Below are 41,795 nucleotides of genomic sequence, written 5' to 3'. Positions count from 1 at the left end.
GCCAGGGTGTGGGAGAGTAGGTCGCCGCCGACATCAAACATCGAAGAGCGTCCCCACCGGGCAGGTGGGGGCGCTCTTTTCGTATCTTCTCCCAGGGCTGGAATCGCGTTCGCGATCACGGCCGGCGCGACGACAACGGGAATTCCAGAGTGACTGATCGGGATGACAGGCAGGGCGGCCGACGCGAGGACGGCCCCCGGCGGCGGACCGGCGAGGGCCGGAACCGCGACGACCGCCGGGACGACCGGCGCGGTGGTGGCGGCCGGGTCGGCACCGGCTGGGGCGGCTCGGACGACCGGCGTGGGCCGCGCCGGGCCGACGACCGCTCCGACCCTCGGCGGGGCTCCGACGGCGACCGCGGCCGCGGCGGCTTCGGCGGCCGGGACGGCGGACGTGACCGGAACGCCCGGGGCGGGTACCGCGGACGCGACGACCGGGCTGCCCGAGGTGGCCGCAGCGAGCGCAGCGACAAGGTCCACGTCGACCGCTGGGGCGGCGACGACCGGCGGGCCGACCGGCGCGGGGGCCGCCCGCAGCGCGACGACCCGCGCGGATACGGCCGGGACGACCGCGGGACCGGTGGTCGTGGTGACCGACCGCGCGGCTACGGCGACGACCGCCGCGGCAGCGGCTTCTCCGACCGACGGGACCGGTTCGACCGCGACGACCGCCCGGGCGGCTTCCGGCGCGACGACCGTCCGCGGGGCGGCGACCGGGACGACCGCCGCGGTGGGCCCTCGCGAGGCGGGTACGGCCAGGGCGACCGCGGTGGTCGCTTCGAGCGCGACGACCGGCGCGGCTCCTTCGGGGATCGCCGGGACGACCGCCGCGGCGATCAGGACCGCGGGGACCGTGGTGATCGCGGGGGCGCCCGGTACGGCCGCGACGAGCGCGACTTCCGCGGCGGGCAACCGGACCGCGACGAGCGCCGTCCCTCCTTCGACCGGGGTGACCGTCGTATCGACCGGGAGCGCGGGGGCGGCCGGGTCGACCGGGACTCGCGCGGTTTCAGGGACTCCGGTCCCGAGCGGCGTGGCTTCCGGGCCGACGGCCCGCAGGGCGACCGCCGCGGCGGGTTCGATCGGGACGACCGCCGCGGGGACCGCGAGGACCGTCGGGGTGACTTCCGGGGCGACCGGGATGATCGTCGGGGCGGCTTCCGGGGCGACGAGCGTGCCCGGGGCGGCGACCGGGAGGCTCGCGGTGGCGCCTACCCCCGCGGGGGGTCGGGCGAGCGCCGCAGCGGGTTCGACCGTGACGACCGGCGGGGCCGCTTCGAGCGTGACGACCGCCGCGGCGGGTCCGACCGCGGGGCCCGCGGGGGCGACCGTTCCGGCGGCGGCTACCGCGGGGACCGACCGCGCGACGACCGGCCGCGCGACGACCGGCCGCGCGACGACCGGCCGCGCGACGACCGGCCGCGCGACGACCGGCCGCGCGACGACCGGCCTGCCGCCGTCCGCCGGGAGGAGCGTGAGTCCCGGCCGGACCGCGGCGACGGGATCGGCGGGCCGTTGCGCCAGGGTGGGAACGACGTCCGCGACCGGGGGTTCGAGCGTCGCGAGCGACCGGCCGAGGGCGAGCGCCGCTTCCGCGGGGAGCGGGTCGGCCCGGTGCGGGACCGCCGCGAGGGCGGGCCGCGCGACGGCGACCGTCCGGGCCGTGGGCCGCGTGACCGGGGCGACCGGGGCGACCGGGGCAACCGGTTCGACCGCGACGGTCGCGAGAGCCGTCCGCGCAGCGCGGAGGGCGTGCCCACCACGTTCATGGCCGAGCCCGAGCTGCCGGAGGGCGTCCGGCCGAACTCGCTCGACACGGACGTCCGGCGCGACCTGCGGGGGCTGCAGAAGGAGACCGCCGAGACGGTCGCGCTGCACCTCGTCGCCGCGGGCATGCTCCTCGACGAGGACCCCGAGGCGGCGCTCGAGCACGCGCGCTACGCGCGGAAGCGGGCCTCGCGCATCGCCGTCGTCCGGGAGGCCGCGGGCATCGCGGCCTACCACGCGGGCGAGTGGAACGAGGCGCTCGGCGAGCTGCGTGCCGCACGTCGCATGGGCGGCGGCCCGGGCCACATCCCGGTGATGGCGGACATCGAGCGCGCCCTCGGCCGTCCCGAGCGGGCCCTGGAGCTCGCGCGGGGTCCGGAGGCGAAGGAGCTCGGGCACGCCGAGCGCGTCGAGCTCGCCATCGTCGCCGCCGGCGCGCGACGCGACCTCGGAGAGATCGACGCCGCCGTCGTCGGGCTGCAGGGGGCGGACCTCGACCCGCGCAAGCGGGACCCGTGGAGCGCGCGCCTCTTCTACGCCTACGCCGACAACCTTCTCGCCGCGGGCCGGGAGGCGGACGCGGTGCAGTGGTTCGTCCACGCCGCCGACGCCGACGCCGCGGGGGAGACCGACGCGCGTCGCCGGCTCGCCGACCTGACCGGCGAGGAGTTCGAGGACGACGACGAGGACTTCGTGGTGAGCGAGGTCCTGGAGGACGACGACCACACCCCGGCCGCCCGCCGCACCGTCGAGGACCCGCCCGCCCGCGCAACCGATCTCACCGAGGACCACGACGAGGACGAGGCCGAGGGCGACCTCGCCGACGAGCGCGAGGACCTCGACGAGGCCGACGAGGGCGACGAGGCGGACGACGACCTCATCGACGAGTCCGCCGACGTCGACGACCGAGCCGATGCCGAGGCCGACGAGCTCGACGAGGCCGACGAGCTCGACGAGGACGACGAGCTCGACGAGGACGACGAGCTCGACGAGGACGACGAGCTCGACGAGGCCGACGCCGACCTGGACGAGGACGAGCTCGACGAGGCCGACGCCCCCGCCGCCGTCGCGCAGGAGCCCGACGAGGACGGCGACCCCGAGCCCCCGATCGACACGTGGCCTGCCCAGGGTCCGGAGGGTGGGCAGTCCTCGTGAGCGACGACCTCCTCTCCCGGTTCGACGTCCTGCTGGTGGACCTCGACGGCACCCTCTACGCGGGGCCGTCCGCGGTCCCGGGAGCCGTCGAGGCGATCGCGGCGGCGCAGGACCGCGGCGTGCGGACCTCGTACGTCACGAACAACGCCTCGCGCCGGCCGTCGGACGTCGCGGCGCACCTCGCGGAGCTGGGCTACCCGGCGACGACCGAGGACGTCCGCACCAGCTCCCAGGCCGGGGCCGCGATGCTCGCCGCGCAGCTGCCGGAGGGCGCGCGGGTGCTGGTCGTGGGGACGAGCGCGCTGGCGGAGGAGGTGACCCGCCGGGGCCTGCGCGTCGTGGACGCGGCCGAGGACGCCGACGCCGTGGTCCAGGGCCACTCGCCCGACACCGGCTGGCGGATCCTCGCCGAGGCCACGTTCGCGATCCGGCGGGGCGCGCTGTGGGTGGCGACGAACGTCGACCCCACGCTCCCGACCGACCGCGGCCCCATGCCGGGCAACGGCTCGTTCGTCGGTGTGGTGCGCATCGCGAGCGGGGCGGAGCCGCAGGTGGCCGGCAAGCCGGCGCCGACCCTGATCCAGGAGGCGCTGCGCGCGTCCGGGCGCGAGCGCGGCCTGGTGATCGGCGACCGGCTCGACACCGACATCCAGGGCGGCAACGCGGCCGGCCTGCCGACGCTCGCCGTCCTGACGGGGGTGTCGACGCCGCGGGAGGTGCTGGAGGCGCCCGAACCGCAGCGCCCGACCTACCTCGGGGCGAACCTCGGGGCGCTCTTCCGGCCCGCCGAGGAGCTGGCGCCGGGGTCCCGGGACGGCTGGACCGTGAGCGGGGACCTGGTGCTCTCGGGCGAGGGGGAGGACCTCGACGCCCTGCGCGCGCTCTGCGCGGTGCACTGGGCCGCCGGTGGCGGCGCGGCGCTGGTGCGGGCCGAGGGCGACGCGGCGCGCGCGGTGCTCGGCCGGCTCGGTCTCGGCTGAGCACGCGCCGGACGTCGGCCGACGGCCGGTCGCCCGCCTCGACTACCGTGGCGATCACGCCGACGCACCGTCGGACCCCGACCGGAGAGCACGAGCGATGACCGTTCCCGTCCCGGGCGACCCGCGCCCGCCGTCCGCGCGCCCGCTGGAGGCCGTGCGGGCCGACGTCGAGGCCGCCCTCGGCGCCCTCGACGCGGTCGCCGAGCGGCCCGCGGAGGAGCACGTCGCCGCCTTCGAGCGGGTCCACGCCGCGTTGGGCGCCGCCCTCGCCGCCGGCTCGCCCGAGCGGGCCTGACCGGGGTCCGCCGTGCCCACCCGTTCCCGGCTCGACGCGGAGCTCGTCCGGCGCAAGCTCGCCCGCTCGCGGCAGCACGCGGCCGAGCTGATCACCGCGGGGCGGGTGCTGGTCAACGGGTTGCCCGCGGGGAAACCGGCGACCCAGGTCGACCGGGCGACCCCCGTCGTCGTCGAGGAGCGGGCGGACGAGCCGGACTGGGCCTCCCGCGGCGCGCACAAGCTGCTCGGCGCGCTCGACGCCTTTCCCGACGTCGTCGTCGGGGGCAGGCGCTGCCTCGACGCCGGGGCCTCTACCGGCGGGTTCACCGACGTCCTGCTCCGGCGCGGGGCGCGGGAGGTCGTGGCGGTCGACGTCGGCTACGGCCAGCTGGTCTGGCGGCTGCAGTCCGACCCGCGGGTGCGCGTGCACGACCGCACCAACGTCCGGGCGCTCGGGCCGGAGCAGATCGACGGGGTCGTCGACCTCACCGTCGCGGACCTGTCGTTCATCTCGCTGCGCACCGTGCTGCCGGCCCTCGTCGCCTGCACCGCGCCGGGTGGCACCCTGGTACCGATGGTCAAACCGCAGTTCGAGGTGGGCAGGGAGCGGCTGGGCGCGGGCGGGGTCGTGCGCGACCCGGCGCTGCGGCTGGCCGCGTTGACCGAGGTCGCCGAGGCCGCGCGGGGCCTCGGCCTCGCCGTGCGCGGCGCGGTCGCCAGCCCGCTGCCCGGCCCGTCCGGCAACGTCGAGTACTTCCTCCGCCTGGCGCGCGGCGGCGAAGGGGCGGACCCGGGCGCCGACGTGGGCGACGCGCCGCTGGCCCGCGCGGTCGAGGAGGGTCCCCGGTGAGGGAGCTGCTCGTCGTCCTGCACGCGGGGCGGGCGACGAACCGCCGGGTCGCCGCCCGCGTCGCCCACCGCCTGGCGAAGGACGGCATCCGGCTGCGGGTGCTGGCCGACGAGTGGGCCGAGGTCGACAACGGCACCGACCTGCCCCCCGAGCTGCGCCCGATCGTCGTCGACGGCACGCCGGCGTGCGCGGCGGAGACCGAGGCCGTGCTCGTGCTCGGCGGCGACGGAACGCTGTTGCGCGCGGCCGACCTGGCCCGGCCCGCGAAGGTGCCCCTGCTCGGGGTCAACCTCGGCCGCATCGGCTTCCTCGCCGAGGCCGAGCAGGAGTCGCTGGGCGAGGCGCTCGACGCGATCGTCGCCGGGACCTACGAGGTCGAGGAGCGCATGACGATCGACGCCGTGGTGCGGCACCGCGGCCAGGTCCTCGCGCGGACGTGGGCGCTCAACGAGGGCGTCGTGGAGAAGAGCACGCGCGAGCGGATCCTCGAGGTCGTGCTGGAGATCGACGGCCGGCCGGTCTCGAGCTTCGGCTGCGACGGCGTCATCTGCTCCACCCCGACGGGGTCGACCGCGTACGCCTTCTCCGCGGGCGGCCCGCTGGTGTGGCCGCAGGTCGAGGCGATGCTGGTGGTGCCGAGCAACGCGCACGCACTGTTCGCGCGGCCGATGCTCGTGTCCCCCGAGAGCCACGTCGCGGTGGAGATCGACGCCACCGGACCGCCCGCCGTGCTCGACTGCGACGGCCGGCGGGTCCTCGACGTGCCGCCCGGCGCCCGGGTGGAGCTGTGCCGCGGCGTCGAGCCGGTCCGGATGATGCGACTGGCCGCGCAGCCCTTCGCCGACCGTCTGGTCCGCAAGTTCGACCTGCCGGTCCGCGGCTGGCGGGGCGCGCCCGAGATACCCGACGAGCACTGAGCGACAACTGAGCGACACCGGGTCGCGGCGTCCGCCGGACACACCGCGGTCTGCGCGCGGATCTGTCGGGGGTGGCCCGTATCGTGCGGCCCATGCTGGCCGAGATGCGCATCCAGGGCCTCGGCGTGATCGACGACGCCACGCTCGAGCTCGACCCGGGCCTCACGGTGCTCACCGGGGAGACCGGCGCGGGCAAGACCATGGTCGTGACCGGGCTGTCCCTGCTGGGCGGCGGCCGGGCGGAGGCGTCGCGGGTCGCCGAGGGCGCGTCGCGGGCCGTCGTGGAGGGCCGGTTCGAGCGCAGCGGCGCCGCGGCGCTGGAGCTGGCCGAGGAGGTCGGCGCGGAGGCGGACGAGGACGGCACGCTCATCGCGGTCCGCTCGGTGTCGGCGGACGGGCGTTCCCGCGCGCACCTCGGCGGGCGGTCCGTGCCGATCGGCGTGCTCGGCCGGCTCGCCGAGGCCACGCTCGCGGTCCACGGGCAGAACGACCAGCTCCGCCTGCTGCGCCCCGCCGACCAGCGCGCCCTGCTGGACCGGTACGCGGGCGAAGCCGTTTCCAAGCCGCTGGCCGCCTACCGCGAGACGCGCGCGGAGTGGCAGGCCGTGTCCGCCGAGCTCGTCGAGCGCCGGGACAACGCGCGCCGGCTGGCCCAGGAGGCGGACCTGCTCCGGCACGGGCTGACCGAGATCGAGGCGGTCGCGCCGCAGCCGGGGGAGGACCGCGAGCTCGTCGAGGAGGCGAAGCGGCTCGCGGCGGCGGACGACCTGCGCGAGGCGGCCGGGCTGGCCCGCGCGATGCTCTCCGGCTCGGACGACGGGGAGACCCCGGGCGCGGTCGGGCTCGTCGGCGAGGCGCGCCACCGGCTCCACGCGGGCGGCGACCCGGACCTCGCGGCGCTCGACCCGCGGCTCGGGGAGTCCCTCGCCGTGCTCACGGACGTGGCGGCCGAGCTGTCCGCCTACCTGGACCGGCTCGACGCCGATCCCGAGCGGCTCTCCCGGGTGCTGTCCCGGCAGGCCGAGCTCAAGGCGCTCACCCGCAAGTACGCCGCGGACATCGACGGCGTGCTGGAGTGGGCCGCCCAGGCGCAGGAGCGGCTCGCCGGGCTCGACACCTCGGACGAGGCGCTCGCCGCCCTGGCCGCCCGGCGGGACGCGCTGGCCGCCGACCTCGCCGGGCACGCCGCGGTGGTGACCGCCGCACGCACCGAGGCCGCCGGCCGGTTGGCCGCCGACACCACCGCCGAGCTGGGTGGGCTCGCGATGAAGGACGCGGAGCTGCACGTCTCGGTCGCCGCGCGGGGGGCGACCGGGCCCGACGCCGCGGACGCGGTGCTCGTCGAGGGGCGCTGGGTCGTCGCCGGGTCGGACGGTGTGGACGAGGTGGAGCTGCGGCTGGTCCCGCACCCCGGCTCGGCGCCGCAGCCGCTGCACAAGGGCGCCTCCGGCGGCGAGCTGTCCCGGGTGATGCTGGCCCTCGAGGTCGCGCTCGCGGGCGCCGACCCGGTCCCGACGATGGTGTTCGACGAGGTCGACGCCGGGGTGGGCGGTCGCGCCGCGGTCGAGATCGGCCGCCGGCTGGCCCGGCTGGCCGCACGGCACCAGGTCATCGTGGTCACGCACCTGCCGCAGGTCGCGGCCTACGCAGACCGGCACCTCGTGGTGCAGAAGAAGCGCGGGGAGGGCGTCACCCGCAGCAGCGTGCGCACGCTGCCCGAAGCCGAGCGGATCGTGGAGCTGGCGCGGATGCTCGCCGGGCTGGACGACACCGACACCGGGCGCGCGCACGCCGGGGAGCTGCTCGCCGCCGCCCGCACGCACCGCGAGGAGGACCGGGCCGAGCCCCGGAAGCGCCGGCGGAAGGCCTGACGGACCGGCAGCGGTGCGCCGACACGACGGGAGCCCCGCCTCGTCGAGGTTCTCGGGCGGCGGCCCGGGGGTCCGGGCGCGTTCGCGGTGCTGCCCGGCGGCGCCGTGGCCGGGCCGGGTGACGGGGCGGTCACGGTGCGGCGCGCCTTCACCGATCCGTGCCGGGGCGGTGCCAGGGTGCGCGGCATGAAGCTGACCGGCCTGCTGCACCGCTCGCGACCCGAGCTGCCCGGGCTCGCCGGGACCGCGCGCGTCGACAAGCGCACGGACGCGTTGCTCAAGCGGCTCAAGCCGGGCGACATCGCGGTGCTCGACCAGATCGACATGGACCGCGCCACGGCCGACGCGCTGATCGCGGCCGAGGTCGCCGCCGTCGTCAACGCCTCGCCGTCCATCTCCGGGCGCTTCCCGAACCTCGGGCCGGAGGCGCTGCTGGCAGCGGGTGTCCCGCTGATCGACGGGGCCGGGCCCGAGGTCCTGCACGACGTGCGCGACGGCGCGCGGATCCGGGTGCACGAGGGCGTGGTCTACGCGGGCGAGCTGGAGCTGGCCCGCGGCACCGAGCAGACGGCCGACTCGGTCGCCGACGCCCTGGTCGAGGCCAAGTCCGGACTCATCCACCAGCTCGAGGCCTTCGCGGCGAACACGACCGAGTTCATGCGGCAGGAGCGCTCGCTGCTGCTCGACGGCTACGGCGTCCCGGAGGTCGACGTCGCGCTGCGGGGGCGGCAGGTCCTCGTGGTCGCGGCGGGCTTCGACCACGCCAAGGAGCTCGCCCGGCTCGGCCACTACGTCCGCGAGTACCAGCCGGTGCTGATCGGCGTCGGGGCCGGCGCCGACGCGCTGCGGGCCGCAGGACACACGCCGCACCTCATCGTCGGCGACCCCTCCGACATCTCGGACGAGACGCTGACCAGCGGCGCCGACGTCGTCGTCCCGGCCTTCGCCGACGGCCACGCGCCGGGTCTGCACCGGGTCCAGGACCTGGGCGCGAGTGCGGTGACCTTCCCGTCGTCGGCCAACCCCGAGGACCTCGCGCTGCTGCTCGCACACCACCACGGCGCCTCGATGATCGTGACCGTGGGCCTGTCGGCCACCATGGCCGAGTTCCTCGACCGGGGCCGGTCCGGCTCGAACGCCTCGACCTTCCTCACCCGCCTCCAGGTGGGGGGACAGCTGGTCGACGGCCGGGTCATCGCCCAGCTCTACCGCAGCCGGATCTCCACCGGCGCGCTGCTGCTGCTCATCGGGGCGGCGCTCGTCGCGGTCCTGGCCGCACTGCTGATGTCGCAGGCCGGGGACGCGGTCCTGACCTGGATCACCACGACGGCGACCGCCCTGCTCGACCTGATCAAGGGGTGGTTCGTCCGGTGATCTCGCTGCGCTACCACGCGGTCTCCCTCGCGGCGGTGTTCCTCGCGCTCGCGGTCGGCGTGGTGCTCGGCGCGAGCGGCCTGTCCGACCGGCTGCTCGCCGCGGTCTCGGCCGATCGCGACGACCTCTCCACCCAGGTGACCACCCTGACCACCGAGCGGGACGCCCTCCTCGACGAGCAGGCCGCGGCGGACCAGTTCGCGAGCCGGGTCGGCCCGGCGGCGGTGCGCGGGCTGCTGACCGGCAAGAGCGTGGCGCTGGTGCAGGCGGGCGGCGAGCAGACCGACGCCGAGTCCGTCATCCGGCTCGTCGGGCAGGCGGGCGGCACGGTGACCGGCACGATCACGCTCACCGACGCCGTCGGCGACCCGGCCCGCTCGGACCAGCTCAACGCCCTCGCCGCCGAGCTGCTGCCCGCCGGTGCCCAGCTGCCCTCCGCCTCGGACACCGGCAGCCTGGCGGGCGGCCTGCTCGGCAGCGTCATGAGCACGAAGAGCGCCCCGAGCGCGGACCAGGCGGGCGCGGTGTGGACCGGGCTCGCCGACGCCGGGTTCGTCCAGCCCGGCACGGCCCCCGGGCCGGCGGACCTCGTCGTGGTCCTGACCGGCGGCGCCGCCCAGGGACCCGACGCGGGCGACCTGGCCGCCCTGCTCGCCCGCCTGGCCGCGCAGCTGGACCGCGCCGGGGCCGGCGCGGTGCTGGCCGGCCGGGAGGGCTCGGCCTCGGCGACCGGCCCGATCGGCGTCGCGCGGGCGGCCGGCGGGTCGACCGCGGGCCTGTCCACCGTCGACGACGTCCAGACCGGCGCCGGACGCGTCGCCACGGTCCTGGCGCTCAAGGAGCAGCTCGACGGCGGGGCCGGCAGCTACGGCTCCGACCGCAGCGCCTCCGGGGGCTCGGCCCCCGGGGCCTGACCGGCACCGAACGGACGGCGCTCTCGCTCACCCCTCCAGAACGAGAGCGCCGTCCGTGCATCCGGGGCGGCGGCGACACGCGGCGGGACGGTCCGGGCGGGCCGGGCGGAGGGCCCGGGTACACTGAAGTTCCGTGCAGACACGCGCGACCCGTCATCTGTTCGTCACCGGCGGGGTCGCATCCTCGCTGGGCAAAGGCCTCACCGCGTCGTCCCTCGGCCAGCTGCTCACCGCGCGCGGGCTGCGGGTCACGATGCAGAAGCTCGACCCGTACCTCAACGTCGACCCCGGGACGATGAACCCGTTCCAGCACGGCGAGGTCTTCGTCACCGAGGACGGCGCCGAGACGGACCTCGACATCGGCCACTACGAGCGGTTCCTCGACCGGGACCTGCACGGCCGGGCCAACGTCACCACCGGCCAGGTGTACTCCGAGGTCATCGCCAAGGAACGGCGCGGCGAGTACCTGGGCGACACCGTGCAGGTCATCCCGCACATCACGAACGAGATCAAGGACCGGATCCTCGCGATGGCGGAGCCCGACGCGGACGGTGCGGCGCCCGACGTCGTCATCACCGAGGTCGGCGGCACCATCGGCGACATCGAGTCGCTCCCCTTCGTCGAGGCGGCCCGCCAGGTGCGCCACGAGGTCGGCCGGGACAACTGCTTCTTCCTGCACGTCTCGCTGGTGCCGTACCTGGCGCCGTCGGGCGAGCTGAAGACCAAGCCCACCCAGCACTCCGTCGCCGCCCTGCGCAACATCGGTATCCAGCCCGACGCGCTCGTCCTGCGCGCCGACCGGGAGATCCCGGAGGCGATGAAGCGCAAGATCTCGCTGATGTGCGACGTGGAGATGGACGGCGTCGCCGCCTGCCCGGACGCCCCCTCGATCTACGACATCCCGCGCGTGCTGCACCGCGAGGCGCTCGACGCCTACGTGGTCCGCCGGCTCGGGCTGCCCTTCCGGGACGTCGACTGGACGGTCTGGGGCGACCTGCTCGACCGCGTGCACAACCCGGACGAGAAGGTCACGATCGCGCTCGTCGGCAAGTACGTCGACCTGCCCGACGCCTACCTCTCGGTCACCGAGGCGCTGCGGGCCGGGGGGTTCGCGCACCGCGCCAAGGTCGACCTGCGCTGGGTCGTCTCGGACGACTGCGAGACCCCGTCCGGGGCGGCCACCGCGCTGGAGGGCGTCGACGGCGTGCTGATCCCCGGCGGATTCGGCATCCGCGGCATCGAGGGCAAGCTCGGCGCCATCACCCACGCCCGCACCCGCGGGATCCCCACCCTCGGACTGTGCCTGGGCCTGCAGTGCATGGTGATCGAAGCGGCGCGCAACCTCGCCGGCCTGGACGGGGCCAGCTCCAGCGAGTTCGACCCGCGCACCCCGCACCCGGTCATCTCGACGATGGCCGAGCAGCTCGACGTCGTCGCCGGGGAGCGCGACATGGGCGGGACCATGCGGCTCGGCGCCTACCCGGCCGCCCTGGGCGAGGGCACCGTCGTCGCCCGGGCCTACGGCGCCCGCGAGGTGTCCGAGCGGCACCGGCACCGCTACGAGGTCAACAACTCCTACCGGGACCGGCTCGCCGAGGCCGGGCTGGTGTTCGGCGGGACCTCGCCGGACGGGACGCTCGTCGAGTTCGTGGAGCTCCCGGCGGAGAAGCACCCGTTCTTCGTGGGCACCCAGGCGCACCCGGAGCTCAAGAGCCGCCCGACGCGCCCGCACCCGCTGTTCGCGGCGTTCGTGAAGGCGGCGCTGCGGTACAACGCCGAGGACCGGCTCCCCGTGGAGATGCCGTCCCGGGCCAAGGGCAACGGCAAGGCCGAGCGCACCGAGCCCGCGGGGTCGCCGGTCGAGCCGGCCGAGGTGGGCTCGTGAGCCGGAGCACCCCGGGCACGCACGACTTCCCGATCACCGCCTCGCGGGACATCTACGAGGGCCGTGTGATGGCCGTCCGGGCGGACACGGTCCGCATGCCCGGGGGCCGCGAGGCGACCCGCGAGATCGTCGAGCACCCCGGGGCGGTCGCGATCGCCGCGGCCGACGAGCAGGACCGGCTGATGTTGATCCTGCAGTACCGGCACGCCGTGCGGCGCCGGCTGTGGGAGATGCCGGCCGGGCTGCTCGACCAGGCCGGCGAGGACCCCGTCGCCGCGGCGGCCCGCGAGCTCGAGGAGGAGGCCGGCCTCACCGCCGAGCACTGGTCGGTGCTCGTCGACGCGGTGCCCTCGCCGGGCTTCTCCGAGGAGGCGATCCGGGTCTTCCTGGCCACCGGGCTGCGCGAGGTGGATCGCCCCGACCTGGGCGACGACGACGAGGAGTCCGAACTCGAGCTGCGCTGGATTCCGCTCGCCGAGGCGGTCGCGATGGTGCTGCACGGCGAGATCGTGAACGCCACGACCGTCGCCGGGATCCTCGCCCTGCAGGCGGTGCGGGACGGGCACGCCGAGCCGCGGCCGCTCGACGCCCCGTGGCCGGACCGGCCGACGGCCTTCGCGAAGCGCAAGGAGAGCTGACGCCCGGACGAACGGCACTCTCGTGCGGGAGGTCCGCACGAGAGAGGGCGGCTCGAGCGGTCCCGGTCAGCCGGCCGCGGCCCGGGCCAACCCGCGCCGCACGTACGGGGCGACCGGGCTCAGCCGCAACGCCTGCGGCAGTCGCACCACCACGTCCCGGCGCCCGGAGAGGGACACCCGGCCGTCGGCGCGGACCGTGGCGAGGTCCAGGGCGCCGTCCCACACCTGGTAGAGCACAGCCAGCGGGGACTCGAGGACCGCGTCGACCTCGAAGCCGGGGTCGGTGAAGCAGAGCGACACGTCGTGCGGCTGGATCACGAACCAGAACCGTCGGCGCCGGGCGTCCGGGACGTGGACGTGCAGCACGGTCCTCCGGTCGCCCAGCGGCCCCGGGTCGATCCCGCCGCGGATCCACCACATGAGCGTGGTCGGGTCCAGCTCGTCGGGCCGCGGCTCGCCGAAGGCCCAGCGGGCGCCCCACTCGGCCAGGCCGAAGAGCAGGGGCAACAGCTCCTCGGCGGCGGGTGTCGGGTGGTACTCGCCGTCGGCGTGCACCACCAGACCGGCGCGCTCGAGCTGGCCGAGCCGTTTCGACAGCAGCGCCCGCGACATCCCCGGCAGGCCCCGGGCGAGCTCGTTGAACCGGGTGGCGCCGACGAGCAGGTCACGGACCACGAGCAGGGTCCACCGGTCGCCCAGGATCTCCAGCGACCGCGTGATGGGGCAGTACTGGCCGTAGCGGGACATGCCCGTACATGCTCCTCGGCCCGGTTCAGTTTCGGAACTATCCGGCATCCCGGAACCGCCGGATCCTCCCGGCATGACGACTCTCGCGCAGCCCACGGCGTCCGCTCCGACCGACGCGGACGTCCTCGCCCTCGCCCGGGAGGTCGGCCGGGCCGCCGCGCCCTTCGAGGCGGTGCACGACACCCGGGCCGACTTCGTCGACGAGGCCTACACCGCGATGGCCGAGCTCGGCTACCTGCGCCTCGCCGTCCCGGCCGAGCTCGGCGGGATCGGCGCGACCCTGCGGCAGGTCGTGCTGGCGGAGGAGGAGCTGGGCCGCTGGTCCGGCTCCGCGGCGCTCGCGGCCGCGATGCACCTCTACCTCACCCGCATGCAGGTGTGGCGGCACCGGCGCGGCAAGCCGGACGCGGCCGGGGTGCTACGGCGCATCGCCGGCGAGGGCCTGGTCCTCGCCACCAGCGGTGGCTCCGACTGGGTCTGCCCGACGACCACCGCAACCCCGGTCGAGGGCGGCTACCGGTTCGACGGCCGCAAGACCTTCTGCAGCCAGGCCCCGGTCGCGGGGGTGCTCTCCACCTCCGCGGTGCTCGGCGAGCCGGGGCCCGACGCGGTCATCCTGCACGCCGGGGTGCCGTTCTCGGCGCCGGGGGTCGGCATCGTCGAGACCTGGGACACCCTCGGCATGCGCGGCACCGCCAGCCACGACGTCGTGCTCGACGGGGTCTTCGTGCCGGAGGAGAAGATCCTCGGCACCCGGCCGTACGGGGTGCTCGCCGGTCCGCTGCTCGTCGCGGTGATCCATTTCGCGCCGGTCGCGGCGGCGGCGTACCTGGGGGTGGCGCACGGGGCGTGCGAGGAGGCCGAACGGCTGGTCGTCGGGCGGTCCGAGGTTCCGGCCGCGGCGGTGCGCGGGATCGGGGAGATGCGGGCGCGGCTGCGGGTCGCGCACTGGGCCCTCCTCGCCGCGGTCGACGAGGTCGGCGACGACCCGGCCGCCGACGACCCGACCCTCGACGCGGTGCTGACGGCGAAACGGCACGTCGTCGTCGAGGCGCGGGCGGTCGTGGACCGGGCGCTGGAGGTGGCCGGGGGAGTGGCGTTCTTCCGGAGGTCGCCGCTCGAGCGGGCCTACCGCGACGTGCGGGGCGGCCCGTTCCACCCGCTCACCCCGGAGGCCACGCTCGCCCGGCTCGGCGAGAACGCGCTGGCGGCGGCGCGGGGCTGACGGCGGTTCGCGATCGACGGCGGTCCCACGTCGCTGGGCCCCGGGACCGGCGAGGGGGTCCGGTTCCGGGGAGGGGTCCGGTTCCGGGGAGGGGCCCGGTTCCGGGGACGCGGTCAGGGCCGCAGCGGGCGGCCCTGCGCGTCCGTGGAGCGGCCCGCGAGCAGGACGATCCCGTCGACGAAGCCCCAGATCGCGCCCAGCCCGAAGGTCACCAGGGTGACGATCAGCTGGGCCACGGCGATGCCGTTGTGCCCCGTGTAGAAGCGGCCGATCCCGGCGCCGCCCAGGAACAGCTGCAGCAGGCCCGCGGCCAGCTTGGACTTGTCGGAGTAGGGGATGCCGGTGCCGGGTTCGCGGCCGTACGGCGCGTCGGGGGTGCCGCCCAGGGTGTGGTGCGGCAGGCCGGGCGCGCCGTAGGTCGGGGAGCCGCCGCCGTAGGGCACGGGCGCGTGCCCGGGCCCGTACCCGCCGGTGAAGGGCTGCTGGCCGGTGTACGGCCCGGCGTACCCGGCGGGCAGGCCCGCCGGCGGGCCGTAGGCCTGGCCCGCACCGGTGTGCCCGCCGGGCTCGACCGTGCGGTTCCACAGCGCCGACGGGTGCGGCGCGGGGAGGTCGGTGAACAGGCCGCCCAGGTCGTCGAGCGTCCGTGCGGCCCACGCCTGCGCGACCCGCTCCTCGTACTCGCCGCCGTCGAGCCGGCCGTGCGAGAAGTGCTCCGCGAGCGCCCGGGCGGCGTCCTCGCGCTCGGCGTTGCCGATCCTGACCTGCGGGGGCTCGGGGCGGGGCTCGCTCACGGGACCGACCGTACCCCCGCACGAGGCGCGGACGTCGGCACCCAGCGCAGTATCGCAGAGCCGAGGTGGGTGTGGCGGGGCCGGTGCGCCGGCCCGCACAGACCTCGAGGCGCGGCACACCCGGTGCGGAGCCGTCGGACACCCGGGAGGGCAGCCACACACCCTGTTGACGACGTGTACCGCGACCACGCGGGTGTGCAGCGGGCGCGCCGCCTCGTCGTCCCTCGTCCCTCCGCTCGCGCGAGCTCCGGGGCGAAGACGGACCGCGGCCGCCGCCTCTCCCTGCCGCACACCCCGTGAGGCGCCGTGCCTGCCGTCGACCGGGTGTGCCCTGAAGATCACGGGTGTGAGAGCCGCCCCGGGCGGTTGTGGGAGGGCCGCCCGGGTGTGTGCCGGCTGACCGGTGGGGTCGACCGGGTGCGACCGCTGAGCCTGAGCGGTTGTGGGAGGGCCGACCGGTTGTGCGAGGACTGACCGGTTGTGCGAGGGCTGACCGGTTGTGCGAGGGCTGGCCGTTGTGCGAGGGCTGACCGGTTGTGCGAGGGCCGGTCCGGTCGGTGGCGTCCGGCGGGAACCGGCAGCACGCCCGCACGCCCGGCGTGCGGTGGTTCCCGGTCCTAGGCTCGGGTCATGCGCTTCGGTCTCTTCGTTCCCCAGGGCTGGCGGCACGATCTCGTCGGCATCGACCCCGCCGAGCAGTGGGCGGTGATGAAGGGGCTCGCGGCCCACGCCGACGCGGGCCCGTGGGAGTCGATCTGGGTGTACGACCACTTCCACACCGTCCCGGCGCCGACCGACCAGGCCACCCACGAGGCGTGGACGCTGATGGCGGCGTTCGCGGCGTCGACCGAGCGGGTCCGCCTCGGCCAGATGTGCACGTGCATGGCCTACCGCAACCCGGCGTACCTGGCGAAGGTCGCCGCGACCGTCGACGTCGTGTCCGGCGGGCGCGTGGAGATGGGCATCGGCGGCGGCTGGTACGAGCACGAGTGGCGGGCCTACGGCTACGGCTTCCCGCCGCCGAAGGACCGGCTCGGGATGCTCGACGAGGGCGTGCAGATCTTCCGGCAGGCCTGGCAGAAGGGCGTGGCGACCCTGGACGGCACGCACTACCGGGTCGACGGCGCGATCTGCGAGCCGCGGCCGATCCAGGACGGCGGCATCCCCATCTGGATCGCGGGCGGCGGGGAGAAGGTCACGCTGCGGATCGCGGCGCGGTACGCCGACTACACCAACTTCGACGGCAGCCCCGAGGGCTTCACCGCGAAGTCCGAGGTCCTCGCCCGGCACTGCGGGGAGCTCGGCACCGACTTCGAGGCGATCGTCCGGACGGCGAACTACAACGTCGCCGTCGGCGCCACGGAGGCCGAGGTCTCCGACCGGCTGCGGCAGCTGGTCGACCGGCTGACCCCGTACGTCGGCAAGGAGAAGGCAGAGGCGCAGCTCGGCGGCTTCCGCGGACTGCCGGGCGTCGGCACGCCGGAGCAGATCGTGGAGAACCTGCGCGGGATGCAGGAGCGCGGGATGACCTACGGGATCTTCTACTTCCCCGAGGCCGCCTACGACCGCTCGGGCATCGAGCTCTTCGAGCGCGAGGTCATCCCGAACCTGGCCTGACCACGGAAGGGGTCCCGCACGCCCGGGACGAGTGCGACCGGACGCGTTGTGGATCCATCCTGCGTGTGGGAGACGAGGCCGGCCGCGTCGTGGATCCATAATGCGGCGCATGGGCACGCGGGTGGCGGACGGGGTGGAGGCCTTCCTCGCCCACCTCGCCGTCGAGCGCGGCAGCGCGGCGAACACCCTGCGCTCCTACACGACCGACCTCGATCGCTACCGGGCCCACCTGCAGGAGCGGGGGATCGACGACCTCGCCGCGGTCACCGAGGCCGACGTCACCGACTTCGTCGCGGCGCTGCGCAGCGGGGAGGCGCCGCTGGCGGCGTCGTCGGCGGCGCGGGCGCTCGCGGCGGTGCGCGGCCTGCACCGGTTCGCGACGCGCGACGGGCTGGTGCCCAAGGACGTCGCCCGCGCCGTCACCCCGCCCGCGCTGCCCCGCCGGTTGCCCAGGACGCTCACGGTCGACCAGGTCGAGCAGCTCCTGGCGGGCTGCGTGGGCGACGGCCCCACCGCGCTGCGCGACCGCGCCCTGCTCGAGCTGCTCTACTCGACGGGCGCGCGCATCTCCGAGGCGGTCGGGCTCGACCTCGACGACCTCGACCCGGGCTCGCGGACGGTCCTCTTGCGCGGCAAGGGCGGCAAGCAGCGGATCGTGCCGGTGGGCCGCCCGGCGCTCGCCGCCGTCGACGCCTACCTGGTACGCGCCCGGCCCGGCCTGGCCACCGCGGGCCGCGGCACCCCGGCCCTGCTGCTCAACGCCCGCGGCGCCCGGCTCTCCCGGCAGAGTGCCTGGCACGCCCTGCGCGCGGCCGCCGACACCGCGGGCCTCGATCCCACCGCCGTCTCGCCGCACACCCTGCGGCACTGCTTCGCCACGCACCTGATGGCCGGCGGCGCCGACGTCCGGGTGGTGCAGGAGCTGCTCGGCCACGCGTCCGTGACCACCACGCAGGTCTACACGCACGTCACCGTCGACGCCCTCCGGGAGGTCTACGCGACCGCGCACCCCCGGGCCCTCGGGACCGGACGCACCGGACGGACCGGGCACCGCTAACGTCCGGGCCGATGATCGCGACACGGGCGTCCCGGCTGGTCCTGCTCCCCGTCCTCGCCGTGCTGCTCGCCGGCTGTGGCGGGCGACGTGGACGTGCTCCTCCCGATCGGCCCCGTCTACCGCGTCGACGCCGGGACCACCGCCGGCTCGGTCGAGGTCGACGTCGCCGACGACCCGGGAGCCGACGCCACCGTCAGTGCACACAGCGCCGCGGGGGACGTGCGCGTGGCCCACTCCCGCGCGCAGGGCTGACCAGCGGGAAGCTCGCCCGGAGCCGTCGGGCCCGGCCGGGCTCACCGGACTCGTTCACATCTCAACGTCACGGTCGGTCGCGCTCTGTTGCTTTCCTCACCCGAACGGCCGTGGCCCGGCGCTTGCATACGGCCCTGTCGCCTGGTTTGTTAAGTAAGCCTAACCGCGTGTGAGTGCAGCCTTCCCGGTCGTGCGCCGAGGGGTCTGCCGGCGGGCCCCGCGGCTCCCCCCTGCGCGCGTGACGGCCCGACGAACTCGACGAGAAGGCGGTGTCACGAGTGAGCGTGCCCCCCGCACTCGGTACCCGTACCGGCGCGATGCTCGCCCTGTCGGCCGCGCAGCTCGGGGTGTGGAACGCCCAGCGGCTGGACCCGCAGTCGCGCAGCTACCTGGTCGGCGAGGTCCTGGAGATCTCCGCCGGCGAGGGCGGCGACCCGATCGACGTCGCGGCGCTCGGCGACGCCGTGCGCGCCACGATCGACGAGGCCGAGACCCTGCGGCTGCGCCTGCACGACACTCCGGACGGTCCACGCCAGACCGTGTCCGACGAGCCGGCCGCCCGGCCCCGCGTCGTCGACCTGCGGGGGGAGCGCAACCCGGTCGCGGTCGCACACGCGCTGGTCGACGCCGAGCGCTCGCGCGCCGCCGAGGCCTGCCGCGGCATGGTCGACCGTCCCCTGTGCACCCACACGCTGGTGCGCCTGTCCGACCAGGACGTGTGGTGCATCCAGCTGTACCACCACCTGATCGTGGACGGGTACAGCGCGGCGATGCTGTCCCGCCGGGTCGCGGCCCAGTACACCGCGCGGGTGACCGGCACCGAGCCGCCGAGGGCGACCTTCGGGTCGATCGCCGATCTGATCGCGAAGGACCGCGAGTACGAGGCGAGCGAGCGTTTCGTCCGCGACCGCGAGTTCTGGCGCGACCTCCTGACCCCGCTGCCGGAGCTCGACGGCCGCCGGGACGCGCCCGAGGGCCCGGCGGACCGCACGCTGCACGCCCGCGCCTTCGTCCCGGCGGCGACGCTCGACCGGCTCGAGGCGCTGGCCGACGACACCGGCACCACCTGGGCCGAGACGCTCATCGCCTGCTACGCGGGCTTCCTGCACCGGCTGCGCGGTGAGTCCGACCTGGTCGTCGCCCTGCCGATGATGGCGCGCACCGGGGCGGCGGCGCTGCGGACACCGGCGATGGCGGTCAACGTGCTGCCGCTGCGGCTGACCGTCCGCGGTGGCGACCGGCTCGGCGACCTCGCCCGGCAGGTGGGCCGGGCGATGCTCGGCATGCGGGCCCATCAGCGGTATCGCGGTGAGAACCTGCCGCGCGACCTCGGCGTCCCCGGTGCGGGCGCGCTCCTGCACGGCATCGGGATCAACGTCAAGGCCTTCGACCTCACGCTGGACTTCGCCGGCGCCGTCGGCGTCCTGCGCAACGTCGCCGGCGGCCCGCCGGAGGACCTCGGGCTCACCGTGACCCCGCAGCGCGGCGGCGGGCTGATGCTCGGCTTCGAGGTCGACGCGCGGTCCACCTCCCAGGCCACCGTCGACCGCCGGATGGCGGCGCTGGTGCGCATGATCGAGGGTCTGACGGGCACGGACGACCCGGCCGTGGGCCAGGTGGACCTGCTCGGCCCGCAGGAGCGGGCCCGGCTGCTCGCCGAGCGCACGCCCGCCGCACTGCCCGGCACCCCGGACCTCGCGCCGGCGGTCCTCGACCGCCTCGCCGCCGAGCACCCCGACGCGATCGCGCTGGTGCACGACGCGGAGCGGCTCACCACCGCCGAGCTCGCCGGGCGGGTGCACCGGCTCGCGCGAGCGTTGCGGCGCAGAGGGATCGGGCCCGACGACGTCGTCGCGCTGGCCCTGCCCCGCTCGGTCGACCTCGTCGTCGCGCTGCTCGGCGTGCTCGACGCCGGCGCCGCCTACACCGTGCTCGACCCCGACCATCCCGAGGAGCGGCTGCGCACCCTCCTCGCGGCGACCCGCCCGGCGCTCGTCCTGGGCGCCGGCCTGCCGGGCGCCGAGATCCTCGGGACCGACGGGCTCCCCGACGGTCCGCTGAGCGAGGCCGAGCTCGCGGCGCCACGGCACCCCGAGCACCTCGCCTACGTGATCCACACCTCCGGCTCCACCGGCACCCCGAAGGGTGTCCTGGTGCGCCACGCCGGCCTGGCGGCGCTCCTGCACCACCACCGCACCACCCTCTACGCCGCGGCGGAGCAGCGCGCCGGGCGCCGGCTGCGGACCGCGCACACCGCCTCCTTCTCCTTCGACGCCTCGCTCGACCAGCTGATCTGGCTGCTGTGCGGGCACGAGATGCACCTCTACGCCGGCGACCTGCTCAAGGACGCGGCCGGGCTGGTCGCGGCCTTCGCCCGCGACGGCATCGACTGCGTCGACCTGACCCCGTCGATGGCTGCGGCGCTGGTGGACCAGGGCCTGCTGGACGGTCCGCACCGGCCGGTGCAGCTCGTCCTCGGCGGCGAGGCGGCGCCCGCCTCGCTCTGGGAGCGGATCACCCGCTCCGGGGTGGTGGCGCACAACCTCTACGGCCCCACCGAGGCGACGGTCGACGCCACCGCCGCGCCGGTCGAGGGCGCCACCCCGACCATCGGGCGGCCGCTGGCCGGCACCCGCGCCCACCTGCTCGACGCCGCGCTGGCCCCGGTCCGGGACGGCGAGCGGGGCGAGCTCTACCTGGCCGGCCCGCACCTGGCCCGCGGCTACCTGGGCCGCCCCGGCGCCACTGCCGAGCGCTTCCTGCCGGACCCCTTCGGCGCCCCCGGCGACCGGATGTACCGCACCGGCGACGTCGCCGTCTGGACCCCGGGCCGCGGCCTGGAGTTCGCCGGCCGCGGCGACGGCCAGGTCAAGATCCGCGGGTTCCGGGTGGAGCTCGGCGAGGTCGAGTCCGCGCTGACCGCGGTGGAGGGCGTCACCGCCGCGGCCGCGCTCGTCCGCACCGACGGCGGTCGGCCGATGCTGGTCGGGTACGTGACGGGCGCCGTCGAGCCGGACCGGGTGCGCTCCGCGCTGGCCGCGCGGCTGCCCGAGCACCTGGTGCCCGCGGCCGTCGTCGTGCTCGACGCGCTGCCGGTCACCGTGAGCGGCAAGCTCGACCGCGGCGCGCTGCCCGCGCCCCGGCCGGCCGGTTCCGGCCGCGCCCCGACGACGCCGGTGGAGCGCGTGCTGTGCGAGGTCGTCGGCGAGGTGCTCGGCCAGGAGGGCGTCGGCCCCGACGACGACTTCTTCGGCCTCGGCGGCGACAGCATCACCGCCATCGGCGTGAGCAGCCGGGCCCGGGCCCGCGGGCTGGACCTGCGCCCGAAGGACCTGCTGTCGCGCCGGGCCCTCGGCGCGCTGGCCGCGGAGGTCCGCGAGGCGGCGGCCGGTCGCCCGGCCACCCCGGACGTGGCGACGGGCTCGGCCCCGGCCACCCCGATCGTCCGCGCGCTGCTGGACCCGAACCCCGACGACGAGGCGATCGCGGGCTACGCCCAGTGGACCGTCGTGCAGGTGGACGAGCCGATCGAGCCGGCCGAGCTCGTCGCGGGCGTCCGGGCCGTGCTGGACCGGCACGACGCCCTGCGGACCGTGCTGCGCGGCAAGGGACCCGACGCCGAGCTCATCGTGCGCGACGGTGGTGCCGTCCGGGCCGGGGAGATCGTCCGCGAGGGCTTCGGCGAGCCCGCGGAGATCGCCGCGCAGGAGGCCGCCGCGCTCGACCCGCGGGCGGGGGAGACCCTGCGCGTGGTGCTGCTGCGCCGCTCGTGCGCCGGTCCGGACGAGATCGTGGTCGTGGCGCACCATCTCGTCGTCGACGGGGTGTCGTGGCGGGTGCTGCTGCCCGACCTGCAGGAGGCCTGCACCGCCGCCCGGGAGCACCGCGCGCCGCGCTTCGCCCCGCGCGGCGGTTCGTGGCGGCGGCACGCGCTCGGGCTGGCCGAGGAGGGCAGGTCCGGGGCGCGGCGCGGGGAGCTGGCGCACTGGCGTTCCGCACTGGCCGCCGTGGAGCCGCTCGGCGAGCGGCACGTCGGCCCCGCTGACACGGTGGCCACCGCGGCGTGCACCCGCACGACGCACGCGCCCGAGGTCGCCGACGCGCTGCTCACCGTGCTGCCGGAGAAGTACCGGGCCGGCGCGGAGGACGTGCTGCTGGCCGCGCTCGTGCTCGCCGTCCGCTCGTGGCGGGGCCCGGCAGCGACGGGGGCCCGCGCGGTGTCGCTGGAGCGGCACGGCCGGGAGCACCCGCAACTGGACCTCGCGGGGACGGTCGGCTGGTTCACCGGGGAGTTCCCCGTCCGGGTGCCGGACGGGCTCACGGACGACGACCTCGACGACGCCCTCGCGGGCGGCCCGGCCGCCGGGCGGCTGCTGCGGGCGGCGAAGGAGGCCCTGCGCGCGGTGCCGGGCGCGGGCACCGGGTTCGGGGTGCTGCGGTACCTCGACCCGGAGACCGCGCCCTCGCTCGGTGCGGCTCCGACGCCCGCGCTCCTGCTCAATCACCTCGGCCGCTTCGCCGAGCTGCCCGGCTGGCGGCTGCCCGCCGAGGACCCGTTCGCGGTCGTCGAGCCGGCGGCCAAGCGGCTGGCGGAGACCCTGGCGCTCAACGTCTTCGTGCACCCCGACGGCCGGCTCGCCGTCGAGTGGACCGCCGCGTCCGCGGTGCTGGGACCGGGCGACGTGGAGGCGCTGCAGGGGCACTGGGACCTGGCCCTGGAGGCGCTGGCCGCGCACGCCGCCCTCGCCCCCGGCGGGCTCACCCCGTCGGACTGCCCCGGAACCGGCGTCGACCAGGAGGGGATCGACGCGCTGGAGGCCGCGCACGGCCCGCTCGCCGAGCTGCTGCCGCTCTCCCCGCTGCAGGAGGGCCTGCTGTTCCACGCCGTCCGCGACGGCGCCCGGGACGTCTACACCCTCACCGCCCGCTTCGACCTCGCCGGCCCGCTCGAGGCCGAGCGGTTGCGCGGCGCCGTCGAGGGGCTGCTGGCGCGGCACCACAACCTGCGCGCCGCGTTCCACTTCGAGGAGCTCGACCGCCCGGTACAGGCGATCCCGCGCACCGTGTCGCTGCCGTGGCGCGAGGTGGACCTGACCGCCCTGCCGGAACGCGCGGCCGCCCGGGCTGCGGACCGGCTGGAGGACGAGGCCGCCACGCACGTGTTCGACGTGCGCGTGCCGCCGCTGCTGCGCGGCCTGCTGATCCGGCTGCCCGGCGCGCGGCACCGGCTGGTGCTCAACGCGCACCACCTGCTCACGGACGGCTGGTCGACGCCGATCGTGCTGCGCGACCTGCTCGAGCTCTACCACCGCGGCGCCGACCACCTGCCGGCTCCGGCGCCCTACCGGACCTACCTCGCCTGGCTCGCCGGCCGCGACCGGGCGGCGCAGCAGGCCGCGTGGGCGGACCGGCTCGCGGGCCTGGGCGCCCCGACGCTGGTGGCGTCGGGGCGGCCGTCCGAGGAGCGGGCGCGGCTCACGGTCCCGCTCGGGGCGGAGACCGCCGCCGCCCTGGCCGTGCTCGGGCGCGAGCGCGGGCTGACGCTGAACACGCTGGTCCAGGGCTCCTGGGCGGCCGTGCTGGCCGAGACCACCGGGCTCGACGACGTCGTCTTCGGCGCGACGGTGTCCGGCCGGCCGGCGGACCTGCCGGGCGTCGAGGGCATGGTCGGGCTGTTCAGCAACACCATCCCCGGCCGGCTGACGCTGCGCCGGGACCGGCCGCTGCTGCCGCAGTTCGCCGAGCTGCAGGCGGCCCAGTTCGCGATGCAGGAGGTCGAGCACGCGAGCCTCGCCGAGATCGAGCGGACGGCCGGACGCGGGCCGCTGTTCGACACCCTCGTGGTGTTCGAGAACTTCCCGGCCGGTCCCGCTCGGGGCGCCGACGACCCGTTGCGGGTCGAGGGGGTCGCGCACCGCGGGGTCACCCACTATCCGGTGACGCTGCTCGCCCCGCCCACGGCGCCCGGTGCGGGCCTGGAGCTGGTCCTCGACCACGATCCGGGTGCGGTGCCCGAGGACCGGGCCGTGCGGATGGCGACCCGGCTCGCCGAGATCCTCTCCAAGCTGCTCAGCGAGCCGGAACGGGACGCCGCGGAGCTCGTGCGGTTCGGTGCCGGCGAGGTGCGTCCGGCGGTTCCGGTCGATCGGCCCGACGACGTCGGGAACGGCGCCGCGAACCCGGTCGGGGACCGCATCGGGACCCCGGTCGCGGACGCGCCCGTGGCGCCGGACGGGGCGGTCCTGGCCGTGGTCCGGGAGGCCGCGGCCGCGGTCCTGGAGGTACCCGACGTGGGTCCCGACGAGGACTTCTTCGGGCTCGGCGGGCACTCGCTCACCGCGATGCGCCTGGTCGGGCGGCTCCGCCGGGCCGGGGTGCGGCTCACCGTGCCGCAGGTGTTCGAGGCTCCGACCCCGCGTGCGCTCGCCGGGCTCGCGGAGGTCGCCGAGCAGCGGCTGGCGGCCACGGTCCGGGCGGGCACCTCCGACGAGCCCGCCACCGCCGTTCCCGACCAGCGCTCGGTGGGCTGCGCTCCGGTGGTCCGGGCCGATCCCGACGCCGTCCCGCTCTCGCCCGCCCAGGAGCGGTTGTGGTTCCTGCAGCAGCTCGAGGGCCCGTCGACCACCGACGACCTCCCGGTGGTCGCGCGGATCCGGGGCGCCCTCGACCACGAGGCCCTGATGGCCGCGTGGGCGGACGTGCAGGACCGGCACGCGGTCCTGCGCACCGTGTACCCGGCGGACGCCGACGGCGCCGCCACGACCCGCGCGCTCACCGAGCCCGCCCCGCTCGCCGTCCGTCCCGTCGACGCGTCCGCCGTCGACGAGGAGATCGCGGCCTGCCGGGCGCGGCCGGTCGACCTCGCGACCGACGCCCCCGCCCGCGCGACGCTGCTGGTCACCGGGCCCGAGGACCACGTCCTCGTGCTCGTGGTGCACCACATCGCCGCCGACGAGGGCTCGATCCGCCCGCTGCTCGCCGACTTCGACCGCGCCTACACCGCCCGCGTCGCCGGAACCGCTCCGACGTGGGATCCCGCCGGGGCGACCTACGCCGACCACGCCCGCCGCGAGCGCAGGTTCCTCGCCGAGGACGCCCTCGCCGAGCAGACGGCGTACTGGCGGGCCCGGCTGGCCGGGCTGCCGGCCGAGCTCGACCTGCCGTTCGACCACCCGCGGCCGGCCCGCCCCGCGCACCGTGGCCGCGCCCTGCAGCGACCGTTGCCCGCGCACGTCCGGACCGCGATCACCGAGGCCTGCGCCGAGCACCACGTGACGCCGCTGATGGTGCTGCAGGCCGCCGTCGCGCTCACCTGGAGCACACTCGGCGCCGGGCGCGACGTCCCGCTCGGGTCCACCGTCGCCCGCCGCGGCCCCGACACCGGCGGACAGGACTTCACCCACACCGTCGGCCACTTCGTCAACACCCTGGTGGTGCGCTGCGACCTGACCGGCCGGCCGTCGTTCGCCGAGCTCCTCGGCCGCGTCCGGGACACCGCGCTCGAGGCGCTGGCCCACCAGGACCTGCCCTTCGAGCGGCTGGTCGAGCTGCTCGCGCCGCCGCGGAGCACGGCCCGGCACCCGCTGTTCCAGACCGCCGTCGCCCACGAGGGCCGCGTCGCCCCGAGCCCGCTCGGCGACCTGGTGCTGGAGCCGATCGACCCGGTCCGCGAGGACGCCCGGTTCGACGTGGCGGTCCGGCTGGTCGACGACGAGCACGCGCCCGACCGGGGAGCGGCGCTGCGCCTCGTCGCCGACGCGGAGCTGTTCGACGAGTCGACCGCCGGGTTCCTGCTCGACGCGCTCCTCCACGTCCTCGAGCAGGGCCTGGCCGCGCCGGCCGCCCCGATCAGCACGATCAGGTTGCCGCGCAGCGAGACCGCCGACCCGCCGCGGCGCACCGCCGCGCCGGCCGGGGTCGCGGCCGGGTTCGCCGCGCAGGCCCGGCGCACCCCGGACGCCCCGGCGCTGGTAGCGGACGGCCGCACGCTGACCTACGGTGAGCTCGCCGCGCGGGTCGACGCCCTCGCCGCCCGGCTGCGCGCCGCGGGGGCCGCACCGGAGACCGTGGTCGCCGTCGCCCTGCCCCGCACCGCCGACCTCGTCGTGGGGCTGCTGGCGGTGCTGCGGACGGGGGCGGCGTACCTGCCCCTCGACGTCGACTACCCGGCCGAGCGGCTGCAGTACATGATCGACGACGCGGGTCCGGTCGCCACCCTGACCAGCGCCGCCGTCACGGACCGGTTGCCGCGCAACGCCCCGGCCGCGATCCGGGCCGACGAGGCCGACCATGCCGACCGTGCCGACCGTGCCGACCGTGCCGACCGTGCCGACGAGGCCGGCGGAGCGCCCGACCTCCCCGGGCCGCCCGCCCCCGGCGACCACCTCGCCTACGTCATCCACACCTCGGGGTCCACCGGACGCCCCAAGGGCGTCATGGTCACCACCGCGAACCTCGCCGCGTTCGTGGAGACCGTGGTCGGCGAGGGCTGGGTCCGCCCCGGCGACCGGCTCGTCGCGGTGACCACGGTGTCGTTCGACATCGCGGTGCTGGAGCTGCTCGCGCCGCTCGTCGCGGGCGCGACCGTGGTGCTGGCGGACCGGGCCGCCGTGCTGGACCCCGACGCCCTCCACGCCCTGATCCGCAGCGAGGGCGCGACCGTCGTGCAGGCCACCCCGTCGCTCTGGCGGGCCCTGACCGAGCACGAGGACGCCCCTCGGCTCGGCGGCGTCCGCGCCCTGGTGGGCGGCGAGGCGCTGCCCGCCGACCTGGCGGCGGACCTCACCGCGCGGTGCGCCGCCGTGCGCAACGTCTACGGCCCGACCGAGGCCACGGTGTGGGCGACGTGTGCCGACCTCGCCCCGGGCGGGCCGGTCACCATCGGGGCCCCGTGGACGGACGTCCACGTGCGGATCCTCGACGACGACCTGCGCCCGGTGGCGGACGGCGTCGCCGGCGAGCTGTACCTCGGTGGGGCCCAGGTGGTCCGCGGGTACCTCGGCCGGCCGGGCATGACCGCGGCCCGGTTCGTCGCCGCCGCCGGGGGCGAGCGCCTCTACCGCACGGGCGACCTCGTGCGCCGCCGTGCCGGCCGGATCGAGTTCCTCCGCCGGGTCGACGACCAGGTCAAGGTCCGCGGCTTCCGGATCGAGCTGGGCGAGGTCGAGGGCGCGCTCGCGGCCGCCGACGGGGTGGCCCGCGCCGCGGCCGTCGTCCGCGCGGACCGCGCCGGGACGGGCCGGTTGCTCGGGTACGTGGTTCCCGCGCCGGGCCGGACGGTCGATCCCGCCGCGGTGCGGGCCGCGGCCGGACGGCTGGTGCCGGACTACATGGTCCCGCAGGTCGTCACCGTGCTCGACGCCCTGCCGCTCACCCTCAACGGCAAGGTCGACCGCAGGGCGCTGCCCGAACCGGCCGCGGTGGGCCCGGCGCCCCGCGCCCGGGACGCGGCGGCCGGGTGGGCGGAGCTGCCGCTCGGGCCGCTGCAGGAGGGCATGTACTTCCAGTCCACGCTCGCCGCGGGCGGTACGGACGTCTACCTGGTGCAGCAGCGGTTCGACTTCGCGCGGACCCCGGACGTCGCGCGGCTGCGCGCCGCGGGGGACGCGCTGCTGCGGCGCTACCCCAACCTGCGGGCCGGGTTCACCCACGCCGGCCGGACCGAGCCGGTCCAGGTCGTCGGGCCCGAGGTGCCCATGCCCTTCCGCGAGGTCCACCTGGCCGACGAGGCCGAGCTCGCGGGCCTCGACGAGCGCGAGTTCGCCGCGGGCTTCGACCTGGCCGCGCCGCCGCTGGTCCGGATGCTGCTGGCACACCTGCCCGACGGACGGGCCCGGCTGGTGTTCACGCAGCACCACCTGCTGGTCGACGCCTGGTCGATCACGGTGCTGCTCGGCGAGCTGTTCGCGCTGTACGAGGGCGGGGACCACACCGAGCTGCCCGCCCCGGCCGACTTCCGCGACTACCTGGACTGGGCCGCGGCCGTCGACCGGCCGGCGGCGGAGGAGGCCTGGCGGGCCCACCTCGCGGGCCTCGCGCAGCCGACCCTGGTCGCAGCGGAGCGGCGGCCCGCCGCCGTGGAGCGTGCTCCGCTGCCGGTCCGCCGCCACGTCGAGATCGACCGGGGGACCACCGCCGCCCTGTGGGACCTGGCCGCACGACTCGGCGTCACCCGCTCGACGGTCGTCGCCACCGCCTGGGGCCTCGCGCTGCGCGGCCTCACCGGGGTCGACGACGTCGTGTTCGGGGCGACCGTCTCCGGGCGGCCCGCGGAGGTCGACGACGTGGACCGCATGGTCGGCCTGCTGCTCAACACGGTGCCGGTCCGGCTGACGGTGCGGCCGGGCGAGCGGGTCGCCGACGTGCTGCGGCGGGTCTTCGCCGAGCAGGGCCGGCTGACCGCGCACCATCACCTGGGGCTGGGCCGCCTGCAGCGCGCGGCGGGCCACCCGACCCTGTTCGACACGCTCTACGTGTTCCGCAACGCCCCGCGGAACGCCGCGCAGCGCCGCGAGGTGCTGGCCCGGCACGGGATCAGCACCGTGGAGGCCGTCGACGGGACGCACTACGCGCTGACCCTCGACGTCGACCCGGCCGGCGGCGACGACGGCGAGGCGCTCGTGATCGCGATCGAGTCCCGGCCGGACCTCGTGCCCGACGCCGAGGCCGCCGCCCACCTGGACCGGCTGGCCGCCGTGCTCCGAACGCTGACCGACCCGGACGCACGGGTCGCCGACACCGCGGTCCCGCCCGCCGGCACGCCGGTCGAGTTCGCGCCGCCGCGGGTGGCCGTGCCGGTGCCGGGCGAGCCCGGCGGCAGCGTCGACGCGCTGCTGCGCGAGCGGGCCGCTGCGACACCCGACGCCACCGCGCTCGTGTTCGGCGACACCCGGCACACCGCGCGCGAGATGGACGAGCGGGTCACCCGGCTGGCAAAGGTCCTCGCCGACCGCGGGGCCGGGTCGGGGGAGACGGTGGCGCTCGCCCTGCCGCGAACCGCCGACCACGTGGTCGCGATTTTCGCGGTGATGCGCACCGGGGCGGCGTACCTGCCGCTGAACCTGGCCGAGCCGGCCGCGCGGCGGGCCGAGCTGGTCGCCGACGCCGGCGCCGCGCTCGTCGTCACCACGCGGGCGGAGAGCGGGACCGCTGGGGTGGCCGAGGTCCTGCTGGAGGACGTCGCCGCCGTCCTCGACGGCACGGTCCGGGCCCCGGACCGCGAGGTCCCCGGGCCGACACACCCGGACCAGCCCGCGTACGTGATCTACACGTCGGGCTCGACGGGTCGGCCGAAGGGCGTCGTCGTGGGGCACCGCGGGCTCACCGCGATGTACCACAACCACGTCGCCGAGATCTTCGGGCCGACCGCCCGGGGCCGCGGCAGGCTGCGGATCGCGCACACCGTGTCGTTCTCGTTCGACATGTCCTGGGAGGAGCTGTTCTGGCTGCTCGCGGGCCACGAGGTGCACGTGATCGACGAGCGGGCGCGGCTGGATCCCGCCTCGCTCGTGCGGCACTACCGCGAGGTCGGCATCGACGTGGTCAACGTGACGCCGTCGTACGCCCGCGAGCTCCTCGCCGGCGGGCTGCTCGACGGCGAGCGGCATCCCGCCCTGGTGATGCTGGGCGGGGAGGCGGTGCCGCCGGAGCTGTGGACGCGGCTGCGCGAGCAGGAGGGCGTCGACGGCTACGACCTCTACGGACCGACCGAGTTCACGATCAACGCGATGGGCTCGCCGGTGCAGGGCAGCCCGACACCGTGCCTGGGCCGCCCGGTCCGCAACGCCCGCGCCCGGGTCCTCGACAGCGGGCTGCGCGAGGTGCCGGTCGGCGGGGTCGGCGAGCTCTACCTGTCCGGCGACGGCACCGCACACGGCTACCTCGGCCGGCCCGGCCTCACCGCGGCCTCCTTCGTGGCGGACCCGTACGGGAGCGGCACGCGGATGTACCGCACCGGCGACCTGGTGCGCCGCCGGCCCGACGGCGAGCTGCAGTACCTCGGCCGCACGGACGGCCAGGTCAAGGTCCGCGGGTTCCGGGTCGAGCTCGGCGAGGTCGAGGCCGCCCTGGCCCGCTGCCCCGGCGTGACCCGGGCGGCGGCCGCGGTGAAGGACGGCCGGCTGGTGGGGTACGTGATCGGCGAGCCGGTCGGCGACGTCCGGGCCGCGCTGCGGGAGACCCTGCCGGGTCACCTCGTGCCGTCCGAGGTCGTGTCCGTGGCGGCGATGCCGTTGACGCCCAACGGGAAGCTCGACCGCGCGGCGCTGCCCGCGCCGCCGCCGCAGCCCGCCGCCCGCGCGCCGGAGGACGACCGCGAGCGGGCGCTGTGCCGGCTCGTGGGCGAGGTCCTCGGCCTGCCCGCCGGGACGGTCGACCCCGAGGAGTCCTTCTTCGACCTCGGCGGCGACTCGCTCACCGCGATGCGGCTGGCCGGCGCGATCGAGCGGGACCTGGGCGAGGCGGTCGGGGTCGGGGCGCTGATGGCGCACCCGACGGTCGCCGAGCTCGCGGCCCTGCTGGGTGCCAGGGGCGAGGCACCGCGGGGCCGCGACCACGTCCTGACCCTGCGGCCGGGCGGCTCCGCGGCACCGCTGTTCTGCGTCCACCCGGCCGGGGGCTTCGCCTGGCCCTTCGCCGGGCTCGTGCCGCACCTGCCGGAGGACCGGCCGGTGCTGGGCCTGCAGCTGCCGAGCCTGTCCGGGGCGGACGTGCCCGAGCGGACGGTCGACGAGCTCGCCACCCGGTACGTCGCCACCGTCCGGCAGATCCAGCCCGCCGGCCCGTACCACCTGCTCGGCTACTCGTTCGGCGGCGTCGTCGCCCACGCGATGGCCGCGCAGCTGGCGGCCGCGGGGGAGCGGGTCGCCTTCACCGGGCTGCTCGACAGCCGCCCGCCGGGGCCGGACTACGCCGGTGCCGCGGTCGACGACGTCCAGGACCTGCCGGCCGAGGCCGGCGAGAACCTGCGCGCGGCCGTCCGCGCGGCCACCGCGACCTGCCTGCGCCTCGGCGCGGCGTCCGCTCCGGCCCGGTACGACGGGCCGGTCACCCTCGTCGAGGCCACGGGCGCCTCGACCGACGGGTCGACGGCGGACCCGGGTCCGCTCGCCGCGGCATGGCGGGGCATGCCCGGCAGCGGCGCACTCACCGTGCACCCGGTCCCGCTGGACCACGCCGGGCTGGTGTCCCCGGCGGGGTGGGCCCGCACCGGGCCCCTGATCGCGGCCGCGCTGTCGGCACCCGCCGACGGCACGGCCCGTGACACCGCGCCGACCAGCCGGGTCGACGCCGATCCCGCGACCCCCGGGTCGCCCTGATGAGAGGACCGAACTCTCCGATGTCCAGGCTGTTCCGGACGCCCCGCCGCCGGGGTGTCACGGCCTCCGGAGCCGTGACGGCCGCGGTGACCGCGCTGCTCGCGCTGGCCGGCTGCTCGTCGACCCCCACCGAGTCGGCGGGCCCCGCGCCCGCGGGTCCCCGCACGATCCAGACCGAGCAGGGCCCGGTGGAGGTGCCGGCCACGCCGCAGCGCATCGTGAACCTCTCCGGCGGGCTCGGCGGCTACCTCTACGCGGTCGACGCACCCGTCGTCGCCACGGACACGCGCGTCCTCGGCGTGACCGACCTCGACGGCGGGTTCCCCCCGGCCTGGGCGGACAAGGCGCGCGCAGCGAACACGCAGCAGCTGCCGGCGGGCGAGCAGCTCGACATCGAGGCCGTCGCGGCCGCGAAGCCGGACCTGATCATCGGCGGCGGCCAGGGCATCACCGCGGTGCAGGCCAAGGAGAACTACGCCACGCTCAAGGCCATCGCGCCCACGGTCCTCGTGCCGCAGTCGGCCACCGACTGGCAGCAGCAGCTGCGCCAGGTCGCCGACGCGGCCGGCCGCGGCAACCGGGTCGACGGCCTGATCCAGGGCTACGACGACAAGCTCGAGCAGGTCAAGGGCTCGATCCAGGTCCCGGCCGAGCCGTTCGCGATCCTGCTGTCGCTGCCGAACCAGAAGCCGTACCTGATCCCGGAGACCGCGGCGCTGCCCCAGCAGCTCACCGCGCTCGGCTTCACGATGGACGGCGTGCTGGCCAAGGCCGGCAACCCACCGCTCTACGGCAGCGGCGACTCGTTCGAGGTGAGCCCGGAGCTGCTGGGCAAGGTGGCCGACGCCCCGCAGGTGTTCGTGATCAACCTGTCCGGCCGCACCGTCGACCAGCTCGAGGCCGACCCGCTCTACGCAGCGCTGCCCGCCTTCCGGGCGGGCGCGGTCCACGAGCTCCCGGCCACCAGCTACCGGCCGGACCTCGACGGCGCCACGAACACCCTGACCGTGATCGACCAGGAGTTCTGACCCCATGAGACTCGGTGGGCTGGTGATCGACACCCTGTTGATCGATCCAGGGCCGCTGCGGTCGAGCCGGTCGTTCCGGTTCGCGTTCGCCGCACGGCTGGTGTCGCTGCTCGGGATCGGCCTGCTCGTCGTGGCCGTGCCGGCGCAGACCTATGCGCTCACCGGGTCCTCGCTGCACGTCGCCGGCGTCGCGACCACGACGGGTGTGGGCCTGTTCGTGGGCAGCATCGGCGGCGGCGTGCTGGTCGACCGGTTCGAGCGACGGCGGACCATCCAGCTGGCCCGGTCCGCCGCCGGCCTCGCCTTCGCAGTCCTCGGGGTGAACGCCCTGCTCCCCGACCCGTCGCTCGCGGTGATCTACCTGGCCTCCGCGGTCGACGGGCTGGCCGGCGGCCTCAGCGGCACCGCCCTGATGGCCGTCATCCCCACGATCGTGCCGCGGGACAAGCTCGCCGCGGCGGGGGCGCTCACCGCCCTCACCACCGACCTCGGGACCATCGCCTCCCCGGCGGTCGCCGGCGCGCTCATCGCCGCCGGCGGCATCGCCACCACCTACTTCGTCGCCGCCCTGGCCACCGCGCTGACGGTCGGTCTGATCCGCGGCATCGGGCCGTCGCCCGCGCCGGGGCAGACGCACGAGCGGCCGTCGCGGGCCCTTTCCACCGGCCTGCGCTACGCCGCCGGGCACCGGGTCGTGCGCGCGGTGCTCGTCGTCGGCCTGCTGACCATGCTGGTCAGCGGGCCGACGGTGCTGCTGCCCGCCTACGTCGACCAGACCCTCGACGCCGGGCCGCAGGTGCTCGGGCTGCTCTACGGTGCACCCGCCGTCGGAGCGGTGCTCGGCTCGCTGACCAGCGGCTGGACCGGCCGCGTCCGGCGCAGCGGGGTCGCCCTGCTCGCCGCGGTGGCGCTGATGAGCGTCGGTGTCGCGGTGCTCGGCGTGGCCGGGGGCGCGGTGGTCGCCTTCCTCGGCCTGGCCGGGCACGGCCTCGGCCGCGCGCTGACCGACATCCTGCGCTTCGCCGTGCTGCAGCAGAACACACCCGACGCGCTGCGCGGCCGGATCTCCAGCCTGTGGCAGGCCCAGGTCGTGGTCGGGACGTCCGTCGGGTCGATCCTCGCGGGCCTGCTCGGCCGCTGGTTCCCGCCCGACACCGCCCTGTTCGTCTACGGCCTGGGCGGCGTGGTCCTCGCCGCGCTGCTGGTCGCCGTCCTCGGCTCGCTGTGGCGGGTCACGAACGAGCCCCGGTCGATCGATCCGGAGGTGCCCGCATGACCGGGACCGCACTCGTGACCGGTGCGGCACAGGGGATCGGGGCCGCGGTCGCGGCCGCGTTCGCCCGCACCGGCACCCCCGTCGCACTGCTCGACCGCGACGAGGGCGTCGACGCCACCGCGGAGAAGGTCCGCGCCGACGGCGGCACCGCGCTCGCGCTCCTCGCCGACGTCACCGATCCGGCGGCCGTCGAGGCCGCGGTCGACCGCGCCGAGACGGAGCTCGGGCCGATCGCGGCCCTGGCCAACGTCGCCGGCGTGCTGCGCACCGGCGGCGTGCTCGACCTGCCCGACACCGCGCTCGCCGAGAGCCTCGCCGTGAACACCACCGGCGTCTGGAACACCGGGCGGGCCGTCGGTCGCCGGATGCTCGCCCGGCGCGCGGGGTCGATCGTCACCGTGGCCTCCAACGCCGCCGCCACGCCCCGCACCGGCATGGCCGCCTACTCCGCGTCCAAGGCCGCCGCGGCCGCGCTCACCCGGGCGCTCGGCCTCGAGCTCGCCCCGTCCGTGCGGTGCAACATCGTGTGCCCCGGCTCCACCGACACCCCCATGCTGCGCGGGATGTGGGCCGACCCGGTCGACGAGTCCATGAAGGACCGGGTCATCGCCGGCACCCCCGCCGAGTACCGCCTCGGGATCCCGTTGCAGCGCCTCGCCGATCCCGCCGACGTCGCCGACGTCGTCCTCTTCCTGGCGAGCGACGCCTCCCGCCACGTGACGATGCAGTCCCTCACCGTCGACGGGGGCGCCACGCTCGGCACCTGAGCCGGGCCGACCGGCACCCCCCAGCGCCCAGCCCCTCGCCTCCCCCACGAGAGGAACACACCGTGTCGACTCCAGCCCTGGAACGGCCGGCCCGGCCGGTGCCCCGGCACCGCGCGTCGGACCTGCTCGCCGCCTACCTTCCGGGCTCGTTCTTCCACTCCTCGACCCGCGGGACGCTGCTGGCCGACGGCGTGCACGCGAGCGTGCCGCCCGTCGCGGGACCGCGCGCCGACGCCGTCGCCGAGGCGCTCGACGCCGCCCGCGTCGCGGGCGTCCGGGATCCGCTCGTGGTCGGGGCCCTCGGCTTCGGCCCGGACGCCGAGTCGAGCCTCGTCGTGCCGGCCGTGGTGCGGCGGGCGGACCCGCTCGGCGCGGCCCCGCCCGCCGAGCCGGGGCTCGCCGGGTCGCTGCAGGGCTGGGCCGTGCGCCAGCGGCCCGCCCCCGAGGAGTACGAGGCCGGTGTCCGCCGCGCCCTCGCCCTGATCGAGGACGGCGGGCTGCGCAAGGTCGTCCTCGGGCGGTGCCTGGAGCTGACGGCCGGGCAGGAGGTGCCGGTCCCCGTGCTGCTGCGCCGCCTGGCCCGGGCCAACCCGACCGCGCACGCCTTCGCCGTCGACGTCACCGCACCCGGGGACCCGGCCACCCGCACCCTGGTGGGGGCCAGCCCGGAGCTGCTGGTCGCCCGGCGGGGGACCGAGGTCGTCGCGAACCCGCTGGCCGGGTCGGTGCCGCGGGTGCCCGGCACGTCCCCGGGGGCCGAGGCCGACAACCGTCGTCGGGTCGCGGCGCTGCTCGCCTCGGACAAGGACCGCCGCGAGCACGCGCTGGTCGCCGCGCAGGTCGGCGAGGTGCTCGGCCGGTTCTGCACCGACCTGCACGTCCCGGCCGAGCCGGAGGTCATCGGCACGCCGACCCTCTGGCACCTGTCGAGCCGGATCACCGGCCGGCTCCCGGCCGGTCCGGCGGTGTCGTCGCTCGCCCTCGCCGAGGCCCTGCACCCCACGCCCGCGGTCTGCGGCGTGCCGGTGCCCGAGGCCCGGGCGGTGATCGCCGACCTCGAGCCGGTGGACCGCGGCTACTTCACCGGCCTCGTCGGTTGGACCGACCCGGCGGGCGACGGCGAGTGGGTCGTCACCATCCGCAGCGCCGAGGTCAGCGAGCGGACCGTCCGGCTCTTCGCCGGCGCCGGGATCGTCGAGGGCTCGCAGCCCGCGGCCGAGCTCGCCGAGACCAGCGCCAAGTTCCGGACCCTGCTGCGCGCCCTCGGGACGGAGGACGAGTGACCCTCCCCGACCTCGATCACACGCCCTGGCCCCCGGAGGTCGCGGCGCACTACCGCGCGGCCGGGTACTGGCGCGGGCAGACCTTCGGGTCGCTGCTCACCTCGCTCACCGCCGCCCACGCCGAGCGCCCCGCCGTGATCGGCGAGGAGACACGCTGGAGCTTCGCCGAGCTCGACGACCGCGCCCACCGGATCGCCGCCGGGCTCACCGACCTGGGGATCCGGCCGGGCGACCGGGTCGTCGTCCAGTTGCCGAACGTGCCGGAGTTCCTGGCGGTGATCTTCGGGCTGTGGCGGGCCGGCGCGTGGCCGGTGTTCGCCCTGCCCGCGCACCGCGGCTCCGAGCTGCGCCACTTCGCCACCCAGGCCGAGGCGGTCGCGATCGTGACGGTCGGCGTGCACGAGCGGCACGACCACGCCGCGACGGCCCGGGCGGTGGCCGACGCCGTGCCGTCCGTGCGGCACGTGCTGGTGATCGACAGGCCCGAGTGGGCCGAGCTGGCCGCGACCGCACCCCGCGAGCTGCCGGACCCCGACCCGGAGGGCGTGGCGTTCCTGCAGCTCAGCGGGGGCAGCACGGGGCTCCCGAAGCTCATCCCGCGCACTCACGACGACTACCTCTACAGCGTGCGGGAGAGCGCCCGGATCTGCCGGCTCCGGCCGGAGAGCGTCCACCTCGCGGCGCTCCCGGTGGCGCACAACTACCCGCTCAGCTCGCCGGGCGTGCTCGGCGCGCTGCACGCCGGCGCGGCCTCCGTCCTGGCCCCGCGGCCGGACGCGGACACCGCCTTCCGGTTGATCGAACGCGAGCGGGTGACGATCACGGGCGTCGTGCCGCCGCTGGCCGCGACCTGGGTGCAGGCGGCCGCCCGCACGGCCCGCGACCTGTCGTCGTTGGAGGTCCTGCTGGTGGGCGGGGCCAAGTGCGGGCGCGAGCTCGCCGCCCGGATCGGCCCGGCCCTGGGCTGCACCCTGCAGCAGGTCTTCGGCATGGCCGAGGGCCTGGTCAACTACACCCGGCTCGACGACCCCGAGGAGCTCGTCCTCGGCACCCAGGGCCGGCCGATCTCGCCCGACGACGAGATCCGCGTCGTCGACGGGCAGGACCGCGAGGTGCCGCCCGGTCGGACCGGGGCGCTGCTCACCCGCGGTCCCTACACGATCCGCGGCTACTTCCGCGCCGGCGCGCACAACGCGACCGCGTTCACCGCGGACGGCTTCTACCGCACCGGGGACCTCGTGCGCCGCCACCCGTCCGGGCACATCGAGGTCGTCGGGCGGGCGAAGGAGCAGATCAACCGGGGCGGGGAGAAGGTCGCGGCCGAGGAGGTCGAGGACCACCTCATGGCGCACCCGGGGGTGCTCGACGCCGCCGTCGTCGCCGTGGCCGACGAGTTCCTCGGCGAACGCACCTGCGCGTACGTGGTGCCCGCCGAAGGTGCCGCGCCGACCGCGCCCGAGCTGCGCAGGTTCGTGCGGCAGCGCGGGATCGCGGCGTTCAAGGTGCCGGACCTCGTGGAGATCGTCCCGGCCTTCCCGGTCACGGGGGTCGGCAAGACCAGCAAGCGCGAGCTGCGGGCGGCCCTGTCGGAGCTGGCCGCGCTCGCGTCCGACCAGAAGGGGTGAGCACCGTGTCCCTGCCCAGCATCCCCGCCTACGCGCTGCCCGGCGCGGCCGAGCTGCCCGCCGGGCGCGTCGACTGGCGGCCCGATCCCGACCGGTTCGCGCTGCTCGTCCACGACATGCAGCGCTACTTCCTGGCGCCCTACGCCGGCGCCCCCGTCCCGGAGGTCACCGCGAACCTCCGGGCGCTGATCGGGGCGTGCCGCGAACGTGGCGTCCCGGTCTTCTACACCGCCCAGCCCGGCCGGCAGCCCACCGCGGACCGCGGGCTGCTCACCGAGTTCTGGGGCGACGGGATCGGCGCGGTGATCGACGCCGACCCGCGGGCCGAGGAGGTCGTCGAGGAACTGGCGCCCGCGCCGGGCGACACCGTCCTCACCAAGTGGCGCTACAGCGCCTTCCAGCGCAGCGACCTCGCCGAGCGGCTCGCCGCCGCCGGGCGCGACCAGCTGCTGATCACCGGCATCTACGCGCACATCGGCTGCCAGGCCACGGCGCTGGAGGCCTTCATGCGCGACGTCGCCCCCTTCCTGGTGGCCGACGGCGTCGCCGACTTCTCCCGCGCGCGGCACGACCAGGCCTGCGAGTACGTCGCGCAGCGCTGCGGGGCCCTGACCACCACGGCCGACGTGCTCGCCGCGCTGGCCGCCGTCCCCGCCGGAGCAGCCCGATGAGCACGCTGACCGCCGCCCGCCTCCGCGCCGACGTCGCCGAGCTGCTGGCCTGCGACCCGGCCGAGATCGACCCGGACGAGGACCTCCTCGACCGCGGCCTCGACTCGGTGCGCCTGATGTCGCTCGTGGAGAGGTGGCGCGAGGCCGGCGCCACCGCCCTGGAGTTCCCCGACCTCGCCGAGCAGCCCGAGCTCGGGCACTGGATCACGATCCTGGAGGGAAAGGCATGAGCACCAACCCGTTCGACGACGCCGAGGGCACCTTCCGGGTGCTCGTCAACGACGAGGAGCAGCACTCGCTCTGGCCGGACTTCGCCGAGATCCCCTCGGGCTGGCGGTCGGTGTTCGGGCCCGACGGGCGCGAGGCGTGCCTGGCGTACGTCGAGGAGCACTGGACCGACCTGCGCCCGCGCTCGCTGCGCGAGGCGATGGACGGCGCGGGGGCTGCCTAATGCTGTTGTCAAGCGGCGGGTGCTCTGTAGTCGGGCTGGAACTCGGTTCGGGTGCGCAGCATGGCGTGGATGACGTTGACCCTGCGGCGGCCCAACGCGATGAGCGCTTGGTGGTGTCGTTTCCCTTCGGCGCGTTTGCGTTTGTAGAAGGCTTTCGACAGCGGGTCGTGTTTGATCGCGCAGAACGCGGACTGGTAGAAGACCCGTTTGAGCGCTCGGTTCCCGGCGTGGGAGCGGCGCAGGAAGTGCATCTTCCCGGACTGTTGCAGTACCGGCGCCAATCCCGCGGCCGAGGCGAGCGCGTCGGCGGTGGGGAATCGGTGCAGGCCGCCTGCCTCGGCGAGGAACTCCGCGGTCAGGGCGACCCCCATCCCGGGCAGGCTGCGGATGAGGGCCCCGTCAGGGTGGTCGTCGATGGCCTGGGTGATCTCGGCGTCGAGCTCGACGAGCCGCTCACGGGTGTGCAGCGCTTCCCCGGCGAGTTCGCGGACGAGTCGGGCGGCGGTGCTTTCGCCGGGCACGGTGGCGTGCTGGGCGTGCGCGGTGTCCAGTGCCGCGCGGAGGAGCCGGTCGACCTGAGTGCGTCGCAGCCCGACTGCCTGGCCCATGTGGGCGCGCAGCCCGTCCTCTCCGGCAGCGCGGATCTCGCTGGGTGTGATCGGTCCGGTCAGCAGCCACATCCCGGTCTTGGTGGTCGGGTCCACGGCGGCTTCGAGGCCGGGGTGGATGCTGGTGAGCAGGTCACGCAGCTTGCTGACTCGCCGGGTCTGGTCGACGACCAGCTCGCGGCGGCGCCCGACCAGCAGCCGCAGCACCGCGTCGGGCTCGGAGAGGGCCTCGACCGGGCGGAGCTGGTCGCGGGGGTCGTCGCTGCCGGCGCGCAGCCGGATCTGGTCGGCGATGACCTTGGCGTCGGCGGGGTCGGACTTGCGTTCTCCGCCGCGAGTGGCTCGTCGGGAGCGGTTGACCAGCAGGCCGGGAGTGTGGACCACGTCCGAGTCGGTGTCGAGCAGCATCGCGGTCAGCAGCCCGGCGATCCCGCCCAGGACGTCGATGCCGTAGGTCACCGGGCCGTGCTCGGCGGCGAGGTGTTCGACCTCGTCGATCATGGCAGTGATCGCGGTGGGGTCGTTGGGGACTTTGTGACTCGCCAGCTGCTTTCCGGTGGTCATGTCGACCACGCTCATCCAGTGCAGTTGTTTAGCCACGTCGATACCCACGGCCAGCGGCATCCGGACTCCTTTCTCCTGTTCCCGTCTGCGCAGTCCCGTTCCGCCGTCCATGCCCTACAAAGCGATGAGTCGCGGTGCCTAATCAGCGGTCAGAACAAGACGGTGGGGCGAGGGGCCAAGCCTCCGAAGCCATCAAGGGCAGCTGGCATGAAAACCATCCCCGCCCCACCCGCACTCCCACATCCTGGCCGAGAACGACCCGGACGAGGAGCACATCTGGAAGGTAGGGCGGCGTGAGGGGGACGGACGACCGGACCCGCCACCGCGAGCGGCTCGCCGAGGTGCGGGCCGGCAACGTGGCCGCGAAGGTGCCGTACCCGATCCGGATCCGGGAGATGGAGGTCCGCGGCACGCAGCGGATCGGCGCCGGGCTGGTCCGGGTCACCCTCGGCGGCGAGGGGCACGCCGGGTTCGAGAGCCACGCGCCCGACGAGCACGTCAAGCTGATCTTCCCGGACGAGGACGGCACACTGCGCCTGCCGGTGGAGAACGGCGTGATGCTCGACTGGCCGCGGCCCTTCCCGACCTCCCGCGAGTACACGGTGCGCCGCTACGACGCCGAGGCCGGCGAGATCGACCTCGACATCGCGGTCCACCCGGGCGGGCTGGGGTCGGACTGGGCGGAGGCGGTGCGGCCGGGGGAGCGGATCCACGTCGCCGGGCCGCCCGGCGGGTCGATCGTCCCGCACGCCTACGACCGCTACCTGCTCGCCGGCGACATCACCGCGCTCCCGGCGATCGCCCGCCGGCTCGAGGAGCTGCCCCGCACGGCGGCCGGGTGGGCGTTCGTCGAGGTCCGGGACGCCTCGGAGGAGATCCCGCTCGCGGCGCCGGAGGACGTCGAGATGCGGTGGCTGCACCGCGGCGAGGTGCCGGCCGGACGGTCGGACCTGCTGGAGCGGGCGGTCCGCGCGGTCCCGGTCCCGGACGGCGAGCGGCTCTACGTCTGGCTCGCGGGGGAGGCGACGACGCTGAAGCCCCTGCGCCGCTGGGTCACCCAGGACCTCGGGCTCGGCCCGGAGGACAGCGACGTCACCGGCTACTGGAAGCGGGGCGTCGCCGACTTCGACGAGGAGCACGACGACGAGCACGGGCACGGCCACGGGTGACGGACGGAGCAGGACGAGCGTGGACACGGTGACCGCGGGTGCGGGAAGGCGGGCGGCCCTGGTCCCGGAGCCCTCGCCGGAGCAGCTCCGCCACCGGCAGCGCGACGAGCGGGAGGGGCCCTCGGCCGCCGACGACCTCGTCGTGGTCCTGCGGCTGCGCGGTGTCCTCGACCCCGAGGCGCTGACCGCGGCGTGGCGGGACGTCCTGGAGCGCCATCCGGTGCTGCGCAGCGTGTACCCGGGGCCGGCAGCGGAGGCGCACGTGCTCCCCGCGGTGGCCGTCGCCCGGGTGCGGCGCCGCCCGGTCGCCCCCGGGACCGGCGAGGACGTGGTCGCCCGCGTGCTGGCCGCGCCCGCCGACCTGGCCGGGGAGGGGCCCGCCCGCGCCACCCTGCTGCGCGTCGCGCCCGAGGAGCACCTGCTCGTACTGGCGGTGCACCGGATCGCGATCGACGACCGCTCGGTGCGTCCCCTCCTGGCCGACCTGGCGGAGGCGTACTCGGCCCGGCGCGCGGGGCGGCGACCGCTGTTCACGGCGGTGCCGGCCTTCGCGGCGTGGGCGGAGGGCCGGGGCGGGCCGGCCGTCGTCCCGCCGCGCGAGCAGTGCACCGGGCCGGTGCCGCCGGCCGGGACGCGCCGGATCGTCGTCGAGCGCTCCCTGGCCGACGCCGTCGCCGCGCGCCTGGCCGCCCTGCGGGCCCAGGCCGGCGAACCGCCGG

General features: G+C 76.3%; 28 protein-coding genes. 25 read left to right on the top strand and 3 right to left on the bottom strand.

Annotation, left to right across the window (positions count from 1 at the left end):
• The first annotated feature begins 149 nt into the window (after window positions 1-149).
• The 10 genes from ACFQH9_RS31270 (at window position 150) to ACFQH9_RS31225 (ending at window position 12,626) form a co-directional block, all read left to right on the top strand.
• Window positions 150-2,921: a hypothetical protein gene (locus ACFQH9_RS31270; RefSeq protein ID WP_379571925.1), complete on the top strand. Its 2,772-nt coding sequence runs from the start codon at window positions 150-152 to the stop codon at window positions 2,919-2,921.
• Entirely contained in the window at window positions 2,918-3,901 is a 984-nt protein-coding gene (locus ACFQH9_RS31265) for an HAD-IIA family hydrolase (protein WP_379571923.1), read from the top strand. The genes ACFQH9_RS31270 and ACFQH9_RS31265 overlap by 4 nt, the downstream gene beginning before the upstream one ends.
• Window positions 3,902-3,998: 97 nt before the next feature.
• Window positions 3,999-4,196: a hypothetical protein gene (locus ACFQH9_RS31260; RefSeq protein ID WP_379571921.1), complete on the top strand. Its 198-nt coding sequence runs from the start codon at window positions 3,999-4,001 to the stop codon at window positions 4,194-4,196.
• Window positions 4,197-4,208: 12 nt separating this feature from the next.
• Entirely contained in the window at window positions 4,209-5,027 is an 819-nt protein-coding gene (locus ACFQH9_RS31255) for a TlyA family RNA methyltransferase (protein WP_379571919.1), read from the top strand.
• Window positions 5,024-5,944 (top strand): NAD kinase, encoded by a 921-nt coding sequence (locus tag ACFQH9_RS31250; protein WP_379571917.1) that lies wholly within the window; start codon window positions 5,024-5,026, stop codon window positions 5,942-5,944. The genes ACFQH9_RS31255 and ACFQH9_RS31250 overlap by 4 nt, the downstream gene beginning before the upstream one ends.
• A gap of 92 nt (window positions 5,945-6,036) precedes the next feature.
• A complete protein-coding gene (gene recN / locus ACFQH9_RS31245; RefSeq protein WP_379571915.1) occupies window positions 6,037-7,815 on the top strand; it encodes a DNA repair protein RecN in 1,779 nt (592 codons plus the stop codon).
• Between the two features lie 186 nt (window positions 7,816-8,001).
• Entirely contained in the window at window positions 8,002-9,189 is a 1,188-nt protein-coding gene (steA, locus tag ACFQH9_RS31240; RefSeq protein ID WP_379571913.1) for a putative cytokinetic ring protein SteA, read from the top strand.
• The gene (locus ACFQH9_RS31235; protein ID WP_379571929.1) at window positions 9,186-10,103 is read left to right on the top strand and encodes a copper transporter; all 918 of its coding nucleotides are present in this window, start codon (window positions 9,186-9,188) and stop codon (window positions 10,101-10,103) included. The genes steA and ACFQH9_RS31235 overlap by 4 nt, the downstream gene beginning before the upstream one ends.
• Before the next feature lie 133 nt (window positions 10,104-10,236).
• The gene (locus ACFQH9_RS31230; RefSeq protein ID WP_379571911.1) at window positions 10,237-11,988 is read left to right on the top strand and encodes a CTP synthase; all 1,752 of its coding nucleotides are present in this window, start codon (window positions 10,237-10,239) and stop codon (window positions 11,986-11,988) included.
• A complete protein-coding gene (locus tag ACFQH9_RS31225) occupies window positions 11,985-12,626 on the top strand; it encodes an NUDIX domain-containing protein (RefSeq protein WP_379571909.1) in 642 nt (213 codons plus the stop codon). The genes ACFQH9_RS31230 and ACFQH9_RS31225 overlap by 4 nt, the downstream gene beginning before the upstream one ends.
• 66 nt (window positions 12,627-12,692) lie before the next feature.
• Here the strand turns inward: ACFQH9_RS31225 and ACFQH9_RS31220 are convergent, their stop codons facing one another.
• The gene (locus ACFQH9_RS31220; protein ID WP_379571907.1) at window positions 12,693-13,373 is read right to left on the bottom strand and encodes a winged helix-turn-helix transcriptional regulator; all 681 of its coding nucleotides are present in this window, start codon (window positions 13,371-13,373) and stop codon (window positions 12,693-12,695) included.
• A gap of 73 nt (window positions 13,374-13,446) precedes the next feature.
• Between ACFQH9_RS31220 and ACFQH9_RS31215 the strand changes: the two genes are divergently transcribed.
• Window positions 13,447-14,598: an acyl-CoA dehydrogenase family protein gene (locus ACFQH9_RS31215; RefSeq protein ID WP_379571905.1), complete on the top strand. Its 1,152-nt coding sequence runs from the start codon at window positions 13,447-13,449 to the stop codon at window positions 14,596-14,598.
• Between the two features lie 113 nt (window positions 14,599-14,711).
• Here ACFQH9_RS31215 and ACFQH9_RS31210 read toward each other — a convergent pair whose 3' ends face one another.
• Window positions 14,712-15,392: a DUF1707 domain-containing protein gene (locus ACFQH9_RS31210; RefSeq protein ID WP_379571903.1), complete on the bottom strand. Its 681-nt coding sequence runs from the start codon at window positions 15,390-15,392 to the stop codon at window positions 14,712-14,714.
• 630 nt (window positions 15,393-16,022) lie between these two features.
• On the opposite strand from ACFQH9_RS31210, the gene ACFQH9_RS31205 reads away from it, so the two are divergent.
• From ACFQH9_RS31205 to ACFQH9_RS31150, 12 genes are all read left to right on the top strand, one after another.
• Complete coding sequence (locus ACFQH9_RS31205) at window positions 16,023-17,009, top strand: LLM class F420-dependent oxidoreductase (protein ID WP_379571901.1); 987 nt, start codon at window positions 16,023-16,025, stop codon at window positions 17,007-17,009.
• A 109-nt stretch (window positions 17,010-17,118) separates the two neighbouring features.
• The gene (gene xerD / locus ACFQH9_RS31200) at window positions 17,119-18,066 is read left to right on the top strand and encodes a site-specific tyrosine recombinase XerD (protein WP_465269550.1); all 948 of its coding nucleotides are present in this window, start codon (window positions 17,119-17,121) and stop codon (window positions 18,064-18,066) included.
• Between the two features lie 87 nt (window positions 18,067-18,153).
• The gene (locus ACFQH9_RS31195) at window positions 18,154-18,318 is read left to right on the top strand and encodes a hypothetical protein (protein WP_379571897.1); all 165 of its coding nucleotides are present in this window, start codon (window positions 18,154-18,156) and stop codon (window positions 18,316-18,318) included.
• 317 nt (window positions 18,319-18,635) lie between these two features.
• Entirely contained in the window at window positions 18,636-31,634 is a 12,999-nt protein-coding gene (locus ACFQH9_RS31190) for an amino acid adenylation domain-containing protein (protein ID WP_417715132.1), read from the top strand.
• Window positions 31,635-31,654: 20 nt separating this feature from the next.
• On the top strand, window positions 31,655-32,662 hold the full coding sequence (locus ACFQH9_RS31185; RefSeq protein ID WP_379571893.1) for a Fe2+-enterobactin ABC transporter substrate-binding protein: 1,008 nt from the start codon (window positions 31,655-31,657) through the stop codon (window positions 32,660-32,662).
• A 4-nt stretch (window positions 32,663-32,666) separates the two neighbouring features.
• Complete coding sequence (gene entS, locus ACFQH9_RS31180) at window positions 32,667-33,938, top strand: enterobactin transporter EntS (RefSeq protein ID WP_379571891.1); 1,272 nt, start codon at window positions 32,667-32,669, stop codon at window positions 33,936-33,938.
• Window positions 33,935-34,705: an SDR family oxidoreductase gene (locus ACFQH9_RS31175; RefSeq protein WP_379571889.1), complete on the top strand. Its 771-nt coding sequence runs from the start codon at window positions 33,935-33,937 to the stop codon at window positions 34,703-34,705. Before entS ends, ACFQH9_RS31175 begins: the two co-directional genes overlap by 4 nt.
• Before the next feature lie 62 nt (window positions 34,706-34,767).
• Window positions 34,768-35,988, top strand: a complete 1,221-nt coding sequence (locus ACFQH9_RS31170; protein ID WP_379571887.1) for an isochorismate synthase — start codon at window positions 34,768-34,770, stop codon at window positions 35,986-35,988.
• The gene (locus ACFQH9_RS31165; RefSeq protein ID WP_379571885.1) at window positions 35,985-37,613 is read left to right on the top strand and encodes a (2,3-dihydroxybenzoyl)adenylate synthase; all 1,629 of its coding nucleotides are present in this window, start codon (window positions 35,985-35,987) and stop codon (window positions 37,611-37,613) included. Before ACFQH9_RS31170 ends, ACFQH9_RS31165 begins: the two co-directional genes overlap by 4 nt.
• A gap of 5 nt (window positions 37,614-37,618) precedes the next feature.
• Window positions 37,619-38,284 carry an isochorismatase family protein gene (locus ACFQH9_RS31160; RefSeq protein ID WP_379571927.1) on the top strand — a complete coding sequence of 222 codons (666 nt, stop codon included), beginning with the start codon at window positions 37,619-37,621 and terminating at the stop codon, window positions 38,282-38,284.
• Window positions 38,281-38,514, top strand: coding sequence for a phosphopantetheine-binding protein (locus ACFQH9_RS31155; protein ID WP_379571883.1), 234 nt, complete (start codon window positions 38,281-38,283; stop codon window positions 38,512-38,514). The genes ACFQH9_RS31160 and ACFQH9_RS31155 overlap by 4 nt, the downstream gene beginning before the upstream one ends.
• Complete coding sequence (locus tag ACFQH9_RS31150; protein WP_379571881.1) at window positions 38,511-38,735, top strand: MbtH family protein; 225 nt, start codon at window positions 38,511-38,513, stop codon at window positions 38,733-38,735. Before ACFQH9_RS31155 ends, ACFQH9_RS31150 begins: the two co-directional genes overlap by 4 nt.
• 8 nt (window positions 38,736-38,743) lie before the next feature.
• Here the strand turns inward: ACFQH9_RS31150 and ACFQH9_RS31145 are convergent, their stop codons facing one another.
• The gene (locus ACFQH9_RS31145) at window positions 38,744-39,967 is read right to left on the bottom strand and encodes an IS110 family RNA-guided transposase (RefSeq protein WP_379571879.1); all 1,224 of its coding nucleotides are present in this window, start codon (window positions 39,965-39,967) and stop codon (window positions 38,744-38,746) included.
• Between the two features lie 233 nt (window positions 39,968-40,200).
• Here ACFQH9_RS31145 and ACFQH9_RS31140 point away from each other — a divergent pair, with 233 nt between their 5' ends.
• Both ACFQH9_RS31140 and ACFQH9_RS31135 read left to right on the top strand, forming a co-directional pair.
• Window positions 40,201-41,076: a siderophore-interacting protein gene (locus ACFQH9_RS31140; RefSeq protein ID WP_379571877.1), complete on the top strand. Its 876-nt coding sequence runs from the start codon at window positions 40,201-40,203 to the stop codon at window positions 41,074-41,076.
• Window positions 41,077-41,095: 19 nt separating this feature from the next.
• Window positions 41,096-41,795: condensation domain-containing protein (locus ACFQH9_RS31135; protein ID WP_379571875.1), on the top strand; the 700-nt coding region annotated here is incomplete at its 3' end.

Source organism: Pseudonocardia lutea (assembly GCF_042658055.1).
Taxonomy (GTDB): domain Bacteria; phylum Actinomycetota; class Actinomycetes; order Mycobacteriales; family Pseudonocardiaceae; genus Pseudonocardia; species Pseudonocardia lutea.
Note: the sequence above shows the minus strand (reverse complement) of the source record. Positions and strands in the feature narration are given on the sequence as shown.

What these genes read in the sequence shown, in the direction of transcription:
- ACFQH9_RS31260 (WP_379571921.1), top strand. Translation starts at nt 3,999, where the DNA reads ATGACCGTTCCCGTCCCGGGCGACCCGCGCCCGCCGTCCGCGCGCCCG.
- recN (WP_379571915.1), top strand. Translation starts at nt 6,037, where the DNA reads ATGCTGGCCGAGATGCGCATCCAGGGCCTCGGCGTGATCGACGACGCC.
- steA (WP_379571913.1), top strand. Translation starts at nt 8,002, where the DNA reads ATGAAGCTGACCGGCCTGCTGCACCGCTCGCGACCCGAGCTGCCCGGG.
- ACFQH9_RS31220 (WP_379571907.1), bottom strand. Translation starts at nt 13,373, where the DNA reads ATGTCCCGCTACGGCCAGTACTGCCCCATCACGCGGTCGCTGGAGATC.
- ACFQH9_RS31215 (WP_379571905.1), top strand. Translation starts at nt 13,447, where the DNA reads ATGACGACTCTCGCGCAGCCCACGGCGTCCGCTCCGACCGACGCGGAC.
- ACFQH9_RS31205 (WP_379571901.1), top strand. Translation starts at nt 16,023, where the DNA reads ATGCGCTTCGGTCTCTTCGTTCCCCAGGGCTGGCGGCACGATCTCGTC.
- xerD (WP_465269550.1), top strand. Translation starts at nt 17,119, where the DNA reads ATGGGCACGCGGGTGGCGGACGGGGTGGAGGCCTTCCTCGCCCACCTC.
- ACFQH9_RS31190 (WP_417715132.1), top strand. Translation starts at nt 18,636, where the DNA reads ATGCTCGCCCTGTCGGCCGCGCAGCTCGGGGTGTGGAACGCCCAGCGG.
- ACFQH9_RS31185 (WP_379571893.1), top strand. Translation starts at nt 31,655, where the DNA reads ATGTCCAGGCTGTTCCGGACGCCCCGCCGCCGGGGTGTCACGGCCTCC.
- entS (WP_379571891.1), top strand. Translation starts at nt 32,667, where the DNA reads ATGAGACTCGGTGGGCTGGTGATCGACACCCTGTTGATCGATCCAGGG.
- ACFQH9_RS31175 (WP_379571889.1), top strand. Translation starts at nt 33,935, where the DNA reads ATGACCGGGACCGCACTCGTGACCGGTGCGGCACAGGGGATCGGGGCC.
- ACFQH9_RS31155 (WP_379571883.1), top strand. Translation starts at nt 38,281, where the DNA reads ATGAGCACGCTGACCGCCGCCCGCCTCCGCGCCGACGTCGCCGAGCTG.
- ACFQH9_RS31150 (WP_379571881.1), top strand. Translation starts at nt 38,511, where the DNA reads ATGAGCACCAACCCGTTCGACGACGCCGAGGGCACCTTCCGGGTGCTC.
- ACFQH9_RS31145 (WP_379571879.1), bottom strand. Translation starts at nt 39,967, where the DNA reads ATGCCGCTGGCCGTGGGTATCGACGTGGCTAAACAACTGCACTGGATG.